The 57,671-nt window shown below is 68.8% G+C and carries 42 protein-coding genes and 1 tRNA gene (2 of these 43 cut by a window edge); 14 read left to right on the forward strand and 29 right to left on the reverse strand.

The window, feature by feature from the left end:
* The 4 genes from AAD027_RS16010 to AAD027_RS16025 all read left to right on the forward strand — a co-directional run.
* On the forward strand, positions 1 to 2,046 hold the 3' portion of the coding sequence (locus AAD027_RS16010; RefSeq protein WP_425605480.1) for a translocation/assembly module TamB domain-containing protein. The gene continues 1,734 nt to the left of window position 1, outside the view; 2,046 of the gene's 3,780 nt are visible here — the last part of the coding sequence; its start codon lies off the left edge, out of view; it ends in the stop codon at positions 2,044 to 2,046.
* A gap of 189 nt (positions 2,047 to 2,235) precedes the next feature.
* Positions 2,236 to 3,306 (forward strand): winged helix DNA-binding domain-containing protein, encoded by a 1,071-nt coding sequence (locus AAD027_RS16015; protein WP_341727033.1) that lies wholly within the window; start codon positions 2,236 to 2,238, stop codon positions 3,304 to 3,306.
* A 71-nt stretch (positions 3,307 to 3,377) separates the two neighbouring features.
* Positions 3,378 to 5,525 (forward strand): S46 family peptidase, encoded by a 2,148-nt coding sequence (locus AAD027_RS16020; RefSeq protein WP_341727034.1) that lies wholly within the window; start codon positions 3,378 to 3,380, stop codon positions 5,523 to 5,525.
* Between the two features lie 17 nt (positions 5,526 to 5,542).
* Positions 5,543 to 5,719, forward strand: a complete 177-nt coding sequence (locus AAD027_RS16025; RefSeq protein ID WP_341727035.1) for an oxidoreductase-like domain-containing protein — start codon at positions 5,543 to 5,545, stop codon at positions 5,717 to 5,719.
* Positions 5,720 to 6,102: 383 nt separating this feature from the next.
* Here AAD027_RS16025 and mnmG read toward each other — a convergent pair whose 3' ends face one another.
* Both mnmG and AAD027_RS16035 read right to left on the reverse strand, forming a co-directional pair.
* Positions 6,103 to 7,992, reverse strand: a complete 1,890-nt coding sequence (gene mnmG, locus AAD027_RS16030) for a tRNA uridine-5-carboxymethylaminomethyl(34) synthesis enzyme MnmG (RefSeq protein WP_341727036.1) — start codon at positions 7,990 to 7,992, stop codon at positions 6,103 to 6,105.
* Positions 7,993 to 8,464: 472 nt separating this feature from the next.
* Positions 8,465 to 9,103: a hypothetical protein gene (locus AAD027_RS16035; protein ID WP_341727037.1), complete on the reverse strand. Its 639-nt coding sequence runs from the start codon at positions 9,101 to 9,103 to the stop codon at positions 8,465 to 8,467.
* 163 nt (positions 9,104 to 9,266) lie between these two features.
* Here AAD027_RS16035 and AAD027_RS16040 point away from each other — a divergent pair, with 163 nt between their 5' ends.
* The 3 genes from AAD027_RS16040 to AAD027_RS16050 are packed head-to-tail and all read left to right on the forward strand — an operon-like array spanning position 9,267 to position 11,315.
* On the forward strand, positions 9,267 to 10,232 hold the full coding sequence (locus AAD027_RS16040; RefSeq protein WP_425605476.1) for a threonine ammonia-lyase: 966 nt from the start codon (positions 9,267 to 9,269) through the stop codon (positions 10,230 to 10,232).
* Positions 10,229 to 10,837, forward strand: a complete 609-nt coding sequence (locus AAD027_RS16045; protein ID WP_341727039.1) for a YdcF family protein — start codon at positions 10,229 to 10,231, stop codon at positions 10,835 to 10,837. Before AAD027_RS16040 ends, AAD027_RS16045 begins: the two co-directional genes overlap by 4 nt.
* A gap of 49 nt (positions 10,838 to 10,886) precedes the next feature.
* Complete coding sequence (locus AAD027_RS16050) at positions 10,887 to 11,315, forward strand: ketosteroid isomerase-related protein (protein WP_341727040.1); 429 nt, start codon at positions 10,887 to 10,889, stop codon at positions 11,313 to 11,315.
* A 269-nt stretch (positions 11,316 to 11,584) separates the two neighbouring features.
* Here the strand turns inward: AAD027_RS16050 and bioC are convergent, their stop codons facing one another.
* The 4 genes from bioC to bioB all read right to left on the reverse strand — a co-directional run bounded on the left by bioC (position 11,585) and on the right by bioB (position 16,012).
* Positions 11,585 to 12,499 (reverse strand): malonyl-ACP O-methyltransferase BioC, encoded by a 915-nt coding sequence (gene bioC / locus AAD027_RS16055; RefSeq protein WP_341727041.1) that lies wholly within the window; start codon positions 12,497 to 12,499, stop codon positions 11,585 to 11,587.
* Between the two features lie 145 nt (positions 12,500 to 12,644).
* Positions 12,645 to 13,418, reverse strand: a complete 774-nt coding sequence (gene bioH, locus AAD027_RS16060) for a pimeloyl-ACP methyl ester esterase BioH (protein WP_341727042.1) — start codon at positions 13,416 to 13,418, stop codon at positions 12,645 to 12,647.
* Between the two features lie 177 nt (positions 13,419 to 13,595).
* On the reverse strand, positions 13,596 to 14,795 hold the full coding sequence (gene bioF / locus AAD027_RS16065; RefSeq protein ID WP_341727043.1) for an 8-amino-7-oxononanoate synthase: 1,200 nt from the start codon (positions 14,793 to 14,795) through the stop codon (positions 13,596 to 13,598).
* Positions 14,796 to 14,935: 140 nt separating this feature from the next.
* Positions 14,936 to 16,012, reverse strand: a complete 1,077-nt coding sequence (bioB, locus tag AAD027_RS16070; protein ID WP_341727044.1) for a biotin synthase BioB — start codon at positions 16,010 to 16,012, stop codon at positions 14,936 to 14,938.
* 61 nt (positions 16,013 to 16,073) lie between these two features.
* Between bioB and AAD027_RS16075 the strand changes: the two genes are divergently transcribed.
* Positions 16,074 to 16,778 (forward strand): double zinc ribbon domain-containing protein, encoded by a 705-nt coding sequence (locus AAD027_RS16075; protein ID WP_341727045.1) that lies wholly within the window; start codon positions 16,074 to 16,076, stop codon positions 16,776 to 16,778.
* 460 nt (positions 16,779 to 17,238) lie between these two features.
* Positions 17,239 to 17,751, forward strand: a complete 513-nt coding sequence (locus AAD027_RS16080) for an HdeD family acid-resistance protein (RefSeq protein WP_425605477.1) — start codon at positions 17,239 to 17,241, stop codon at positions 17,749 to 17,751.
* A gap of 62 nt (positions 17,752 to 17,813) precedes the next feature.
* Here the strand turns inward: AAD027_RS16080 and ubiA are convergent, their stop codons facing one another.
* Positions 17,814 to 18,713, reverse strand: a complete 900-nt coding sequence (gene ubiA, locus AAD027_RS16085; protein WP_341727047.1) for a 4-hydroxybenzoate octaprenyltransferase — start codon at positions 18,711 to 18,713, stop codon at positions 17,814 to 17,816.
* A gap of 103 nt (positions 18,714 to 18,816) precedes the next feature.
* Here ubiA and AAD027_RS16090 point away from each other — a divergent pair, with 103 nt between their 5' ends.
* Positions 18,817 to 19,848 carry an NAD(P)-dependent alcohol dehydrogenase gene (locus tag AAD027_RS16090; RefSeq protein WP_341727048.1) on the forward strand — a complete coding sequence of 344 codons (1,032 nt, stop codon included), beginning with the start codon at positions 18,817 to 18,819 and terminating at the stop codon, positions 19,846 to 19,848.
* A 57-nt stretch (positions 19,849 to 19,905) separates the two neighbouring features.
* Positions 19,906 to 19,982: transfer RNA gene (locus AAD027_RS16095), tRNA-Arg, on the forward strand.
* 155 nt (positions 19,983 to 20,137) lie between these two features.
* Here AAD027_RS16095 and AAD027_RS16100 read toward each other — a convergent pair.
* The 7 genes from AAD027_RS16100 to AAD027_RS16130 form a co-directional block, all read right to left on the reverse strand.
* On the reverse strand, positions 20,138 to 20,767 hold the full coding sequence (locus AAD027_RS16100; protein WP_341727049.1) for a trimeric intracellular cation channel family protein: 630 nt from the start codon (positions 20,765 to 20,767) through the stop codon (positions 20,138 to 20,140).
* 119 nt (positions 20,768 to 20,886) lie between these two features.
* The gene (locus AAD027_RS16105) at positions 20,887 to 21,927 is read right to left on the reverse strand and encodes a L,D-transpeptidase (protein WP_341727050.1); all 1,041 of its coding nucleotides are present in this window, start codon (positions 21,925 to 21,927) and stop codon (positions 20,887 to 20,889) included.
* Between the two features lie 38 nt (positions 21,928 to 21,965).
* Positions 21,966 to 22,880, reverse strand: coding sequence for a glycosyltransferase (locus AAD027_RS16110; RefSeq protein WP_341727051.1), 915 nt, complete (start codon positions 22,878 to 22,880; stop codon positions 21,966 to 21,968).
* A 54-nt stretch (positions 22,881 to 22,934) separates the two neighbouring features.
* A complete protein-coding gene (locus AAD027_RS16115; protein WP_341727052.1) occupies positions 22,935 to 23,294 on the reverse strand; it encodes a hypothetical protein in 360 nt (119 codons plus the stop codon).
* Positions 23,295 to 23,455: 161 nt separating this feature from the next.
* Entirely contained in the window at positions 23,456 to 26,290 is a 2,835-nt protein-coding gene (locus AAD027_RS16120) for a serine/threonine-protein kinase (protein WP_341727053.1), read from the reverse strand.
* Between the two features lie 68 nt (positions 26,291 to 26,358).
* A complete protein-coding gene (locus tag AAD027_RS16125) occupies positions 26,359 to 26,877 on the reverse strand; it encodes a hypothetical protein (protein ID WP_341727054.1) in 519 nt (172 codons plus the stop codon).
* 44 nt (positions 26,878 to 26,921) lie between these two features.
* Positions 26,922 to 27,578: a hypothetical protein gene (locus AAD027_RS16130; RefSeq protein WP_341727055.1), complete on the reverse strand. Its 657-nt coding sequence runs from the start codon at positions 27,576 to 27,578 to the stop codon at positions 26,922 to 26,924.
* 307 nt (positions 27,579 to 27,885) lie between these two features.
* Between AAD027_RS16130 and AAD027_RS16135 the strand changes: the two genes are divergently transcribed.
* Positions 27,886 to 28,512: an ECF-type sigma factor gene (locus tag AAD027_RS16135; protein ID WP_341727056.1), complete on the forward strand. Its 627-nt coding sequence runs from the start codon at positions 27,886 to 27,888 to the stop codon at positions 28,510 to 28,512.
* A gap of 84 nt (positions 28,513 to 28,596) precedes the next feature.
* Positions 28,597 to 29,001: a hypothetical protein gene (locus AAD027_RS16140; RefSeq protein ID WP_341727057.1), complete on the forward strand. Its 405-nt coding sequence runs from the start codon at positions 28,597 to 28,599 to the stop codon at positions 28,999 to 29,001.
* A 353-nt stretch (positions 29,002 to 29,354) separates the two neighbouring features.
* On the opposite strand, the gene AAD027_RS16145 is transcribed toward AAD027_RS16140, so the two are convergent.
* From AAD027_RS16145 to AAD027_RS16185, 9 genes are all read right to left on the reverse strand, one after another.
* Complete coding sequence (locus tag AAD027_RS16145) at positions 29,355 to 30,554, reverse strand: DUF3011 domain-containing protein (protein ID WP_341727058.1); 1,200 nt, start codon at positions 30,552 to 30,554, stop codon at positions 29,355 to 29,357.
* 1 nt (position 30,555) lies between these two features.
* Positions 30,556 to 31,641 (reverse strand): transporter substrate-binding domain-containing protein, encoded by a 1,086-nt coding sequence (locus tag AAD027_RS16150; RefSeq protein WP_341727059.1) that lies wholly within the window; start codon positions 31,639 to 31,641, stop codon positions 30,556 to 30,558.
* A gap of 57 nt (positions 31,642 to 31,698) precedes the next feature.
* A complete protein-coding gene (locus AAD027_RS16155) occupies positions 31,699 to 32,313 on the reverse strand; it encodes a hypothetical protein (protein WP_341727060.1) in 615 nt (204 codons plus the stop codon).
* Between the two features lie 34 nt (positions 32,314 to 32,347).
* The gene (locus tag AAD027_RS16160) at positions 32,348 to 32,944 is read right to left on the reverse strand and encodes a DUF3011 domain-containing protein (protein WP_341727061.1); all 597 of its coding nucleotides are present in this window, start codon (positions 32,942 to 32,944) and stop codon (positions 32,348 to 32,350) included.
* A 60-nt stretch (positions 32,945 to 33,004) separates the two neighbouring features.
* Complete coding sequence (locus AAD027_RS16165; RefSeq protein WP_341727062.1) at positions 33,005 to 35,269, reverse strand: patatin-like phospholipase family protein; 2,265 nt, start codon at positions 35,267 to 35,269, stop codon at positions 33,005 to 33,007.
* Positions 35,270 to 35,273: 4 nt separating this feature from the next.
* Positions 35,274 to 36,119, reverse strand: a complete 846-nt coding sequence (locus AAD027_RS16170; RefSeq protein WP_341727063.1) for a hypothetical protein — start codon at positions 36,117 to 36,119, stop codon at positions 35,274 to 35,276.
* Positions 36,120 to 37,310: 1,191 nt separating this feature from the next.
* Positions 37,311 to 41,030 (reverse strand): TonB-dependent receptor, encoded by a 3,720-nt coding sequence (locus AAD027_RS16175; RefSeq protein WP_341727064.1) that lies wholly within the window; start codon positions 41,028 to 41,030, stop codon positions 37,311 to 37,313.
* An 11-nt stretch (positions 41,031 to 41,041) separates the two neighbouring features.
* A complete protein-coding gene (locus AAD027_RS16180) occupies positions 41,042 to 48,517 on the reverse strand; it encodes a DUF7933 domain-containing protein (RefSeq protein ID WP_341727065.1) in 7,476 nt (2,491 codons plus the stop codon).
* A 384-nt stretch (positions 48,518 to 48,901) separates the two neighbouring features.
* Entirely contained in the window at positions 48,902 to 50,071 is a 1,170-nt protein-coding gene (locus AAD027_RS16185) for a helix-turn-helix domain-containing protein (protein WP_341727066.1), read from the reverse strand.
* 473 nt (positions 50,072 to 50,544) lie between these two features.
* Between AAD027_RS16185 and AAD027_RS16190 the strand changes: the two genes are divergently transcribed.
* Positions 50,545 to 51,318 carry an SDR family oxidoreductase gene (locus tag AAD027_RS16190; RefSeq protein WP_341727067.1) on the forward strand — a complete coding sequence of 258 codons (774 nt, stop codon included), beginning with the start codon at positions 50,545 to 50,547 and terminating at the stop codon, positions 51,316 to 51,318.
* A gap of 145 nt (positions 51,319 to 51,463) precedes the next feature.
* On the opposite strand, the gene AAD027_RS16195 is transcribed toward AAD027_RS16190, so the two are convergent.
* The 6 genes from AAD027_RS16195 to AAD027_RS16220 all read right to left on the reverse strand — a co-directional run.
* Positions 51,464 to 51,754, reverse strand: coding sequence for a hypothetical protein (locus AAD027_RS16195; protein ID WP_341727068.1), 291 nt, complete (start codon positions 51,752 to 51,754; stop codon positions 51,464 to 51,466).
* A gap of 41 nt (positions 51,755 to 51,795) precedes the next feature.
* Positions 51,796 to 52,521, reverse strand: a complete 726-nt coding sequence (aqpZ, locus tag AAD027_RS16200; RefSeq protein ID WP_425605478.1) for an aquaporin Z — start codon at positions 52,519 to 52,521, stop codon at positions 51,796 to 51,798.
* A gap of 1,235 nt (positions 52,522 to 53,756) precedes the next feature.
* Complete coding sequence (locus AAD027_RS16205; RefSeq protein WP_341727069.1) at positions 53,757 to 54,230, reverse strand: DUF4019 domain-containing protein; 474 nt, start codon at positions 54,228 to 54,230, stop codon at positions 53,757 to 53,759.
* A 94-nt stretch (positions 54,231 to 54,324) separates the two neighbouring features.
* Positions 54,325 to 55,143 carry an OmpA family protein gene (locus AAD027_RS16210; RefSeq protein ID WP_341727070.1) on the reverse strand — a complete coding sequence of 273 codons (819 nt, stop codon included), beginning with the start codon at positions 55,141 to 55,143 and terminating at the stop codon, positions 54,325 to 54,327.
* Positions 55,133 to 55,396 (reverse strand): hypothetical protein, encoded by a 264-nt coding sequence (locus AAD027_RS16215; RefSeq protein ID WP_341727071.1) that lies wholly within the window; start codon positions 55,394 to 55,396, stop codon positions 55,133 to 55,135. Before AAD027_RS16215 ends, AAD027_RS16210 begins: the two co-directional genes overlap by 11 nt.
* Before the next feature lie 108 nt (positions 55,397 to 55,504).
* On the reverse strand, positions 55,505 to 57,671 hold the 3' end of the coding sequence (locus tag AAD027_RS16220) for a YadA-like family protein (RefSeq protein WP_341727072.1). The gene runs 6,059 nt beyond the window's last position; only the last 2,167 of its 8,226 coding nucleotides appear in the window; its start codon lies off the right edge, out of view; it ends in the stop codon at positions 55,505 to 55,507.

Genomic DNA, 57,671 nt, shown 5'->3' on the forward strand with positions numbered 1-57,671 from the left:
GATGCCGATCTTTCCGGCGACCACCTGCAGTGGCGGGACTGGAGCGCGGAAAGCCTCGGCCTGCGCGGCCGCCTGCCCTGGCGCAACGGCAGTGGCGAGATCGCGTTGCGCGGCACCGCCGTCAACGTGGGCATGGTGCTGGACAGCGTGCGGGTGGACGCGCGCGGCGCGGTGGAGGACCTGCGACTCGACGGCGATGCGCGCAATGCGATGGGCGCGGTGGCGCTTTCCGGCAGCGCGCAGAAGCGCGGCCCCAACTGGCAGGGCACGCTGGACGCGCTGCGCGTGGCGCCGGCGAAGGGCGAAGCATGGACGCTGCGGCAACCCGCGCGCTACGCCCAGAACGGCAACGCGTGGACACTGTCGGAAGCCTGCCTGGCCCCCGGCATCGGCGGCGAACTGTGCGCCAGCGCCGATTGGCCGCGCCAGGGCCTGAAAGTCCGCGGCGAAGCGCTGACACTGGCCCTGGTGCAGCCGTGGCTGCCGCCCAACAACGGGCGCCCGCTGGCGTTGCGCGGCGAATTCACCCTGGACGCCTCGCTGCGTCCGGCGGGCAACGCATGGCAGGGCGAAGTGCACCTGGCCTCTCTCGACGGCGGGGTGAGGATGGGCAGCGCATCGCGCGGCGAGATCATCCACTACGACAACTTCACCTTCGATGCGGATTTCACCCCGCAACGCATCCAGGCACGGCTGGGCACCGGCTTCAAGGGCGATGGCTATGTCGATGCGACCTTCAACACCGGCTGGGACGAATTCGCGCCGTTGCGCGGCGACCTGTATTTCCACAATTCGCGGCTGTTCTGGCTGGAACTGTTCTCGCCCGATCTGGTGCGCCCGCGCGGCAAGCTGGCCGGCCACATCGGCCTGGCCGGCACGCGCGGCAAGCCCTTGTTGAGCGGCGAAGCCACGCTGACCGAGTTCAGCGGCGAACTGCCCTCGCTGGGCATCGCGCTGACCGACGGCAGCGCCGACCTGGTGGCCCTGTCCGACGGCAGCGCGCGCATCGACGGTTCGATGCGCAGCACTTCCGCCACCGGCGGCAGCGAACCCGGCGGCGTGCTGCACGTCACCGGCAGCCTGGGCTGGGACAACGATGACGTGCCGCTGCAGTTCCGCGTGCGCGGCGACAACATACTGGCCTCGGACACCACCAAACTGCGCGCGGTGGTCTCGCCCGACGTACAGGTGGGTTTCGCCGACAACACCATCCAGGTGCGCGGCGCGGTCGGTATTCCCTCCGCCACCATCGACGTGGAAAGACTCAGCGATGGCGTGTCCACATCCGAGGACGTCGTGGTGCTGGACCCGGCCGATCCCGAGCGCGCGCCCAGCTCGCGCCTGGACCTGGACCTGGCGCTCAACGTGGGCGACGGCGTGAACCTCAAGGGCTACGGCCTGGAAGGCACGCTGGCCGGCACTTTGCGCGTGCGCTCGCGGCCCGGCCAGGAAATGGCCGCGACCGGCCGTCTGGACGTGGACGGCCGCTACGAAGCGTACGGACAGAAGCTGCGCATCACCCGCGGCGAACTGACCTGGAGCAACAACGCGGTGTCCGACCCGCGCATCAACATCCGCGCCGAGCGCGAGGTGGTCAGCGCCGGTGTCACCGCCGGCATCGACGTGACCGGCCGCGCCAGCCAGCCGCGCGCGCGCGTCTGGTCCAATCCGGAAACCTCCGAATCCGAAGCGCTGGCCTACCTGGTGCTGGGCCGCTCGCTCACCACCGCCAGCAGCGACGAAAGCCGGCAGATCAACGCCGCCTCGTCGGCGCTGTCGGCCGGCGCCGGCCTGCTGGCCTCGCAGCTCGGCGCGCAGCTGGGGCTGGACGACGCCGGCGTGCTGGAATCGCGCACGCTGGGCGGCTCGGTGTTCGGCGTGGGCAAGTACCTCTCGCCCAAGCTGTACGTCAGCTACGGCGTGTCGATGGTCGGTTCCGGTTCCGCGGTCACGCTGAAGTACCTGCTGCGCAAGGGCTTCGACATCGAGATCGAGTCCAGCACCATCGAAAGCCGCGGCTCGATCAACTGGCGCCGGGAGAAGTAGCGCTCGCCTGTAGGAGCGGCTTCAGCCGCGACTGTGGAGTCCGGAAATGCAGTAGACACGGATCAAGGCGAATGAACACGGATAAAGCATTACGTTCTTGATCGCTTTCATTCTCCTTGATCTGCGTCTGATGATTCTTTCAGGCTCCACGGTCGCGGCTGAAGCCGCTCCTGCAGGAGATTGTTGCCGATGGCCGCTTCGCCGCTGACGCTACACCGCCTCCACCGCCATGGCATTGTCGGGCCCGTGGCGGAAACGCCGGCCGAGGCCGTGCGCCGCATGGCTGCGGTGCAGGCGCAGGACTACCACGCCTCGCTGTGGGCGGTGGGCCTGCGCACGACAGGAGCGACGGCGAAGGATGTCGAGGAGGCCATCGCACGCGGCGAGATCGTCCGCACCTGGCCGATGCGCGGCACGCTGCACCTGCTGGCGCGCGAGGACGTGCGCTGGATGCTGGCGCTGATGGCGCCGCGGGTGCAGGCCGCGAATGCCGCGCGCATCGCCCGCGACTACGGGCTGGACGCGAAGACGCTGGCGCGTTGCCGGCGCGTGCTGGAAAGAGCGCTGGCCGACGGCAGGCCGATGGCGCGCGGCGCGTTGTACGCACGCCTCGACGAAGCCGGCATCGACAGCAGCGGCCAGCGCGGCCTGCACGTGCTCAACTGGCTGGCCCACGAAAGCCTGATCTGCCAGGGCCCGCGCGAAGGCAGGCAACCCACCTTCGTCTGGTTCGATGCCTGGGTGCCGCCCGCGCCCCCGCTGGCGCGCGACGAGGCGCTGCGACGCCTGGCGCTGCGCTACGTGCAAGGCCACGGCCCGGCGACCGCGGCCGACCTGGCCTGGTGGTCGGGCCTGACGCAGAAGGATGCGAACGCCGCGCTGGCACTGGCCTCGCCCAGGCTGGCGCAGGAAACGCGGGATGGACGGACATGGTGGTCGGCAAGCGACGCCGCGCGACCGCGCGCCTCCCGCGCCGTGCACCTGCTGCCCGCGTTCGACGAGTACGTCATCGGCTACCGGCACCGCGACGCGGTACTGGAGCCGCAACACACACGGCGCGTGATCGGCGCGAACGGATTGGTCAGCCCCACCGTGGTGATCGATGGACGCGTCGTCGCCACGTGGAAGCGCACCGCGGACACGCGCGGCGAGGCGGTCGTCGCGCCGTTGCGGGCGCTGACGGACGCCGAACGCGATGGCCTCCGCACGTCCGCCATGCGACTGGAGCGTTTCCTGGGCATGCCCGTGCGCATCGCCTGAACTGCGGCGGCGCCCGGCATTTGCCGCATCGGACGCATGCCGCTATCGTCGCCGTCCTGTTCCCACGGACCATGACGATGCGCCGCCGACTCCCGATCTCCGCCCTCGCCCTGGGCATCGCCTTCACCCTGCCCGCGCACGCCGACGAAGGCATGTGGATGCCTTCGCAACTGCCCGGCTTGGCGAAGACGCTCCGCGAGGCCGGCTTCAAGGGCGATCCGGAGTCGCTGGCCGACGTGACCCGGGCACCGCTCAGCGCGGTGGTGCGCGCGGGCGGCGGCACCGGATCGTTCGTCTCGCCCGACGGCCTGATCCTGACCAACCACCACGTCGCCTACGGCGTGATCCAGTACAACAGCAAGCCCGGGAACAACCTGATCGACCACGGTTTCATCGCCGCCGACCGCGCGGGCGAACTGCCGGCCAATCCTGATTTCCGCGTACTGGTGACGGTGGGCTACGACAAGGTCACCGAGGCGGTGCTGGAGGAGGCCGCCGGCAAGACCGGGCGCGACTACTTCGACGCGGTGGACCGCGCCAGCAAGGCCATCGTGGCCGAATGCGAACAGGAGGCCGGCATGCGCTGCAGCGTGGCCAACACGCACTACGGCACCGACTTCTACCGCATCAAGCAGCTGGAACTGCGCGACATCCGGCTGGTGTACGCGCCGCCGCGGGCGATCGGCAACTACGGCGACGAGATCGACAACTTCATGTGGCCGCGCCACACCGGCGATTTCACCCTGCTGCGCGCCTACGTGGGCCAGGACGGCAAGCCGGCGGCCTACGATCCGGACAACGTGCCCTACCGCGCACCGGCGCACCTCACGCTGGCGAAGGACGGCCCGAAGGCCGGCGACTACGCGATGCTGGCCGGCTATCCCGGCATCACCTACCGCCACCGCACCGCCGCCGAATTCGACGAGCAGGTGAACTGGACCCTGCCGGCGCGCGTGGACGTGTTCGACGAACTGATCGGCGTGGTCGAAGCCGCCGGCGCGCGCGACGCCGACGCGAAGACGCACTATGCCGCGCAGTTGCAATCGCTGAAGAACAACCGCAAGCGCGCCGCGGGCGAGCTGGAAGGGCTGCGCCGCAGCGACGCCGCGCGGGTGCGCGCCGAGGACGAGCGCGACATGCTGGCCACCGCCGCGGCCGAAAAGGAACGCACGGACATCGCCGCGCTGGCCGCGTCGCTGGCGGAAGCCTCGGCCGTGCGCGAGCGCGAACTGCTGCTGGGCCTGTTCGGATCGCAGACGCAGCTGATGCGCGCCGCGATCATGCTGGAACGGCTGCGGGTGGAATCGGCCAAGCCCGATGCCGAGCGCGAAAGCGGCTACCAGGTTCGCGATCACGCCTTGATCGAAGGTTTTCTCAAGCAAGTGCAGCGCCGCTACTCGCCCGGAGTGGAAAAGGCCCTGCTGACTGCGCTGCTGGCGCGTTACCAGCAATTGCCCGACGCGCAGCGCCTGCCCGTGTTCGATGCCGCGTTCGGCCGCACGCCCGCCGAGCTGGAGAAGTCGCTGGACACGCTGTACGCCGGCACCACGCTGGGCGACGAAGCCGCGCGGCTTTCGCGCTTTGCCGCCGCGCGCGAAGGCCGGCCGCTGGCCGCCGATCCGCTGGGCGACCTTGCGTCGAAGCTGGTGCCCGCGCAACTCGCGCTGGAGCAGCAGCGCAAGACCCGCGAAGGCGAGCAGCTGCGCCTGCGCCCGGCCTACATGCGCGCGCTGTTCGCCTGGCGCCAGCAGCAGGGCCGCGCGCTGTATCCGGACGCCAACGGCACGCTGCGCGTCAGCTTCGGCAAGGTGGATGGCTTCTCGCCGCGCGACGGCGTGCGCTACACGCCCGTCACCACGGTGGCCGGCATCGTCGAGAAGAACACCGGCGAAGCGCCGTTCGACGCGCCCAAGCCGCTATTGGACGGCATCGCCGCAGGCGACTTCGCCGGCACCGAGGACGCGGCGCTGGAGACGCAGACGGTCAATTTCCTGACCAACCTGGATACCACCGGCGGCAACTCCGGCTCGCCCGTGCTCAACGCGCGCGGCGAATTGATCGGCCTGAACTTCGACAGCAACTGGGAATCGGTCAGCGCCAGCTGGATGTTCGACCCGCGCTACAAGCGCGCCGTGCACGTCGACATGCGCTACATGCGCTGGCTGATGGACAAGGTGTACCCGGCGCCGCACCTGCTGAAGGAAATGCGGGCCGACTGACCGGAAGACCGGACCGCATGGCGAGCGACCTGCCCGACGACGATCCGCGCCCGGTGGAACCCGAAGCGCCGCTGCCCAGCGACTGCTGCAACAGCGGCTGCCCGATCTGCGTGTACGACCTGTATGCCGAGCAGATGCAGCACTACCGCGAGCAGCTGGCGAAATGGAAGCAACGGCATCCGGAGGCGTCATGAGCACGCGGCACCGGCATGGCCCGGTACCTGCACTGCGACGTAAGTCGCGACCGAAAACCAAGGGTGATTCTTCACAACGGATGTGCCGCGTGGGTATGGCGCCGAACCGAATTGTGCAGGCACGCTTGGATCCGCGGTCGCGACTCACGTCGCTCCTACAGTGAGAAGCAGGCCAATCGCGCGACCCATGCAAGGCGAAGGCTCGGCCTGTGGGAGCGACGTGAGTCGCGACAGAAAACCCAGAGTCTTCAGCCACGGATCAACAGGGAAAGGTGGATCGAAGCAAAAGCGCTTCATCCTTATTTATTCGTGTCGATTGATGTCTTTCGTTTTTGAGGTCCTCCTGTCGCGACTCACGTCGCTCCCACAGGATGCAGACGGCGTCACGCCACCCGGCTGCGCCGCGCGCGCTCCAGGTGCACCAGCAGCAGCGAGATGGCGGCGGGGGTCATGCCGGGGATGCGCTGGGCCTGGCCGATGGTTTCCGGCTGCACGCGCTCCAGCTTCTGCTGCACCTCGGCGGACAGGCCGCGCACACTGGCGAAGTCGAAGCCGGCCGGGATCGGCGTCGATTCGTTGCGCTGCTGGCGTTCGATCTCGTCGCGCTGGCGGCCCAGGTAGCCGGCGTACTTCACCCCGATTTCCACCTGCTCGGCCACCTGCACGTCGTCCACCGCGGGACCCAGCGAGGGCACCGTCATCAGCTGGGCGTAGCCCAGTTCGGGGCGCTTGATCAGGTCCAGCGCATTGGTCTCGCGGCTCACCGCCACGCCCAGCGTTTCCTGCACGTCACGGCCCAGCGCGTTGGCAGGCGTCGCCCACAGCGCGCGCAGGCGGTCGGTCTCGCGCGCGATGGCTTCGCGCTTGGCCTCGAAGCGCCGCCAGCGCGTGTTGTCCACCAGGCCCAGCGTGCGGCCGGCTTCGGTCAGGCGCAGGTCGGCGTTGTCCTCGCGCAGTTGCAGGCGGTATTCCGCGCGGCTGGTGAACATGCGGTACGGCTCCTTGGTGCCGTGGGTGATCAGGTCGTCGATCAGCACGCCGATGTAGGCTTCGTCGCGGCGCGGCGACCAGGCGTCCTTCTGCTGCACGAAGCGCGCGGCGTTGAGGCCGGCGACGAGTCCCTGCGCGGCGGCCTCCTCGTAGCCGGTGGTGCCGTTGATCTGGCCGGCGAAGAACAGGCCCGCCACCGCCTTGGTTTCCAGCGAAGCCTTCAACCCGCGCGGGTCGAAGAAGTCGTACTCGATGGCGTAGCCGGGACGCGTGATGTGCGCGTTCTCCATGCCGCGGATGCTGCGCACCAGCGCCAGCTGCACGTCGAACGGCAGCGAGGTGGAGATGCCGTTGGGATAGATCTCCGCCACGTCCAGGCCTTCCGGCTCGACGAAGATCTGGTGGCTGGCCTTCTCGGCGAAGCGCACCACCTTGTCCTCGATGGACGGGCAGTAGCGCGGGCCGATGCCTTCGATCTGGCCGGTGTACAACGGCGAACGATCCAGCGCATTGCGGATGATCTCGTGGGTCCGCTCGCTGGTGTGGGTGATCCAGCACGAGACCTGGCGCGGATGGTCGGCCGCATCGCCCATGAACGACATCACCGGCAACGGATCGTCGCCAGGCTGCTCTTCCATCACGCCGTAGTCCAGCGAACGGCCGTCGATGCGCGGCGGCGTGCCGGTCTTCAGGCGATCGACGACGAACAGGCCCTCGCGCAGCCTGTGCGCCAGCGCGGTGGCGGGCGGATCGCCGGCACGGCCGCCGGCGTACTGGGTTTCGCCGACGTGGATCTTGCCGGCCAGGAAGGTGCCGGCGGTCAGCACCACCGCCGGCGCATGGAAATGCAGGCCGGTCTGGGTGATGGCGCCGCGCACGGTGCCGTTCTCGATGACCAGGTCGTCGACGGCGGCCTGGAACAGGGTCAGGTTGGGTTGCGCCTCCACCGCCCGGCGGATCGCGCCGCGGTACAGCGCGCGGTCGGCCTGGCAACGGGTGGCGCGCACGGCAGGCCCCTTCGACGCGTTGAGCGTGCGCCACTGGATGCCGGCACGGTCGGCGGCCCACGCCATCACGCCGCCGAGGGCGTCGATCTCCTTGACCAGATGGCCCTTGCCGATGCCGCCGATGGCCGGGTTGCAGCTCATCGCGCCCACGGTTTCCACGTTGTGCGTCAGCAGCAGCGTGCGCGCCCCGGCGCGCGCGGACGCCAGCGCGGCCTCGGTGCCGGCATGGCCGCCGCCGATGATGATGACGTCGTAGTGGTGGAAGCGGTCGTTCATGCGCTGCGGACGTGGAATCGTGATTGTGGAGGTGTGGGCGGTGGGCGGCGCCTGGACCGGCCTTGGAAGGGACGGATGAGCCGGCCGGGCAAACCGGGGCGGCAAAGTTGGCACGCTTCCTGCTGCATCCCCTTGCACCCGCCGTGGCAAGCGACCAGGGGCGCCAGGCTGGAATTGGAACAGGGGCCAGCCATGCGCACGTCGGGGATGCCGGGGGCCGGTAGTCGGGGGACTGCCGGCCCCTTTTTTATTGCGCGCAGGATACCAGAGACAAGAAAAAGCCCGGCATTGCCGGGCTTTTTGCATAGGCGCCGACGCCCGGCGGGGCCGGAACAGGGGGGATCCAGATTTCCCCGCCGAACGTCGACATTGAACCTTATATTGCCGATCACGTCAGAAAGCGACGCAACCGGTCAACTCGCGGTCCAAGCCTGCGACGATGGGGGACGGAACGCAATAGTCCACCCCGGGATCAGGGCTCCTGCTGACGGACGGAACGGCTGCTTTCGCGGGGGGCGCTCGGACGGGGCGTGGCCCGTTCCACGCGCGGCGCGGACCTTTCGACCCGCGGCGTGGCGGGGCGTTCCATCGTCCGCGGCCGTTCCGCCGTGCGCGGCATCGACGGCGACGGCGTCACCCTTGGCTGCTGGTAGCCCCCGCCGACGCGCGGCTGGCTGGGGGCCGGCGACACCTGGTTGGGGCGACTGGGAACCAACGGCTGCGAACCGCCCTCGCGCCAGCGGCCGGTCGGGTCGCGCCACGGCGGCGGGCGGTTGCCGCCCCCGGACGACGGCGGCGGCTTGTTGCCGGTGTCGCCGGGACGGGGCGGACGCGGGTAGTAGTGCGGCCGGTAATACGGGTAATACGACCCGTAATAGCCGTAGTACGGGTAGCCATAGGAGCCGCGATAGCGGGACGAACCGCCATACGTGCCGTACACGCCCAGGCCGCCGTAGTAATAACCGTCGTATCCGTACGGGCTGTAGTACTCCGTCGAAGGCCTGCCATGGTAGTAGCCGCCCGGGGCGGTATTGCCCACGTAGTCATAGGTCGCGCAGCCACCCAGCAGGGTGCTGGCGAACACGACGGCCAATAGAGATGTGCGCTTCATGGCGGAACCCCCGTTACAGTGCCATCGCAGCATCGGCCCCGGGCTTTGAATCCGTGCTTAACCCTGCCGGCCGGTACCGTCGCCGCTCAGCTGGGCGAAGGCTTTCCGGCCCGCCCGGCAGGCAATCCGGCCGGGGCGGACGATCGGGGCGATGCGTTAACCTTTGTCCATGCCGATCCCCCTGCCCACGTTCGACGACGTCCTGGCCGCCGCCGCACGCATCGCCCCGCATGCCCATGTCACCCCGGTCCTGCGTTCACACGCGCTGGACGATCTGGCCGGCTGTCGGCTCCATTTCAAGGCCGAACCCCTGCAACGGGCCGGCGCCTTCAAGTTCCGCGGCGCCTGCAACGCGGTCTGGGCGCTGGAAGAAGCCGACGCCGCCCGCGGCGTGGCGACCCATTCCTCCGGCAACCACGGCGCCGCGCTGGCGCTGGCGGCCAGGACCCGGGGGATTCCCTGCCACGTGGTGGTGCCCGAAGGCGCCAACGCCGCCAAGCTGGCCAGCATCGAACGCTACGGCGCCACCGTGCACCCCTGCCCGCCCACCATCGCCGCCCGCGAGGACACGGCCGAGCAGGTGCGGCAGCGGACCGGCGCCACCCTGGTCCATCCCTATGCCGACCGCCAGGTGATCGCCGGCCAGGGCACGGCGGCATTGGAACTGTTCAACGCCAACGGCCCGCTGGACGCCGTGTTCGCCCCGGTCGGCGGCGGCGGACTGATTTCCGGCACCGCGATCGCCGCCGCGGCCATCGCACCCGCTTGCCGCGTCTACGGCGCGGAACCGGAAGGCGCGGCGGACACGGCCCGTTCCCTGGCCGCGGGCGAGCGGCAGGTCGATTTCGTACCCGACACCCTCTGCGACGGTCTGCGCGGCGCGCTGGGCGAACCCAACTTCGAACTGCTGCGCCAACACCGGGTGGACGTCTTCACCGTCGCCGACGCCGACACCGTGGCGGCGATGCGGTTGCTGTGGCAGTGCCTGAAGCTGCTGGTCGAACCCTCGTCGGCCATCGCGCTGGCCGCGCTGCTGCAACAGCGGTCGCGGTTCGTGGGGCTGTCGGTCGGCATCGTGCTGTCCGGCGGCAACGTGGACGTGGATGCGCTGCCGTGGGGGCGGGCATGAACGCGCGGCGCGGCAGGAACCGGCGCAGCCCGGCCCGCTGGCTCTGGCGCCTGCTGCTGCTGGTGCTGGCATGGCTGGTCGGGGTGGCCGCCTACATCGCATGGATCGGGCAGCGCGACGACGCGGCGGCCTCCGACGCCATCATCGTGCTGGGCGCCGCCGCTTACGACGCCAAGCCTTCGCCGGTGTTCGAGGAGCGCATCCGCCACGGCATCGACCTGTACAAGCGCGGGCTGGCGCCGAAGATCATCTTCACCGGCGGTTACGGCGGCCTGGGCGCGCGCTTCTCCGAATCGCAGGTGGCACGCCGCTATGCGCTGCGCAACGGCGTGCCGGACAAGGCGATCCTGATCGAATCGGTCTCGCGCAACACGCACGACAACCTGCGCCAGGCCTCGGCGCTGATGCAGCAGCACGACCTGCACCGCGTCATCATCGTCAGCGATCCGCTGCACATGGCGCGCGCGTTGCGGATCAGCCGCGAGCTGGGCATCCAGGCGGTGGGATCGCCCACCCCGACCAGCCGCTTCCGCAGCTTCGCCACGCGCTGCCGCTTCCTGCTGCAGGAAGTGTATTTCTTCCATCGCGACCGCCTGCCGCGCTGAGCGCGTGGCGTATGATCGGCGCGACGGCCATTCCCGGGGGGATTCCCGCATGAAGATCGACGGCACGCGCAGACAGGACCGCGCCACCGAACTGGTCCTGACCTACTACACGGCGTTCAACCGCGGCGACTGGGACGGCATGCTGGCGCTGCTGGCCGACGACGTGGCGCACGACCTCAACCAGGGCGCGCGCGAGACCGGCCGCGAGGCGTTCGCCGCCTTCCTGTCGCGCATGAACGCCCGCTACCGCGAACAGCTGCGCGACATCGTGGTGCTGGCCTCGCCCGACGGCGCGCGCGCGGCGGCGGAATACGTGGTGCACGGCGAATACCACGCCACCGACGAAGGCCTGCCGCCGGCGAACGGACAGAAATACGTGCTGCCCGGCGGCGCATTCTTCGACATCCGCGACGACAGGATCGTGCGCGTGACCAACTACTACAACCTGCAGGACTGGATCCGCCAGGTCGGCGGCTGACGAATCCTGTATGTAGGAGCGGGCCATGCCCGCGATGCTCTTCGCGACGTGCCGGGAAAAGCATCGCGCCCATCGGCGCTCCTGCGACCCGCAGGACTGGAACCGCCAGGGCGACGGGCCCGCCACGCGTAGGGTGCGCCCCGGCGCACCACGTCCCGATGCCCGTTCCGTGGTCAGGATGATGACGGGCGCACCGCAGCACGCCGGGTGACGGACGGGCAAGAAGCGACGGCAGGTATACGCATCACGGCGGTGCGCCGGGGCGCACCCTACGTTTCCCTGCGGCGGATCGGAATGGCCGACACCGGCACGGCGGCGATGTCCTCGCCCTGCCCGCGGATCGGCGCGCCCGGCGGTGGCGCCCAGGCGTGGGCGTAGATCACTTCCCAGGTGCTGGGCAACTTGCCGTCGGCGCTACGCAACGGTTCGTACGCGGCGGCGGCGGCGGCGAAGCGCGCACGCCCGGTCAATGTATGGCGGCGCTGTTGCAGCGCATTGGTGGCGCCCATCGCGCGCAGTTCGCGCATCAGGGCGGACAGGTCATCGTAGGTCAGGGTGAAGCGGTCGCGGTCCAGCACCGGATCGCGGAAGCCCGCCATCATCAACGCATCGCCGAACTGCGCGATGGGCGGGAACGGGCTGACGTGCGGCACGGCATCGGCCTGGGCGAAGGCATCGCGCAGTTCCTGCAGGGTTTCCGGGCCGAAGGTGGAACACAGCAGCAGGCCGCCCGGTTTCAGCACGCGGCGGAAGCCGGCGAATGCGGCCGGCAGGTCGTCCACCCATTGCAGGCTCAGGTTGCAGAACAGCACGTCGGCGCTGGCTTCGGCCAGCGGCAACGCGCGCAGGTCGGCGCAGACACGCGCGAACGGCTTCCACCAGCCGGCCTGCTTCTTGGCCTCGCGCAGCATCGGCAATGCCAGATCCAGCGCCACCACCTGCGCCCTGGGCCAGCGCTTGCGCATCGCCGCCGCCGCGTGCGCCGGGCCGCAGCCCACGTCCAGCACGACCCGGGGATCGCGACGCTCGCTTTCGCCCTGGCGCAGCGCCAGATAGTCCAGCGATTCCATCAGCCGCTTCTCGACCTCGTGCTGCAACGCCGCCGCCGCGTCGTAGCCGGCGGCGGAGCGCGAGAAGGCGCGGCGGATGTGGCGATGGTCGAAGGTGGTCATGAGTTCGTGCATTGTAGGAGCGACGTCGGTCTCGACCGCGTGGATTCAGCGCCCTGGGCGCGCCGGCACGGGGACGATCGAACAGCAACCGCCCGTGCGTTCGGCTTGGAGATGGAATGGTGGTGCGTCGGCATGGCGGTCGCGACTCACGTCGCTCCTACAACGAGGCGACGGGCAACGACTGCATGAACCGGTCCACTTCCGCCGCGACCGCATCGGCATGGCCCAGGAACGGCGCATGGCCGCCCCCGGCGATCTCGATGAACGTGCTGTCGGGAGCGAGCGCCGCCGCTTCGCGCATGCCGGCGGACGGCACCAGCCGGTCGCGTCGCCCCGCCAGCCACAGGCTGGGGACGGACAGCGCCGGCAAGGCGGCGCGCAGGTCGGATTCCTCCAGCAGGCGCAGGCCGTCCTGCAGCGCGCGCGGCGCCGGTTCGCCGCGCGCGTACAGCGCGTCCTTCAGCGTGCGCAGTTCGCTGCGGGCGTGTTCCGAGCCGATGGTGTCCAGCGCCAGGAAGCGCTCCAGCGTGCCGGCGTAGTCGCTGCGCAATTCGTCGCCGAATTGCAGGAACACCGCAGGGTCCACCGCATGCGCCCAGCCGTCGCCGCGCACGAAGCGCGGCGTGGCCGCCACCATCGCCAGGCCACGCACGCGCGGCGAAAGCGAGGCGGCCTTCAACGCGAACAGGCCGCCCAGCGACCATGCCAGCCATGGTGCCGGCGGCGTGCGCGACAGGATTTCACGCGCGGTGTCGGCCAGCGTCAGCGGCGTCGATGCGTCGCGGCTGTGGCCATGGCCGGGCAGGTCCACGAGGTGCAGGGTGTAACGGTCGGCCAGCCGTTGCGCCAGCGGCGCGAACACGCCGCCATGCAGGGCCCAGCCATGCAGCAGCACCAACGGCGGGCCACTGCCCGTGGATTCGATATGCATGCGCGTATTGTCGCCGATTCCACCCGGCCGCCGCGCGCATCCGTGCGTAGGAGCGCCCCATGGGCGCGATGCTTTTTTCGCAGCCCACCAGGGATCGACGGGATTCGCCGGGAATTCCGCGAAAAAGCATCGCGCCCATGGGGCGCTCCTACAGGTCGGGCGGTGGTCAGGGGGAGGTCACGCCACCGCGCCGTGCACCCGCTGCACCGCATCCCACGAACGCGCCAGCGCGGTGACCAGCGCATCCACGTCCTGCGGCGAATGCAGCGCGGACAGGGTGACGCGCAGGCGCGCCTTGCCGTCGGGCACGGTCGGCGGCCGGATCGCCGGCACCAGGTAGCCGGCGCTGTCCAGCGCGGCCGACAGGGCCAGTGCGTTGGCGTCGCTGCCGCACAGCACCGGCTGGATCGGCGACTCGGAGGCCATCAATTCCAGACCGGCGCGCTGCGCGCCGTTGCGGAAACGGTCCACCAGCGCCTGCAGCTTCTCGCGCCGCCAGTGGTCGCGGCGCGCGTGCTTGACCGCCGTGCGCGTGGCCGCGGCCAGCGCGGGCGGCAGTGCCGTGGTGTAGATGTAGGGCCGCGCGGTTTCGGCCAGGTGCTGGATCAGCGTGTCCTCGCCGACGACCACCGCGCCGTAGCCGCCCAGCGCCTTGCCCAGCGTGACCAGCTGCAACGGCACGTCGGCCACGCCCATGCGCGCCTCGGCCACGCTGCCGCGCCCTTCCGGCCCGCGCACGCCGACGCCGTGCGCGTCGTCCACGTAGAACAGCGCCTGCTGCATGCGGGCGACCAGGCTCAGCGCGCGCAGCGGCGCGGTGTCGCCGTCCATGCTGAAGACGCCGTCGGTGGCCAGCATGGCCGCGCCCTCGGGCGATTGCTTGAGCTGGCGCAGCGCGCCTTCCGGGTCCAGGTGCGGATAGCGGCGCAGCCTGGCGCCGGCCAGCCGGGTGGCGTCCAGCAGGCTGGCATGGTTCAGACGATCCTGCACGCAGACATCGCCGTCCTCCAGCAACGCCTGCTGCACGGCCAGGTTGGCCAGGAAGCCGCTGCCGAACAGCAGCCCGCGCGGATAGCCCAACCACTCTGCGATATCGCGCTCCAGCGCCTCGTGCACGGCGTGGTGGCCGGTGATCAGGTGCGAGGCGCCCGCGCCGGCGCCTTCGCGCGCGGCGGCGTCCTGCAACGCGCTGACCACTTCGAACTGCTGCGCCAGGCCCAGGTAGTCGTTGCTGCTGAACTCGGTCAGCCAGCGCCCGTTGACCTCCACCTTGACGCCATCGCGGCGGGCGACGGTGCGGCGCGCACGCTGGCGACCCAGCGCGATGCGCTGCTGGCGCTGGGCGAGGATGCGGTCGTGCAGGTCGGGGCGGGTCATGTCGGCGGGGCCTGGTGGAAAGAAGGCGACGGCGCGGCGCGGATGCGAAGACCGGCGCACACGGCGACGACAAGACGCCGGCCCGCGTCGTCCGCGCCAGCGTCACATCCTTCCGTACTGCCCCCTGTCCACTATCCCGACTACGCCGCCCGGCCGCGGAGCGGCGCGGAAGCAGTGATGTCGGCATGCACCGTACCGCTGCCGGGGGCATCGGTTCTGTGATGGTCGTGGCTGTTTTCGACCTGTACGGCCATCGGCCGCAGGCCCAGGCGGGCGAACAGCGCCTGGTCGCGCCCGGTATCGGGGTTGCCGGTGGTCAGCAGCTTCTCGCCGTAGAAGATCGAGTTGGCGCCGGCCAGGAAGCACAGTGCCTGCAACTCGTCGCTCATGCCCTCGCGGCCGGCCGACAGCCGCACCATCGACTTCGGCATGGCGATGCGGGCCACCGCGATGGTGCGGACGAACTCGAACGGGTCCAGCTCGGCAGTGCCGTGCAGCGGCGTGCCCGCCACCTGCACCAGCCGGTTGATCGGCACCGAGTCCGGGTGCGCCGGCAGGTTGGCCAGCGCCTGCAGCAGGCCGGCGCGCTGCTCGCGCGACTCGCCCATGCCGACGATGCCGCCGCAGCAGGTCTTCATGCCGGCGTCGCGGACGTGGCCCAGCGTGTCCAGGCGGTCCTGGTACTCGCGGGTGTGGATGATGTCGCCGTAGAACTCCGGCGCCGTGTCCAGGTTGTGGTTGTAGTAGTCCAGGCCGGCGTCCTTCAGCGCGTGCGCGTGTTCGGACGACAGCATCCCCAGCGTGGCGCAGGTCTCCAGGCCCAGCGCCTTCACTTCGCGGATCATCTCGGCGACCTTGGGGATGTCGCGGTCCTTCGGCGAGCGCCAGGCGGCGCCCATGCAGAAGCGCGACGCGCCGGCGGCCTTGGCCTGTTGCGCCTTGGCCAGCACCTGCTCGGTGCTCATCAACTTCTGCGCATTCACCCCGGTGTCGTAGCGCTGCGCCTGCGGACAGTAGGCGCAGTCCTCCGGGCAGCCGCCGGTCTTCACCGACAGCAGCGTGGACACCTGCACCTCGGCCGGGTCGAAATGCCGGCGATGGACGCTGGCGGCACGGTGCAGCAGTTCGGGGAGCGGCAGGTCGAACAGGGCCAGCAGTTCTTCGCGCCGCCAGTCGTGGCGCAGGGCCGGGGTGTCGTTGGAAATGTGAGCGGACATCGCGGCCTCGCGGGGATACAGTCGGGGAAGTCTGGAAACCACGGACGGGGCTGTCAACCATATGGATATCCTGCAAGTTGACAGGTGGTGGCGCCGGCTGGGCCGTGGCCTGCTGGTGCCGCGCTGCCTGTTGTGTAGCGAACGCGGCATCAACGGCTGCGATCTGTGCGCGAAATGCCGCGATTGCCTGCCATGGAATCGTTCCGCCTGCCCTCGCTGCGGCCTGCCCTTGCCCCTGCCGGACGAGTGCGGCGAATGCCTGGTCCGTCCCCCGCCCGTCGCCCATACGGTGGCCGCGTTCGTCTACGGCTTCCCGCTCGACCGGCTGGTGCCGCGCTTCAAGTTCCACCACGACCTGGCCGCGGGACGGTTGATGGCCCAGCTGATGGCCGGCCCGCTGGCGGCCGCGCCCCGCCCGGAGGCGCTGGTCCCGGTGCCGCTGCATGCCGGCCGCCTGCGCCAGCGCGGCTACGACCAGGCGTTGGAACTGGCCAAACCGCTGGCCCGCTCGCTCGGCCTGCCCCTGCGCGCCGGGCTGCTGCGGCGCGTTCGCGCCACCGCGCCGCAATCGGAGCTGGATGCCACCGCCCGCCAGCGCAACATGGCGCGCGCCTTCGCCGTGGAGATGGAATATCCGCTTCCCGTGCATGTCGCCCTGGTCGACGACGTGATGACCACCGGAGCCACTTTGCACGCGGCGGCGAAGGCCTTGAAGAAAGCCGGCGTGGCGCGCGTGGATGCCTGGGTCTGCGCGCGGGTGCCGTAAGGCGTTTCTGGATAGGCTCCTGTGGGGGCGACGTAAGTCGCGACGGGTCTATCGGTAAAGCCTCATCGCGACTTGCGTCGCTCCCACAAGTCGCCTCCACAAGGATGGCAGGCTTCTGGCGCCTGCGTAGTATGGCAGCGACCTGTAAGCCCCAAATCCCGTCATTCCGGCGCAAGCCGGAACCCAGTGCCTACCTCTTGCTGCACAGGAAACAACCCGCACGTCCTGTGCAAAGAAGCGAAGGCACTGGGTTCCGGCTTGCGCCGGAATGACGGTAGATGGATCCCGGAGGTGGATCCCGGAACGACGACGGATGGGTCCAAACCCCTCCGCGCCGCGATCCGGACACCCTTGCTTGCTTGACCCGCTCCCACCGCAGGCGTATTCGTACGCCGCGTTCCCAACCCTGGAGGCGGCGATGAACAATGGCCCGTTGGCGAGCATGTCGCGCAGTTGATGGGTGTTCCTGTTGTATGGACTGGTAGCGCTGGTCTTCGGCGCAGCGTCGTTGCTGTGGCCCGGCCGTACCATGCTGGCGTTGGTGCTGACCTTCGGCATGTTGTCGCTGGCCGACGGCGTGGTCAGCCTGTTGAGCGTGTTCCGCAAGGACATCGCGCTGCCGAACTGGTTGCTGCTGCTGTACGCAGCGGCGTCGCTGGGGTTCGGGTTCCTGGCGGTCACGCAACCGGTCGCGATGGCCGAGGCGTTGCTGTGGTTGCTGGCGCTGTGGCTGATCATCGCCGGCTTCGCGCGCATCGTTTTCGCCATCCAGGTGCGCAAGCTGGTGCGGGGCGAATGGCTGCTGGCGCTCAGCGGGCTATTGGCCATCGCGCTGGGCGTACTGTTCTTCGCGCGTCCCGGCATCGGCCTGGTCACCGTGGCCGTGTGGATCGCCATCGGCGCCTTGCTCTACGGCGTGCTGCAGATCGCGGTGGCATTGCGGCTGCGGCGCCTGCAGAAGCCGCTGGCGTAGAGCGTCCGGATCGGAGCGCCGCGCCAAGGCGCACCCTGCCCCGGCGGCACCGGAGGATGGCCTCAGCGCTTCAGCGCAAGATCCAGTGCGATCGCCGCGAACACCGCCGCCCCCACCCAGTTGTTGTGCAGGAAAGCCCTGAAGCAGGCATCGCGCCCGCGATGGCGGGCGATGACGAATTCGTACGCCACCAGCAATGCCGCCACGCCCAGCCCGGCCCAGTAGTAGGCACCCAGCCCGGCCTGCCGGCCCACCAGGTACAGGGCCAGCAACACGAGTGCGTACAGCACGCCCTGGATCGCCAGGTCCAGGTCGCCGAACAGGATGGCGGTGGATTTTGAACCAGCGCGGATGTCGTCCTCGCGGTCGACCATCGCGTACCAGGTGTCGTAGGCCGTGGCCCACAGGATGTTGGCGGCGTACAGCACCCACGCCAGCGGCGGCACCTCGCCCTGCACCGCCGCGAACGCCATCGGGATGCCCCAGCCGAACGCCAGCCCCAGGTACACCTGCGGCAGGTAGGTGTAGCGCTTGAGATACGGATAGCTGGCGGCCAGGAACAGGCCGGCGAAACTCAGGTACACCGTCAAACGGTTCAGCGTCAGCACCAGCGCGAAGGCCACGATCATCAGCGCCGCGAACACCAGCAGCGCCTCGCGCCCGCTCACCGCGCCGGTCGCCAGCGGGCGGCCCCTGGTGCGCTCCACCAGCGGGTCCAGCCAGCGGTCGGCGTAATCGTTGATCACGCAGCCGGCCGAACGCGTCAGCCAGACGCCGGCGGTGAACACGAACAGCGTCCACCACGGCGGCACGCCATCGGCGGCCAGCCATAGCGCCCACCACGTCGGCCACAGCAGCAGCAGCACGCCGATCGGCCGGTCGCCGCGCACCAGTTTCCAGTACTGACCCAACCGCTCCCGCCAGCGCGGGACGGCAGGTGTCTCGAAGCGTTCGTAAGCCATCGCGGAACATTCATCCAACGGGACGCGCATGCCGGCTTGACGGACCGCTAACCGGCATCGGCGCAGGCTGGGATTCTAACGCCGCGCAGGAAACGAACCCGCGATGAAAGCCGTCCGCTTCGTCGAAACCGGCCGACTGGCCGAAGTGATCGACCTGCCCACGCCCCGGCCCGGTCCGGGACAGGTGCTCCTCAAGATCGCGGGGGCCGGCGTCTGCCATTCCGACCTGCACATCATGGACGAGGACCTCGGCCTGAAGGGGCCGTTCACCCTGGGCCACGAAAACGCCGGCTGGATCGCCGGCCTCGGCGTCGGCGTGGAAGGCTGGAAGGAGGGCGACGCCGTGGCCGTCTACGGCCCCTGGGGCTGCGGGCGCTGCCACGCCTGCCAGACTTCGATGGAGAACTACTGCGAGAACCATGCCGCCCTGGGCACGATGGGCGGCGGCCTGGGCTCGGACGGCGGCATGGCCGAATACATGCTGATCCCTTCACCCCGCCTGCTGGTCCCGCTGCAGGGACTGGACCCGATCGCCGCCGCGCCGCTGTCCGATGCCGCGCTGACGCCCTATCACGCGATCAAGCAGGCCCTGCCACTGCTGACGCCCGATGCCACCGCGCTGGTGGTGGGCGTCGGCGGCCTGGGCCACATGGCCGTGCAGATCCTGCGCGCGCTGACGCCGGCGCGCCTGATCGCCGGCGACATCGACGACGCCAAGCTCGCGCATGCGCGCGAACTGGGCGTGGAACACGCCCTGAACACCCGCGATGGCGAGGCCGCCGCCCAGGCGATCACCGACCTGGCCGGTCCGCGCGGCGTGGCCGTGGCGCTCGACTTCGTCGGCGCGCAGCCCACCATCGACCTGTGCGCACGCGTGGTCGGCCGCAACAGCCGCCTGAGCGTGGTCGGCCTGGGCGGGGGCGTCGTGCATTACGCCGCCAACCGCCCCCCTTACGGCTGCCAGGTCACCGTGCCGTACTGGGGCTCGCGCACGGAACTGATGGAAGTGATCTCCCTGGCCGCCGACGGCCGCATCCGCGCCGACGTGGAAACCTTCCCGCTGGAACAGGCGGTGGAGGTCTACCAGCGTCTGCGCGAAGGCCGGATCCACGGCCGCGCGGTGCTGCTGCCCTGAACGGATGCCGCGGCCATTGGGTCGCTCGCGCGCTTCGGGTAAGCTATGCCGCTCTGCGCGCCCGTAGCTCAGCCGGATAGAGTAGTGGCTTCCGAAGCCATTGGTCGGGGGTTCGAATCCCTCCGGGCGCGCCATTCCCCTGCTTGGGCAACCCGGGCCTGGACCCGCGACAACCCGTTGGCGAGCGTGTTCTCGCCTATTCGCGGTTATCCGGGACCGGATTTCTCGCCAGCTCCCCCGTTTTTCTGGCGAGGCTTGAGAAAAGCCTCTCGATTGCCAAACCGCCCGCTCAGTCCCATTTCCCACGATAGGCGAATCCCGGCATGTCCCAGCCATGGCGGATCGCGAGCAGCCTCAGGATCAGTCCCAGGCCCATCGCCGACAGCATGGCGACGCCGTGGTGCACGCCGAGCTGGCTCCCGCCCATGTACACCAGGCCGGTGATGAGGGAGACCGTGGCGTAAAGCTCCTTCTGGAACAGCAGCGGCGTCTGCCCGCACAGGAGGTCCCTGAGCACGCCGCCACAGGTGCCGGTGATCATGCCGCTTGCGATGACGATGGCCAGCGGCAGCGACAGCGCATGCGCGACGTTGCATCCGATCACCGTGAACACCACCAGTCCCAGCGCGTCGAGGAACAGGAACAGTCTCCTCAGCCGCACGATCAAGGGCGCCAGGACGCCTACCGAGAGCGCCGCGACCAGCACATAGCCCAGGTACTCCGGATGCCGCACCCAGCCCAGGGGATAGTGGGACAGCAGCACGTCGCGCACCGTGCCCCCGCCAAGTGCCGTGACGCTCGCGATCACGCAGACTCCGAACCAGTCCATGCCGCGCCGCCCGGCGACCAGCGCCGCCGTCATCGCTTCGGCCACGATCGCCACCAGGTACGCCACGTGCATCGCACTCTCTTCCGACATCGGATTCCTCCTTTCATGCGGGGACGCGATCACGGGCACTGTACGCCGGTCGCTGCGCGCCAAAGCCCGGCGCCCGCGAGATGGCCGCCGCGCCAGCAACGGCCGTAGCGAGTATCGGATCACGGCCCGCCTGGAGGCTCCGCGTCCACCACACGCACTTTCTGTCCGCCCGTCGTGGCCGGCAGGATCGGGGCGTCGGTCGCCACCAGGATCGTGCCGGGCCGCAGCAGCGGGTAGACATGGTCCACGAACGCGGGAGGCAGGCTCACGCTGTCGATCGTGGCGGCATCCAGGACTTCGCCGCCTTCGCTTTCGTGGCCGGGAACGGGATAGGCATGCCACTGGGGCGCTTTCCCGCCCGGAAACCGGGGGAATGTCCCGTCCATGTAGGCCGGGGACATCACGTATACGTGCGTGCCGCTGCTGCGCGGCGGTCCGCCCAGGGCCAATCGCGAACGCCCGATCTCGACACCGCCGCGCAGCACGACGAGCTGCCTGTCGCTGCGGCTCAGTACGAGCGAGATGGGGCCCTCCTCCGCCAGTTCCGGCGTCCAGCGGTACTCACGGCCATCCGCCAGCGACGGCATGTCCGGATGCTTGCCGGAACGTGGATCCACCGGGGAAACCACGCCCGGATGCACCAGGGCCATCGGCACCGCGCCCTGCCGCGCGATCACCACGGTCATTCCCATGTCGGTCGATTCGAACAGCAGGCGCGCGAACTCCGTCGGCAGATGGAGGCATCCATGGGATTCGGGATAACCGGGCAATCCGCCCGCGTGGATGGCGATGCCGTCCCAGGTCAGGCGCTCCTCGTACGGCATGGGGGCGTTGTTGTACTTCCTGGAATGATGGTCCTTGTCCTTTTCCAGGATGGTGAACACACCGGTAGGCGTCTCGTGGCCGGGCTTTCCCGTGCTGATCGTGGAGACGGCCACCAGCACCCCGTTGCGGTACACGTACAGGCGCTGCTCGTCGATGCTGGCCACGGCGACCATGGGCCCCATCGCCTTGTCGTCGCCTCCCCAGATCCAGTCCCCGGGCCCGAGTTCGCCGAGGGGCGTGTCGACGCTCCTCGACTGCTTCGCTCCCCAGAAAGGGGCCGTGGCGGATGCCGACGCGATGGAGCACAAGAGCAGCAGGCCGGCGACCGCCACCATCCGGCATGTCTTCGTGCGCCATCGTGTCCTCCACCGGATCATCCCGACCTCCCATGTTCTTCCCGCGATGGCAACGCCGCATGCCAGCCATGCCTGTCTCCGGTGCCGTCCGGCGACGCATGGGGCAAACCCCTGTCGATCCCGAAGGGCGTCCTGACCCGCCGCAGCCTGCGGGTTTCGCGCCTGATCTCGCGGCTGTCGCGCAGGGATTCGGCCGTCCGGTACGGGCGGTCGTGGTCCAGGTGGACGCATACCGCGCGGTGCCTGATCTGCAGGCCGGTGATGCCGGCGTTGGCCAGCCTCTCGCCCAGTTCCCTGTCGGCTCCCCCGTACTTCATCCGCTCGTCGTATCCGTTGACCGCCAGGATGTCGCGCTTCCACGCCGATGAGTTGCAATTGTTGAACGTCGCCCGGGCGGTGGTCGTCGCATCGAGGAACCTGGCCGCGGCCGGGCCGGATCCCAGTTTCAGCCGGTTCGACATGCCGAGTCGCTGCCGCGCCCGCAGCCACGCAGGCTCGAAGCAGGTCCCGTCGATGATGTCGTCCGCGCCGATCTTCATGCTGGTGGACATGTCCAGCTTGCAGTAGCCCCCCGACAGGAAGCGGCCGGGCTGGGCCAGGCACGCATGGACCTTCAGGAAATCACGCCTCGGGATGCAGTCCCCGTCGGTGAAAACCAGATAGTCGTACCGGGCATGCAGGATCGCATTGTTCAGGATCTCCTGCCGGCGGTAGCCGCGGTCCTCGTGCCACACGTGCGTGACGGGGACGGAACCGAGATCGGCGAACGTGGCGACCAGCCTTGCCGTCTCCGGTCCCGAGCCGTCGTCGGCGACGACGATCTCGAAACGTTTGTGCGACTGGACGAAGTAGCCCAGCAGAACCTTCTCCAGCCACCGCTCGGCGTTGTACGTGCTGACGATGACCGTGATGGGCAGTGAAAGCTCTTCCATCCGCCTCCTTCCACGCGCCTGTCCCGACGCGAACGACCGGGTGATCTCGCCGCCTCAGCGGCCAAGGGACCGCTTGTGCTCGTGCAGGGCCTTGAGAATGGTGAATTGCTCGTAGCGGTGCCCCGGGTAGCGGGCATCCACCCATTCCATGAATTCCGGGTCGCCGATCTCGCCACGGTACAGCCGGTACAGCACCACCGAGAACTCCTCGGCCCGGGCATCGGTATCCAACGGAAGCCGCGCGTAGTTCCGGTCGTGGCGGACCGTCTCGAGCAGTTCCGACAGCCACGCCTGGAAGGCCTGGTCGCGCGACGCTTCGACTTCCACGTCCGCCTGGCGTTCCGGCGCCGCCATGGCGCAGTCGCCCGCTCCCATGGCCATTCCCATGACCAGCATCGCCGCCCACGTCCGCATCGTCACTTCTCCCCGAAACCCGCAGTTTTGCCCCGTTCCATGGGTAGCTTCGCGAAATGTCGCCGCAAGGGGACATGGAAAACGCATCCGCCGGATGACGCGGACGCGCAGCAAGACCCGTCGCATCGTCTGGAAACGGGCAGCCCGCCCTGAAGCGGCCGCTACCGGGCTTCGGGAGCGTCCTCCTCCAGTTCGCGCATGCGGAGGTCGGCGACCGCCACCCACGCCGGCTGGCCGGCCTTGACCGCTTCGTCCCGCGCGTTGAGCAACGCCTGCCGCACGTCCTCTTTCCCGCTGGCGCCTTGCTGCCGCAGCCAGCGCGCCCGCTCCAGCCATACCGTGTGGGCTATCGCGCGCGCATAGAGCGTATCGACCTTGCCGAGATCGGCGACGATCGCGTTGAAGGCCGGCTCCATCCATGCGGCGTCGGCATCGTTGTCGATCGCCATGGACAGCTCCGTCGCGCGGATGTGCAGGGACTCCTGGCTCCCCTCTCCGTACTGGTCGACGGCATCCGCGCGCGCGGTCCGCAGCTGTTCCGCCGCCTGCGCCGTCTCTCCCGTGTTCGCCAACAACGTCGCATAGGCGAGGCGATGGATGGCCGGCACTCCTCCATGCGCCGCCACGCTGTCGCCGATGGCCTTCCCGATCAGGTCCAGCGCCTGGCTGCGTTTCTCCACGTCCCCGGTCCGCGAGAATTCCGCCCAGTACCGATTGGCCAGGAGGAACCTCGCCTCCAGCGTGAATTCGTGCGTCTCGCCGTAGCGGGCCCTGTAGATGGAGATTCCCTTCTCCACCCCGGCGATGCTGCTCTGGTGCCGCCCTTCCAGCGCGTCGAGGTGGGCCCTGGCGATGCAGGTGCGGGCATACGCCGGATGCGTTTCGCCGAGGGACTCCCGCAGGATGCTCTCGGCGTGGCGGATGGCCTCTTCCGCGCCGGGGTTGTCGGCGTTGAGCAGCCGCACGAACGCCAGTTCCGACCATGCGATTCCCGTCTGCGGGTGCCGATACCCCAGTGTGCGCTGCCGGCTGGCGAGCAGCGCGGTGGCCAGCGACAACGATCGCTTCTCGCGTCCGCTCTGGCGCGAGGCGCGCACTGTCCTGACCAGCGATTCGCGGGCATCGTCGGCGATGACGACGTCCTCCTTGCCGGCCAGGTCGATCGCGCGCAGCAGGTCCGCTTCGGACTCCTTCATCCGCAGGCGCCACCGGTACCACGTGCCGCGCTGGACCAGCAGTTGCGCCACCACCGCGTCGCTGGACAGCGACGGCAGCTGCCGCGCTTCGGCGACGGCCTGCGACAAGGTCTGGAACGCGGCCCCGGAATCGCCCAGGCCCGATTGCGCGATGGCCACCTGGTTGAGCAATCTGGCGTAGGCGAGCCGGTGCTGGTCCGACAGCCTCACCTTCAGCAGCGCAGTTCCCTTGCGAGCCGTCTGCCGGGCTTCCGCATGCCTGGCCTGCTGGTTCTGCACCTGCGCCAGCGTGGAGAGGTTGAAGGCCGTCTGCAGGGTATCCGCGCCGCCCAGGGCGATCGCCTCGCTCACCAGTTCCTCGGCCCGCCGGTATTCTCCGACCGCCGCCCAGTTGCGGGCGATGACGGACAATCCGCGCGACCGCACTTCCGGGTGCCCGTCCAGCGATTCGCCGCGCAGATAGGCTTCGCTCTTTTCGAGCATGGCGGCGGAACTCAGGGGCGCATCGCCAAGACCGGACAGGGTCGCCATGCCCAGGCTGGATTCCAGCAGCCTGTCCGCGTAGCTGGAAGCGACCCGCTCGCGTTCGGCGTGCATGTGCTGCCACGCGTAGAGCGCGGCGAACATCCCCAGGCACCCCAGCACGGCCGAGACCACGATCGAGGCGGCGGCATGGCACCGGGCGAAGCACTTGAACCGGTACCAGCGCCCGCCTCCGTACGCGGAAACGGGGGCGCCCGAAAGCCAGTTCTTCAAGTCGCGCTGCAGGTCGGCCACGCTCTCGTAGCGTTCGCCCGGCATCGTCTCGACGCAGTGGAGCGCGATGCTGTCCAGTTCCCCCCGGACCTTGCGCGACAGCGCCTCCACGTCCTTCTCGCCGCGCCTGGCCAGCATTTGCGGCGTCATGCCGGGGACCAGCGCGCTTACCGGCCGGGGCTGGTGCCGGACCGCGTTCAGTGGAACCGGCCACTGGCCGCACGCGAGCTGGTACAGCAGCACGCCGAGCGCGTAGACATCCACGCCGAAACCCAGCGAGCCGCCCGCCATCACTTCCGGCGCGCAATAGCCCGAGGTCACCGCCAGCCGCCTGTCCGCCCGTCCTTCGGCCGGCATGGACAATCCGAAGTCCAGCAACTGCACCTTTCCGTCGGCGGTGATCAGGATATTGGAGGGTTTGATGTCCTGGTGGATGATCCCCCGCGAATGCGCGTAGCACACCGCGTCGCATATCGTGGCGAGCAGTTCGATGCGCTGCCTGAGGGTCAGGGATTGCCTGTCGCACCAGGCATCGATGGGTTCGCCGTCCACCCGGCGCATGACGAACCACGGGTGCCCCGCCTCGTCCAGCCCCCCGTCCAGCAACGGGACGATGTCGGGATGGCGGAGACTGGCCAGGATGTTCCTTTCCTCGATGAAGGCGCTTTCCGTCTGGGCGGAGGACACTTCGGCCTTCACGTACTTGAGCGCGGCACGCTGGCTGAAATGGCCGTCGGCCCGCTCCACCTCATAGACCGTGCCCATGCCCCCGTGCCCGATGATGCCGACGATGCGCCACGCGCCCACCTGCCGGCCGATGCTGTCGTCTTCCTGCGCTTCCATCGATTGCATGCGCGCGGCGACGGCCGCGATCGGCGCGCGCTCGATCCTGGAGCAATCGTCCGCGTCCAGGAGCCGCTTGAGGGCCGCGTGGAGATCGGGATCCTCGCGCCGAAGGGAGGCCAGCTCCCGTTCCCGCTCCTCGCGCGGCATTTCGACGAAACGGTCGAACAGCCGCAGCGCACGCGCTTCGATCGAACTCATTGCGGAGTCCTGCGGCGCTGGAAGAACGGTGCCGTCGTCATGGCATGCCCGGCCCGTAGGGGGATTCCCTATTCTCGCTCCGACAGCAGGCGGCAGGACAAGTGCAGGGTCCGCCCGGACGCGAGGCGCATTTCGTCCTGGTAGGTGTCGCAGTCGAGGATGTTGTCCGGCGACGACCGGCGCGCGGAGTAGACGCTCACCAGCACGTCGGATTCGCCCTGCGTCATCCCGAGCCTGTCGCGATGGGCCGCGCGCCCGTCGAAGGCAACGACCCCTTCCCCATCGAGGGTCCCTTCGTCCCGCCCGATGTCGACCAGGCCGACATCGTTGACGACGCCCGGCGGAACGTCCGGCGCGGGGCCGCCGGAGTACGCCACCGACACGACGATGCGCTCTCCGTCGGCGCTCAGTTTCCGCCTGGCGGCTTCCGACAGCGACACCGCGACCTTGAAGGCGAACCCGCCGGGCCAGGCATCGGCGGCCGGGGCGGCTCCCTCCGCGGAAGAAGGCGGGCTGTCGCCTCCACCGCACCCCGACAGGGCGGCGACCAGGACGGCGAAGGACCATCGCGGAATTCTGTTGCCCATATCCCCTCCCCGAAGCGCCAGGCGCGAACGGACCGGCGTTCCGGTCACCGGATGCGCTTGGCCGGCCAGTCCAACAGCTTGCAATGCAGGACGACGGGAGCGGCGATGGCCACCTTCAGATCGTCGTCGAACGAATCGCAATCGAGGATGTTGTCTTCGAACACGCGCCTTGCGGAAGCGATGTTCACGTTGACCCGCGGCTCTCCCCGCACGTACCTGAGCCTGTCCACCTTCAGCGCGCGCCCGTCGATCATCACTTCCGACTTGCCGGTGATGTCTTCCTCGGCCTGCCCCAGGTCGATTTGTCCCAGTTCGTCCACGAAGGCCTCTCCTGTCCCCGGCGCCGGGTCTCCGGCGTAGCTGAAGAAGGCCACGGCGCCCTCCTTCGACGATTCCAGTTTCTCCGCGGCTTCCTTCGACAGCGAGATTCGCAGTTCGAATGCATGGGACGCGGGACCGGCATCGCCCTCCTCCGTCCCGGGAACGGCGTCGTCGCTATCGGTCGGCGCGGGCTGCGCGGCACCGGACCGCACCGATTCCGATTGCGGCGCCGTGGGTTGTGCAGGTGCCGCCTGCACCGGCTCCGTCTTGCTGCACGCCATGAGCGCCAATGCCATCAGTCCGCCGCACAGCCAGGCCATCGCGTCGATGCGCCATCGGCGTTCCTCCCTGTCTACTGCCGCACCGCTCTTGTCGATCATCACCGCAGTACCCTCCCGCCGGATATACCGACTCGCCATGGAGCCGCGATCCGGCCCATTTCCATTCCTGGACCGGATGAATATGTGGCCTGTATCTCTTTCATTATGCGTTGGACAGCACGTTTTCCAGAACACGGCTGTTTTCAGCGTACTCCAGCCAGGACCGGACAGCAGGCAAAAAGCCGCACGTTGCCTGCAAACGCCAAGCCCGGGAGTAAATAAGGTCTGGACTTGCAAATACGTTACTCGGCTAAACTGGCGATGCTTCTGCAATATGCATCGCGAGTTGTGCGCCAGACAGGACATAATGAGCACCACCGATCGCTTCGATGACGCAGAACCTCCGGAAGCCGCCTCCACCGGCGATACGCTCGCATCGGTAACCCGCCTGCTGGTGGACGTGGAGGAGGGGAACGACGAAGCCTGGAACCAGATCTACAACCTGGTCTATCACGACCTGCATCGGATCGCGCGGTCGCTGGTACGGCAGCATGTGCAGCCCGGAATCTCCCCTACTTCGCTGGTCAGCGAGACGTGGCTCCGGCTCGCGCGGTCGCAGTTCTCGGCCCGGTGCCGTTCGCACCTCACCTCGCTGATCGCACGCGCCATGCGGTTCGTGCTGCTGGACGAAGCCCGGCGCACGTTGACGACCAAGCGGGGCAACAACCCTTTCACCGAGTCGCTGTCGGAAACCCACGAACTGGCCGTGGATTCGCAACTCGAGCAGCTCCTGGAGATCAACGAAGCGCTGGAAAGGCTGGTGCGCGTCGACAGCCGTCTGGCGCGGGTCGTGGAGCTGCGGTATTTCGGCGGGCTGGAGGAAGAGGAGATCGGAGAAATCCTCGGCATCACGGTGCGCACCGTGCGCCGCGACTGGCGCAAGGCGCGCGCTTTCCTGCAGAGCCAGCTGGACAACCACCCTACGCACTCCTGAGTGCGCCGCACCGGCTCCCGCCCGGCGAACGGCGGCAAGCCGGCCGGGAATGTCCTGTGCCTGCGAGATTTCCCGAAGCAGTACATGTCACCCACAACTGCCAGGGGCATGACCATGTACGCCAAGAAGACACTGTTCGCCGCTACCGCTGTGTGCCTGCTCGGTGCCTGCGCGCCGAAGCCCGAGAACGTCAAGCCGGGTTACGCTCCCCAGGCGGTCTACGACAGCCTCAGTTGCCAGCAGATCGCGAGCGAAGCCATCAACGTCTCCAACAAGGCCCACGACAAGGCGGGCATCGAGCGCCGGCACCGCCACCAGGACGAGGCCATCGTCGCCACCGGCCTCATCGTCTTCTGGCCGGCACTGTTCTTCACGCACGGCCACAGCACGCAGTCCGCCTCGGATCTCGCCCAGTTGAAGGGCGAAATGGAAGCCCTGGAAGCCGCTTCCGCCAGGAAGGGGTGCGGCATCAAGTTCGATCGCGTCTGATCGTTGGCCGGGCCTTCCGTTCCACGGAAGGCCCTTCTCCACCAGTGCATCGCCTCCGGCGCGTGCGTGCTCTCGCTGGCCGCCACGATCCTCCGGGAAAGGTTCCATTGCCGCCCGTCCGCTGCGCAATGCCTCCACATTTCTCGCATCCGCTTCCATGAAGGCACCACACCACGGGATGCGGGACGCGCACCCTGTTTGCCTGCGTGCGGACGTTCGTCGGGATGATCGCGGGCCTCGGTGTCTCGCGCATCCGCCTGGCGACTTCGACTGCATCGATTCGATGGAACGTCCGAAACAGCAGCGGGCATGCGGGATCCATGGCGCGGGTGGGCGCATGGACAGCCGGCGCCTCAGGCGCCTGTCTTCCCGTCCCGCTTCCGGTTGGAAAAGCGCGCGACGCACTGCCCGCTCACCCAGATGCCCTGCGCCGCGACGTAACCCCAGGTCCGCCCCTCGACGCATTTGGTCCTGGAGAATTCATGCGCGAGATGCGGCGTTCCCCGGTGCGGCGGCCACGCGCACCAGTTCCTCTCCGTCCCGTCCTCGTGGCTGGCGCACCACGCATTGTGTTCCGGCGCCGCTCCGGCCTCGACGCCGAACCTGGCGCGACAGCCCTTGTCCACCCACACGCTGGCCGGCAGGTAGCCGAACGTCCGGCCGTACTCGCAGGGCACTTCCGATATTTGCTGCACGAGCACGGGCCGCGCCTTGCGCGAAGTCCAATGGCATTCCTTGCGATGGCCATCGTCGCTGGCACAGGTGATGCTGTAGCTGGTCGGTGCCACCGGGCGGTCGATCGGTCGCGCAGCGCCGCTGACGCGGATGAAGTCGGCGCTGCACCCCGCGCTCACCCAGACCAGGCCCGGCCGTTGTCCCCAGTTGACGCCTTCGACACACTCGACCAGGGACGTATGCCGCGCCAACGCCACCGGATCCTGGAATCCCGTGCGGCATTCGTGCAGTCCATCGCGGCTGACGCACGGAAGCAGCGCCGTGCCGGCCTGGCTGTCGGAGAACCTTGCCTTGCATCCCTCCGACACCCAGACACCGTTCCTGCCCGCCCCCCATGTCCGCCCCTCCGTGCACGCCCCTTTGGAAAGGCGCTCGACCAGGACGGGTTTGCCGGCGAACGTGGCCGGACACTCCTGGCGGCGGTGGCGGACGCTTTCGCAGACCACGGTCCTCAACGGGAATGCCAGCGCGCGCTGGCCGGCCTGTTGCCGGACGATGTCGCGCTCCACGTCCGCCAATGTCCAGCCGGCCTCGTCCATGCGCGACAGGTAGAACGCCAACTGCGCCTGCGACGGCCGCCCGCCTTCCACCTGCTTCGCGTAGGCCTGCTCGATCGCGAGGCGCCGCTCGTGCCCGGCATCCGCCGAAGCCGCACTCGCGCACCATGCCATCGGCACAGCGGCGAGGACGACGGCCAGCAACGCGAACGCCAGGCGCCGCTGCGCCGGCCGGTTCCGCTTCCGGTTTCCCTGCATGGCTCCCGCTTCTGTCCCGTCCGCGCGCTGCGCGCGACGGCACGACCCGGCCATCGCGGACATGTCAGCCACCTGTCCTGTCGAAGTACCGGGAACGCAATGCTTCCAACTGCCCACCCTCCCGCAGTCTCAGCAGCCGGATCGCCAACGGCTTCTGCAGCGCGCTCCCGTGGCGCATCACGAAGCCGTACTTGTCCGGGTTGAACAGGCGCCCCACCACCTCCAGGCCCGCTTCCGGATAGGCGTGCGCGTAGTATTCGAGCAGCGGCGCATCGCCCACGATCGCCGCGACATCGCCTCGCGCGAGCAACCGTGCCGCTTCCTCCATTCCCCTGTACCGCACCGGGGTCAGGCCCGTGTCGATGGCGAACCGCTCCGCGGCGCTCCCCGCGGCGACGCCCACCGGCCTGCCCTCGAGGTCCCGCACATCGTTGATCTGCCGGCTCAACACATCGACGCTCATGACACTGAACGTGGAAGAGGCGATGTAGGCGACGAGCGCGACACCGCAGACGACGCGATAGAAATTCTCCGCCAGCCCTTCGCCCCAGTGGCGCGTGAACTTCCTGTCGTTCTTCCTGTCCGCCAGCGTAAGCAGCAGGGTGGCCACCAGCATCGCGAACCCCAGCACCGCATAGACCCGCAGATGCCCGCCTTCCCGCATGCCACCCAGCAGGCCGCTGCCCTTGCCGGCCTTCGGCGCCATCACGCGCATGCCCGCGTCGTACCACGGATGGGTGAAGTCCATGCGCCCGGCGCGCTCCCGCGTGATCGCGATGTTGGCGACTCCGACGTCCAGACTGCCGCTTTCCAGGCCATCGACCAGCTCTTCGTAGCTCCCGACCTCCTCGTACCGGTATCGCCACTGCAGATCGCGGGCGGCGATCTCCCATAGCTCGATCGCCATGCCGGCATAGCCTTCCCCGCCTGTCCTCGCCACGAACGGCGGATCGACATAGACGCCTACCCGCAATTCCCCGCCGCGCTTGCCGGCGTCCTGCCCCTGCGCGGAATCTTCCGCACTTCCGGCGCGAACCGGCAGCGCCGCCGATCCCGACGCAAGCGCCAGGCACGCCAGGACCGCGGCCCGCTTCACGAAGGCCGCCGCCGCACGCCACCGGCGGGAGGCACGCGGCGAAGGCGCGGCCACTCCCCTTCGATGCGTCGGCGGCGAAGCATGTCGGTCGCGTGCCACGGCGGGGGACCGCTACGGCGCATCCGGATTGATGCCGGCGATGCGGACCGTACTCTCGGCGCAGGCATCGTCCTGGCATATCGCGTTCATCCACACCTGGCCCGAGCCCACCATCACGCCACGCCAATTGACGAACAGTTCGGCGTACTTCTGCTCCAGCACCGCCTTCCTGACCTCTTCGGTCATGATCGTGTCCCAGTGGGCGACGAACGCCTCCTGGTCGTGTATCGCCCTGGCCGGCCCGCCCTTCGGCCTGACCGTCAGGGGATAGTCGACAAGAGCGGCCACCGCCTTCCGGTCGTCCGCTTTCACCGCCTGCTGCAGCCGGTCGAACACGTCCCTGAAAGGTCCGGGATCGCCCAGCAGGTCCTGGATCTGCTTGTCGACATCGGCATCCGGAGACGCGGCGCCTTCGGTATCGGCGGCAGGCGCCGCAGGAGCATCCGCCGTCGTGCCCGGTGCTTCGGGCGCCACCGCCGCCGACAGCGCGGTGTCGGCGGCGGTGCCCGCGAGGACCTCTCCCCGATGGCTGGCGAACGGGTCCTGCTGGGCTTTCGATTCGCCGCTCGGCGCGACACACGCGGAGACGACGGCCGCCGCGGCCAGCAATGCGAAGCCGCGGCTCACTTGTCCGATCCTTTCCATGCGCGTCCCGTCCCGCTCAGTTGTTGTCCGAGAATTCGCCCTGGCCGGGCTCCGGCACATCGGACCGCTGGCTGCGGAACTCGGTCTGTCCCGGCTCCGGCACGTCGTACGACGCCGGAGCGTCCGGGTTGTCCACCAGGCAGCCGACGCCATGGCAACCGGTGTAGCCCGAACCCGTCTTGCCCGTGTGGTAATAGCTGTTCGTGGTGGTGTGCTTCTTCTTGTCGCCGTCGAGCGCGCCTTCGATCACCGCGCCCAGCAGCGCCCCCGCCACCACGGCGCCGGTGTCGTGGCCCCGATGGTCGTACTGGCGCGCGCCCGCATCGAACGTGCCGCTCTGGCCGTGGTGATAACCGTCGGCGTCGGCGAAAACGCCCGAGCAGCCTTCGCTCACCCACAGCCGCCTCGTTTTCGCGTTGAAGCCCCAGGTCCGGTTGATGATGCAGGCGCTGTGCGAGCTCTGGTACACCAGCGTCGGCGCATCCAGCGGCGCGTAGCATTCGTTGTATTGGTAGTCGTGCGAGATGCATTCCACCGTCTCCTGCGCCGATGCGGCGCCGGGAAGCCAGACGGCCCCCAGCAGGACGGAAAGCGTTGCGATATGCCTGTACATCGTTCGTCTCCCTAGCTGTGCGTGGATGAAGGACCAACCGAACTCCCGTCTCCGACGGGCTCACGGCTCCCGTTGCTCGCGCAACAGCGAACCGACGAGCAGATAGAACGAATCGACGCCGCGCTCAGCCCGGCCGTAACCGACCAGCACCGGGCCCAGCCCCGTTCCCATTCCGAGAAAAACGCTTCCTGCGCCGATGACGCCGTCCCTGCCGACATCCTCCCTCCGGCGCCAGAAGCCACCGGCTTCCAGGCTCGCCCCGGCGTACAGGGGCAGGCTCATCAGGTGGTCGGCATGTCCCAGGCGCCGGTAGTAGATGGCCCTGGCCAAGCCCGTCTGCGGCGCGAAGATGGCGTCGTCCTGGTATCCGGACAGGTATCCGAGCCCTCCCAGGAACCGGTGGGTGACGAGGACGGATGCGCCCTCGTCCGAGGCACTGGAAAGCGAAACCCCCGCCAGCAGGTGGTGGCCGTTCCGGCTGACCACGCCGTCCCACGCCAGCTGCGCGACCGACGCGCTCACGTCCGAGCCCATGCCCGGGAGGTAGCGCTGGTATGCGATGTCCAGCCGGGAGCCGCGCTGCGGAAAGGACGAACTGTCGAGCGTGTCGTAGCCGATGCCGACGCCCACGCCGGCGGTCCGCGCGCGCGAGCCCCGCCAGGCGTCGCCGTCGCCCACCAGCAGCCGCGTCCTCTCCCTGCCCCAGACCGCATCCGCGCGCAGTTCCCACCGGGCGGTCGGCGCGTATCTCCAGCCCGCGCCGGCACTCCACCGGCCGTAGCGGAACTGCGCCTGTTCCGTTCCCGACACCAGGGTCAGCGGAAGATCGAACGCCTCGTGGCCGGCGTGGGCCACCCAGGCATGTTCCACCCGCTTCCCCAGTGGCTGGTACCACTCCCCACGCAGCCGGTCCCTCCGGCCCAGGCCCAGTTGCAGGCGCGCCTCGCCGCCGGTCGGATTGAGCCCCGCCAGCGTCAGTTCGCCGCCGAGCTGGTACTCGCTGGCGCCATCCAGATCGCTGGACAGCCTGAGCGAGGCATGCAGCAGTGCCGGCCCCCAGCGCTTGTCCAGCGGTTCGATCTGCAGGCCGGTGGCGCCGCCTTCGTCCTTGAAGCGCCACTGCAATTGCTCGTAGCGGTTCTCGCCATAGACGTGCGCCAGCCCGTCCTCCAGCGCGCCCAGGTCCAACCGGTTCCCCTCCATCCCGTGCAGGCGCCTCTTCACGAAATCGCCCGTGCGGGTGCCTTCCTCGAGGATCTCGACGAAGGCGACCAGGGGAGGATCCGGCCGCGGCAGCACGTGGCCGGCCTGGAAATCGGCGTATTCGGCCTCGCCGACGCTGAAGCGCCTGATCGCGGCCACATGCGCTTCCGCTTCGGCCTGGCCGATCGCGGCCGCCTCCAGCGCGCGGTTGAATTCCTGCGCGCCCAGGCTGCCCAGCGGCGGCTGGAGGAGCAGGTCGTCGCTGCCGAGGCTGGCGACCTGCTCCTCCACGATCCGCTTCATCAACACGCGCGAGGTCTGCTCGTTGATGGCCAGCGGGGAATCCAGATGCGCCTCGTCGAACAGCGGCGATCCCACGCGGGAGACGATCAGTCGTTCCGCCCCCAGCTTCCTGGCCTCGTCGATCGGCACGTTGTCGACGACCCCGCCATCGACCAGCAACCGCCCATCCACGCGGATGGGCGCGAACGCAGCGGGCACCGACATGCTGGCACGGATGGCCATCGCCAGCTCGCCGCGGTCGAACACGACCTTCTCGCCGGTCACGATGTCGGCGGCGACGGCGCGGAAGGGAATCGGCAGGTCGTCGAAACTGCGCACCTCCCACGTCGGCAGCAGCAGCCTCCTCAGCAGCAGTTCCAGCCGCTGTCCCTGGATGACGCCGCGCGGGAAGGCGATCCTGCCGTCCTTGATGCCAAGCTCGATCCCGCCCAGCCGGCGCAGATCGTCCGCCTTGCGGCGCATCGAACGATCCTGCCGCGGCGTCCTGTCGTGCAGGACCTCGCCCCAGTCCACGTGCGCCAGGATCGACTCGATCTGTTCCGCGCTGTAGCCGGAGGCGTACATGCCGCCGACGATCGCGCCCATCGACGTCCCGACGATGCAGTCCACGGGGACGCGCTCCCGCTCCAGCACCTTGAGCAGGCCGACATGGGCGGCGCCGCGGGCTCCGCCACCGCCCAGCACCAGGCAGGTGCGGGGCCTGGCCGTTTCCCGCGGCGCTCCCGCCGGACCGTCGGCGGCATGCGATGACGCCGTGCCGACCGACAGGGCCACGGCGGCCAGGGCCGTCAACGCCCGTCGGGGGATGCGCCCGGACATGGACTCAGAATCGGTAGGTCGCGATCAACTGCGGGCCGCGGCTCTTCACGTCGATGTCGCCCGTGAAGCGGCTCTTCTTGAAGTCCAGCTCGACGTCGTTGTAGTTGTAGCGCAACGAGAAGCCGAAGTGCTGCCAGGGCAGGTAGTCCACCTTGGCCCCGATGTCCACGGCATCGCCTTCGACGCTGCCGCCGGACTTCTTGACGTAGGAAGCATCCAGCCCGATACGCCAGTGCCTTGAAAGCGACCTGGCGTACTCGACGTGGATCTGCGGCACCCATGCGGCCTCGGAAACGCTGCCGTAGACGGCTTCGATCTCCTCGTCCGCCCGCGCCGCCGCTGCGAAGCTCGCGGTGATGTCGTAGCGGATCGCGCCCACGCCGACGCCGAACGCGTGGCCATCGCGGTTGTGGAAGAACCAGGTGTACGACAGGCCGGTCATCTCCACGTCGAGATCGCCTTCGAAGTCCGCGCCATCGACGTAGGTGCCGTCGCCGATGACGTAGTCGCCATCGAGCGTGAGCGAGGAGCCGCCGTCGTAGCTGTAGCGGAACGCTTCGAACTTGTGCCGATGGCCGTTCCTGCCGTGCCCGAAGGAGCCGCCGATCTCGAAGAACGGATCCGTGCCGTCCGTGTCGATGCCGAGATCGCGCTTGAGATCGACGCGCGAGCCCGCGCCGGCGCCCGAGGACGGATGCCAGCGCAGCTTCACGTCGTTGCTGGACCGGTACACGCCGGCGCTGACGAAGAAGCTGTCCACGGGCGAGAGGTCCTCGGCGGCCGCCGGCGACGGCGCCATGGCGAATGCGGCGAATGCCGACACGGACAGCAGTGCGGGCCTGTTCTTCATGCTTTCCTCCTGGACGATGCGTTGCGGATCCTCGTGGCAGGCATGCGGACGCAATGGCCTGTGCGTTTCCCCCCGTCGATGGCATGGGTTGCGCGCGCATGGCGTGCCCCTGCACCCATGGCGCCGATCCGGACCGCGCCGGAAGTCTCGGACCACGCGCATCCCTCATTCCCTGTATTCGGGAATTCCCTGGGTCGGAGGACATGGAGGCGCGGCGATGCCGTCCCGGCGCGTCGCTGTTCGTAATCGCCGTGGCTTCGCCAAGCCCGGGTTTCCGCGGGCTCAACGAAGCCCAGGCCGACGAGATCGTCCGGCCGGACGCGGTGCATGTCGGGAGGGCGCGGCTCATCGCTTCACGAAGAAGCACGCCGGGGACCTCATGGGTCCGGCCGTGTCGGACGTGATCGAGCGGATCCGGCGCGGTTTCCGGGTTCTGCCACACCGCGGTGACGAACCCGCCGGCGGCGCGGCGATGCGGAGAATCCCGCTGTTTCCCGGGGCGGGTCGTCAGAGCCTGTTCACGATCCCGAGCGGCGCGGCCGGCTCGAGCAGCGCGGCCGGTATTCGAGAAAAAAGACCCGTCATTCCGGCGGCTTTCAGCAGCCGAATGGCTGGTCAAGCCGGAACCCAGTGTCTTTAGCTCTTCGGAATGCTCGCGTCGACTCGATGAAAGTCGCTGGGTTCCGGCGTGCGCCGGAATGACGAACTCACTTTTTCGAGATCGTGAACAGGTTCCAGGAGCCACCCGGCGCAACGCATTTATCGTGGGCGGACAGGAGAAGCGGGGGCCGCGCCACCCGTTTTGTAGGAGCGCCCCATGGGCGCGATGCGGTTGCCGTGGGTGGACGGGAGAGGCAGGAGCATCGCGCCCATGGGGCGCTCCTACGGGTTTCCTTGGTTTTCGGGAGGGCCCGTCATTCCGGCGCAAGCCGGAACCCAGTGTCTTTAAGCTCTTCGGAATGCTCGCGTCGACTCGATGAAAGTCGCTGGGTTCCGGCGTGCGCCGGGATGACGGACTCACTTTTTCGAGATCGTGAACAGGTTCTCAGGTCGGCGGAGTGGCTTCCGGATCGCCAGGATCCTGCAACGCCTTTTCGATCGCAGACACCGGGCCGACAGCGACACGGCGCCTTGCGGCGCCGTGTCGTGTTGCTTCCCTGCGATTTTCCCGCTTGGCTTCCCTTCGCCGGCTCAGTAGCTGCCGACGAAGTTGAGGAACCAGCCGCGATGGTCGTAATCGTGGTCGGTCAGGTCGCTGGAGAAGTCGGTGAAGTTGTAACCCACGCCGACGCGGAAGTTGGGACCGATGGCCCGATCCACGCCCAGCAGCCAGCCGGTGCGGGTGCCGTCGTCGACATCGGTGTTCAACCAGCGGTACTCGGCCAGCGCATCCCATTTGAAGGGCAGGTGGTAGCGGGCCTGCAGGGCGGCGAACGTCGCCGCGCTGTCGTACCAGGGGCCGGTGCCGCGATCGACCCGCGCTTCGCCTTCCCGGCGCGCCAGCTTTCCGACGAATTCCCAGTGCTGGTCGGGCTGATAGGCGCCTTCCAGGGAAAACACCTGCGAACGCTGATCGGTGCCCGAATTGTCCTGGCCCAGGCTGCGCAGGTCGTACAGGTAGGTGTACTTGCCCAGCAGCGCCCAACGGGTGCTGTCGTGCGGACGCCAGGCGAAGCCCAGGTTGGCCTCGGTGAAGCGGGCGCTGGCCAACGGGTTGTACTCGTCGTCCGTATCGGCGTAGTTGATGCGCGCGGCGATGCGCCAGTCCTGGTTGATGCGGTACATCAGGCGGTTGACGCTGGCCCAGGTCTCGCGGCGTTCGGCGCCGGTGTCCTTCCGGTATTCCAGCCGGCTGGACCAGTCCACGTCGGCCGACCGGAAGCTGCCGCTGATGCTGGCGGCGTTGCGCTTGACCTCGCCCGCCGCGGCATCCAGTTCGCCGTTCTGCAGGGTGAAGCCGGTGCTCCAGCCGCGGCCCAGGGCGAAATCCATGCCGTAGGTGTGCGCGATGCCGGTTTCGCTGCCTTCCTTGAGCTGCTGGCTTTCGCTGTACAGGCTGACCTGGTTGCTGACACGCCAGCGCTGGCCGACGGTAAGGCCGGCCGGATCGTTGCCGCGGTTGTCGAACAGGCGCTCGCTGGTATCGGTGGACCAGGTATAGCGGCCATAGACGCTGTAGTCGTTGCTGACCTGGTAGTTCAGATCGACGCTGGTGCCGTCGCCGCGGTCGCCCCAGGTGTGTTCGGCGGCCAGCGTGGAACGGTCGCCGAACAGGTAGCGCGCGCCCAGCGTGTAGGCGTCGTTGTCGGCGTAGCGGCCATCGTCATCGTCCAGGGTGTGCTGGACGATGCCATAGAGCTCCAGCGACTCGGCGACGCGCCGAGTGTACTGCAGCGCCGCCAGCAGGCCGTCGGCGTCGCTGCCGACCACGCTTTCGCGCACGCGGCGGATCTCGCCGGTCAGGTTGTCGCGTTCGGTGATGTCCCAGTCGCCCAGGACCTGCAACTGCTCCAGCGCGGCGTTGCCCAGTTCGGCCTTGCTGGCGCGGCCCGCCAGGCGGAAGGTGTCGGTGATCTGACCGCTGAATTCCACGCCTTGCTCGGTCAAATCCTGGCCCGGGTCGCGTTGCACGCTGGAATAGCCATGGCCCAGCTCGCGCCACCAGCCGCCCACGGTCCAGTCGCGCGAGGTCCAGCCCAGTTCGCGGAAGTTGGCGCGCGCCTCGACGCTGAAGGCATCGCCTTCGCGTTGGGCGTCCAGTGCCGGATTGATCTGGGTGAAGCTGAGGCCGCCGTTGTCCGAATAGAACACCGAGGACTGCGTGGATTCGGTCTGCGCGTACTCCAGCTTCAGGTAGGTGCCGCGGCCGGCCTGCAGGGTGACGTCGCCACCGGCCAGGGTGTAGTCGTCGCCGCTGCGGCGTTCGTCCACGTAGGTCAGGCCCACGCCGAGGTGATCGCCGAACCACTGCTTGCCGCGTACGCCGGCGGTGACCTGGTCGGCCTCGAAACCGCTCGGGATGTATTCGTAGTCGGCCACCAGGCGCTGCTCGTAACCGGCCAGCGGACGGTCGCGGATGATCGAGACCTGGTTGATCTGGCTGAGCTGCGACAACGGTCGCGACAGGATGATGCGGCCCTGCAGCGCGTCGATCTCGTAGTCCACGCCGCTGACCAGCTGGATGCGGCTTTCGGCGCGGCCGGTGGTGCGGTCGCGCACCTCCAGCACGATCTTGTCCGAACCCGGCAGCAGGTCGGTGTGCTTGAGGTAGTACACGCTGCCGCCGGTGCCCAGCAGTTCGGTATGGCCCAATGCGGTCTGCGTCTCCGAGCCGAACACGCGCCACAGGCTCTTCGGATCGCCCCAGGCGTTGGCGCCTTCGCTGCGCCAGGCCAATGCGGCGCCGTACAGGCTGCGCGCGTACTGCGACAGCTCGGTGCCGGTCAGGCCGGTGTCGTAGTTGCCCCACAGCGCCTGGTTCCAGCCCCAGTCCATGCGCAGGTACAGCCGGCCCATGGTGTCGACGTCGCGGTAGGTGGTGGAGTCGTCGCCGTAGACCGGGTAGTACATGTCCGGGTCCAGGCGACGGAAGACGTCCTGCGGATCCTTGTCCAGGAAGCCGGTGAACAGGTCGCCGATCTCCTTCTCGCCGGTATCCGCCTGCGCGGTGAACAGGTACTTGTTGCGCGCCTTGGCCTTCAGGTAGAAAGCCAGGCGGCCATCGACCAGGAAGTCGTCGTAGCTGTCGTCGCCCAGTTCCAGCGCGGTACGGTTGCCGCCGCCCACCTTGCTGTCAGAGGCGGTCACGTCGGCCAGGCCCACGGCAAAGAAGTACTTGCCGGTGACGTCGATGGTCAGCGGATGGCGCACGGCCGGTTCGCCGGTGCCGTTGCCCAGCGCCAGCTCCAGCGTGTGCTGGCCCACCGGCAGCAGGAATTCGGCGACGAACTTGCGGTCCAGGTCCACCGGGTACGCCTGGCCATTGATCTCCAGCAACTGGTCGGCCGGGATGTCCTGGCCGAGCACGCGCACGCGCGAGCCCTGCAACGGGATGTTCTGCAGCCGCAGCTGGCTGTCGCCGAAGATGGTTTCCTCCACCCGCTTGGCCTGCGCCTGCTGGCCGGTCAGCAACGCGTCGGCGGTGCCGGCCAGGCCGCTGCTCAGCTGGGTCAGGTTGCGCGCGTGGTCGGCCGGCCGCATCAGCGCCAGCGTGCGCGGCTGGGTCTCGTCGAAGTGGCCCTGGGCATCGTAGGCGCGCAGCACGTACAGCAGTTCGTCGCCGACGCGCAGCGGGCGGCCGTCGGTGGTTGTGCCGTCCCAGGTGGCCTGGATGACGTTGCCGACCTGCGGCGCCAGCGTGGCCAGCGGCGATACCAGGTCGGTATCGGTGGCGCGATAGATCGACAGCTCCAGCCGATCGATGAACTTGGCGTAGTTGCTGTAGACGCTGAACTGCACCGGTTCGGACAGCTTGCCGTCCTGCACGGGAGCGCTGCTGCCGGCGCCGGCGTTGAGCACAGGCGTTACCAGGGCCGGATCCTCGATCGCCCAGATCATGCCGCCGTTGGGCAGGGTGTAGGCGAAGCGGCCCACCGCCTGCGCCACTTTCCTGCCGGCATCGCCGGCCTGCGGCGGCAGCGCCACGTCGACGCGGCGGTTGTCCTGCAGCGCGGCCGCCGAATCGCCGGCCGCGCGCGGCTGCCGCTTGCCCTCGGTGCGGATGCGCACGAGCGTCTGCGCGTCGCTGCAGCCGTCCTGGTCGCAGCTCACTTCGTCCTGCGCGGGCGCCTGCGCCCATGCGGCGGGAACGGTGGCCAGCAGGCCGCCGGTCAGCGCCATGCGCAGTGCGCGCGACAGCACGGTGGTCCGGGAAGCGCGCCCGGCGGCGCGCGGGGTGGTGTGGATGTTCATTGCGTGTTCCTTCACTGGCCGCGCCCCGATTCGTAGGGCGCTTCCGCGCTGGAGGGAGGCAGGTGCTGGACCCGTATCCGGTCCCGCTGCTCCGGCGTGAGATACGCGCGGATCGCGGCCAGTACGGCGTCGGCACGGCGTTGGCCCAGGGCCAGGTTGTAGGCGTCGGAGGCGCGCTTGTCGGTATGGCCGGTGATCACGAGTTCGCCGACCTTGCCCGTGTTCACCTCGGCGGCGATCTTGCGGATCACCGCGTCGTAGGCCGGCTTGACCGTGCTCTTGTCGGTGTCGAAGAACACCTCGCCGATGCCGATGCGCTGGCCGTAGGTCAATACCTCCGGACCATCGGTTTCGCCGCGGACGCTGACGTCCACCTTGCCGGCGAGATCGGACGGCAACTGCGCGAGCAGCGCTTCGTGCACGGCCTTGGCGCGGGCCAGCGCCAGTTCGGGGTCGCCGCCGAAGCCGGTGATGTCCACCGCGCCGCCGCCGTGCGTGCGCACCTGCGCGGCCATGTGCTCGATCACCTTGGCGTACTGCGGGCGGACCACGGCGCTGTTGGCCTCGAAGACCACCTCGCCCAGATCCATCCGCAGGTCGCGGGTGCCGCCTTCGATGACGTCCTCCGGCACCTTCACGCCGAAGTCGAAGCGCGCCATCACGCCCGGGGTCACGCGCTTCACGCGCGGGTTCTCGGTGGTGAACGTGCTGCCCCTCGGCAGGGTGGCGGTATCCACCTTCATGATGAAGTTGGAGCCGCGCGCGTAGTGGCTGGGGGTGACGCCTTCCAGGTGGAAGCGACCGTAGCCGTCGGTCTCGACCAGCAGGCCCTCGACCGTGCCGATGCGCACGCCCGGGATGCCGCGTTCGTCGATGCCGGCGTTGCTGACGATGTAGTCCACGCGGACTTCGCCGCCGTCGAGCGGAGTGACCTCGCGGCGCACGCGGATGTCCTGCGCGGTCAGGCCCCTGGCGGCGTCGCCGCTGCGTTCGATGCCGACGTTGCCGGCCGCATCCATGCGCAGCGTGGTGCCCTCGCCCGTGACCAGGGTGAAGCCATCGGCGAAGCGGGCTTCGCGCAGGCGCTGCGAGATGACGATGCGATGCGCGTCCTCGGCCTCGGCCACGCTGTTGCGGCCCGCCAGGGTGCCCAGTTTCAGGCCATGGTTGAGCGGCGCGCTGGCATCGGCCTGCGGCTGCGGACCCTGGCCTGCATCGACCGTGGTCGAACCGGCGACGTAAACCGATTCGTCGATGCCGCCCTTGGCCACGATGTCCGTCGCCTTGGCGCTGTCCTGCCAACCGTCGCCGTCGCGGTCGTTGAACACCGTGCCGATGATCAGCGACTGTTCCAGCAGCGGGTCGGCGGTGCTGACCACCGTGGCGCTGGCCTCGTTGCTGATCGGCACTTCGTTGGACAGCACCACCGCGGTGTTGGTGTGCGTGCCCGGCAGCGTACCGGCGCCCACCGCCATCAGATAGGTGATGGTGGCCGTCTGGCCGCTCGCCACATCGATCCCGTCGATGCGCATCGGATAGGTGGAGACGAGCGTGCCGCTGTGGTCGCCGTCGTTCACCCGCAGCGAACCGGGCACCAGGGTGAAGCCGTTCGGCGGCACGTCCTGCACGGTGGCGTCGACCACGTCGATCCCGCCGATGTTTTCCAGGGTCAGCGTGTACTGCACCAGGTCGCCCACCACCACGGTACGCACCGAAGCCTTCTTGCTCAGGCGCAGCAGGAAGTCCTGGGTGTATTCCAGGCTTTCCACGGCCTCGTTGGAACGCAGGCCCAGCGTGTCGGCGATGGTGTAGCGGATCGGCGTGGGGTTGTTGCCGAAGCCGGGCTCCGGAGTGAAGGTGATTTCGCCCGTGGCCGGGTTCACCGACCACGTGCCTTCGCCCGGCACGGCCAGCGGCTGGTTGGGGCCGGCGGTGCCGACGATCCACACGCTGGTCAGGTCCAGCGGCGCGGTGGCCGGCTGGTCGTTGCCGGGCGTGGCCAGGGTGACGGCCAGGCCGACCTGGTTGACGCCGCCGTCGTCGTCCACCGCCACCGGCGGACGCGCGACCGGCGTCTCCACGCAGGGCTGGGTGGCGCAGGCTTCGCCGTCCACGGTGGCGTTGTTGACGATACGGGTGAGGCCGGCCGGGAACGTCGCCGGCGCTTGCACCGTGACCGTCAGCGTCACGCTCTGGTCGGGTTCGATGCGCTCCACCGTCCAGTTGACCAGTCCGTTGGCGTGCGTGCCGCCGTTGTCGGCGCTCACGAAAGCGACATTGGGGTCCAGCGTATCCACCACCGGTACCTGCGTCGCCGCGGCGGTGCCGCTGTTGGTCACGGTGATGGCGTAGGTCAGCTGCTCGCCCGGCTCGACGATGCCGGCGTAGCCGCCGCCTTCGGCCGAGAGCACCTTGTCGAATTCCAGCACCGGACGGCCGACCGGCGTCTCCACGCACGGGGTTGCGGCACAGCCCTCGCCATTGACGGTGGCGTTGTTGGCGATGGTGGTCACGTCGTCCGGCAGCGGATCGTCCACCTGGAACACCACCGACAGCGTCACGCTGCTGTGGGCGGCGATGTCCAGCGTCCACTGCACCTGGTCGCCATTGAGCGTGCCGCCGTTGTCGGCGCTCACGAAGCTGGTGTTGGCCGGCACGACGTCCACCACCACCACGTTCGTGGCGTTGGCGCCGGACGTGTTGGCCACGGTGAGGGTATAGGTGAGCTGCTCGCCCGCTTCGGCCATGCCGGCGGTGGCGCCGCCGCTTTCGCCGGTCAGCGCCTTCTCGAGGGTGAACTCCGGCGTGGCCGCCGGCGTCTCCACGCAGGGCGTGGTGGCGCAGCCTTCGCCGTTGGCGGTGGCGCTGTTGGCGATCGCGGTGACGCCGGCCGGGATGGGATCGGCCACGCGGAACACCACGGTGCGCGTGATCGCGCCATTGGCCGGCACGTCGGCGGTCCATTCCACCTGGTTGCCGTTGAGCACGCCGCCGTCGCTGGCGCTGACGAAGCTGGTGTTCGCCGGTACGACGTCGACGATGGCGACGTCCGCCGCATCGATGCCCGCCGTGTTGGCGACCGTGATGGTGTAAGTGATCTCCTCGCCCGGTTCGGCGACGCCCGGGGTCGCGCCGCTCTCGGCCGTGACCGCCTTGGTCACGGTGAAGGCCGGTTCCACCGTCGGCGTTTCCACGCAGGGCGTGGTGGCGCAGCCCTCACCGTTGGCGGTGGCGCTGTTGGCGATCGCGGTGACACCGGCCGGGATCGGGTCGGCCACGCGGAACACCACGGTGCGCGTGATCGCGCCATTGGCCGGCACGTCGGCGGTCCATTCCACCTGGCTGCCGTTGAGCACGCCGCCGTCGCTGGCGCTGACGAAGCTGGTGTTCGCCGGCACGACGTCGACGATGGCGACGTCCGCCGCATCGATGCCCGCCGTGTTGGCGACGGTGATCGTGTAGGTGATCTCCTCGCCGGCTTCGGCGATGCCGTCAACCGCACCGCTCTCCGCCGTGACCGCCTTGGTCACGGTGAAGGCCGGCTCCACGGTCGGCGTTTCCACGCACGGATCCGTCGCACAGCCTTCGCCGTCCACCGTGGCGTTGTTGGCGATCGCGGCGACGCCGGCCGGGATCGGATCGGCCACGCGGAACACCACGGTCAGCACGACCTGGCTCTCGCCGGGCACGTCCACGCTCCACTCCACCTGGCCGCCGTTGAGCGCGCCGCCGTTGTCGGCGCTGACGAAGGTGGTGTGCTCGGGCACGATGTCGATCACCGGCACCGCGGTGGCGTCGGTGGTGCTGTCGTTGGTGATGGTGATGGTGTAGGTCAGCTCTTCGCCGGCCTGGGCGACGTTGTCGGCGGCGATGCTTTCGTTGGCCAGCGCCTTCACGAAGCTCAGCTCGGCCGGAACGATCACTTCCACCGTGTCTTCCGCGCCGAGGGTGTTGCAGGTGACGTTGCCGCCGTCGTTGCCGGTGGCGGCGGCGCTGCTGCCGGCCACCGGGGGATTGGCGGCCAGGTCGCAGGCCGGCAGGACGTTCGTGTAGGTGCCAACGGTGGTGGCGGTGACGTCCACGGTGATGTCGCAGGACGCGTTGCCGGCCAGGGTGCCGCCGCTCCAGGTCACCGAGGTGGCGCCGGCCGTGGCCGTCACCGTGCCGGTGCCGCAGGCGCCGGCCGTGACCAGGTTGACCGGATCGGCCAGGGTCATGCCCGCCGGCAGGTTGTCCACGAACACCACGTTGGTCAGCGGCGTGCCGCCGGTGGCCGGGTTGCGCACGCTCATGGTCAGCTGGGTGGTCCCGCCCGAGACGAAGCTGTCGTCGGCGAACGACTTGTCCACCTCCGGACCGTTGACCACGGTCAGGTCGTCGGTGGCGTCCACGGTGCGGATGCCGCCCTGGTCGCTGCTGACCTGGCCCGAAAGGATGGTGTTGGTCCAGGTGCCCGGCGTCAGCGAGGTGACCTGCACGCGGAAGCGGCAGCGCTCGTTGGCGCCCAGATTCAGGCCGGTGGCCTGGATGGTGTTGCTGCCCGGCGCGGCACTGACATTCAGGCCGGGGCAGGCATCCACCGGCGTGACCACCAGCGGGTCGGCCACCGTCACCTGGGTAGGCATGATGTCCTGGATGCTGATGCCGGTGGCCACGTCCGTGTTGGCGTTCAGCACTTCGAATTCCAGCTCGGACAGGCCGCCCACCGGGATGGTGTCGGGGACGAAGCGCTTGGTCACCCGCGTGTTGGGCAGCACCACCAGGGTGGCGCTGAACGCATTGGTGTTGACCGCGCCACCGGCGGACGTGACGTCGCCCACGGCGATGGTGTTGACCAGGTTGTCGCTGATCAGCGCGCGGACCGTGACCGTCACCGTGCACGCACTGATGGCGCCCGCGGGCGCGCCCGCGCCGGCAGAGCCGTAAAGCGCGCCGTTGCCCAGGCTGAAGCTGCCCGCGCCTGGCGTGGCCGTCACCGTGGCCGGCGCGCCGCCGGCGATGCCGTCCACCGTGCAGGTGGTGGTGGCATTGGCGGGGTCGGCCACCACCATGCCGGCCGGCATGGTGTCGGTCATGCCGATGCCGTTGATCAGCCAGGTGGCGGTGTTGGGATTGCTGATGGTGACGGTGAGCTGGGTGGTGTCGCCGCCATCGATGGTGGCCGGCGAGAACGTCTTGCTGACCGCCATGCCCACCGCGCGCACGTGGATGTTCGCGTCGGCATTGGCATTGTTGCTGACCGCGGCGCCGCCGATGATGCCGGTGACGGTGCCGGCGCCGATGCGGTTGAGGAAGCTGTGGTCGCCGTCCACCGTGTCGGTGGCCACCACGTCCACCGCGATTTCGCACAGGCCGGGCACGCCGCCCTCGGAGCCCGGCAGTACCGCGCCGCCGGCCAGCGTCACCGTGCTGCTGCCCGGCACGGCGGTGACCGTGCCGCCGCAGGTGTTGCCGATATTGGGCACGGGCGCCACGGTCACTTCGACCGAGCCGGCGGCGGCGACGGGCAGGTTGTCGGTCAACGACAGGTTGGTGATCGGATTGGCGTTGTTGCGGTTGCTCAGGCTGATGACCAGCCGCGACAGGCCGCCCGAGCTCACCACGCCGGGGGTGAACGCCTTGGTGACCGACAGCGGGCTGAGATAGGTGAAGTTGGTGGTGACGTGCCGGTTCAGGATGCCGCGGACGACGCCCGGCGCATCGGTGGCGCGGCGGGCGGCGCCCTGGTCGATGGGAATGGTGTTGACGTGGGTGCCGGGCACGTTGCCCAGCACGTCGAACTCCACCACGCAGGCCGGGTTGGGCCAGCCGGTGGTGGCGCCGTAGTAGCCGCCGCTCTGCGCCTGGATGGCGATGTTGCTCAGGGTGAAGCCGTTGCCGCCGCCCAGCGGCGTGGCCATGGGCGACGCGCCGCAATTCTGGAAGGTGAAGTTGCCCGCGACCGGCGCCATTACCACGTCGCTGGCATTGCCCTGCGTGGTATTGGGCTGGAAGGTGTCGGTGATCGTGTAGGCCACGATGTCCACGTTTTCCGGCGTCATCAGCTGCAATCGCCCGCGTACCACGGTGCCGGTGTCGACGTTGGTGGACAGGTAGCTCTTGGCCAGGCCGACGATGATCGCCTCGCCATTGCTGCGCAGGACCACGCCGGCGGTGCCTGGCGGGAAGGTGAAGTCGCCGCCGCCCACCAGGGTGCCGGTGCCCGGCTCGGTGATGTTCTCGGACCTGAAGTCGGGCGTCACGCTTTCGCTGGCACGCACGCGGATGCGCACCACGCAGCTTGCGTTGGGCGCGATGGTGCCGCCGCCCAGGCTGACGCTGGTGGCCAGCGCCGGCGCGGTGACGGTCCCGCCGCAGGTGTTCTCGGTGACCTGCGGTGCGAGTTCGGACACCACCAGGTCGATCACGCCGTTGGCGTTGGTGTCGGGGAAATGATCCGTGAGCGCCAGGTTCTCCACCACCGAACTGGTGTTGTTGGTGAAGCGCAGGGTCATGATGAACGGGTCGGGATAGAAGGCTTCCTCGACGCTGAAGCTCTTGACCAGCGTGACCGCGTTCTCCTGCACCGCGAGGTTGGCGGAAATCGCAGCGACATTGCTCAGGGCCGGATCGGAACCGGCGGTGATGGCGCCGGCGGGCAGGCGGTTGGTGTAGGTGCCCGCCGCAGTGGCGGTGAAGGTGACCGTGACGGTGCAGAACGCCTCGCCGGGAATGCTGCCGCCGCTCAGGCTGACCGTGCTGCCGCTGATGCCGGCGGTGCCGCCGCAGGTGTTGCTGGTGATGCCGGTGGGCACCAGGCTGCCGCCCGCCGGAGTCGAGGTGATGTTGCCGCCGCCCGCGGCCAGGTCGTCGGAAAACGCCACCCCGCTGATGTCGAAGACGTTGGCGTTGTTGATGCGGATGGTGAAGCTGCCGGTTTCGCCCAGCGCCATGGTGGTGGGCGCGAATGCCTTGGTACCGGTGAGCGGCACGACGCTGCTGCTCACCACGGTCAGGGTGCTGACGGCCGGATTCTCGTTGGCCGTGGGGTTGCCGTTGACCACGCCGGTGGCGCCGCCGCTGGGGATGGTGTTGTCGTAGCTGCCCACGGCCGGCGCGGTGATGTTGACCACCAGGGTGCAGGTGCTGGGACCGCTGCCCGTCGCCACCGGCACGGTGCCGCCGGTGAGCGTCAGCGATGCGCCCGGCGCGCTCAGCGTGCCGCCGCAACTGTTGCTGGCCACGCTGGTCCAGGTCACGCCCGCGGGGAAGTCGTCGGTGACGCCGACGCCGGTCTGCGGGCCGCTGGTGTCGGTGTTGTACAGGGTGATGATCATCTGCCCCGTGCCACCGGCCTCGATGACGGCAGGGTCGAATGCCTTGCTCACGCGCAGGGTGTTGCTTTGCGCCAGGGCCGGCGACACGCCAAGACCCAGCAAACCGATCCATAACAGACCGCACGAGGTGAGGAACAGCCGCTTGGCGCGGTCTCTGGCAAGGGATATCACAAAGGCACTTCCTGACTTGATGCTCGAGATACGGACGAGCTGGCAGGGCGCCATGGGACATTTGTCACAATCCATCTTGATCCAGCTCACACTCAGCCGGCCATGCGCGTCGTGCCGGTCCTCCTGCGAACGGCGTTCCGCGGAGTCCTCGCCGGCAGGCGCATTGCGCGCTCCGGACCAAGGCCTGTTGATGCTATCGGGACGGCCCTGGAACGTTTTTCGTATCGATGTCTACCCGCAATCGATGGTCCACCGTCGTCCCGGCGCAGGCCGGGACCCCGTGCCTTGGACCCGGACGACGGAAAGTCGCTAGGTCCCGGCCTGCGCCGGGACGACGGGGGCTGTCATGGCCCGGCACAGGCAATGCCCCGGGCAACAGCCTCACTACTTCGCGGCGCCCGGCCGGTCCGCGCGCGACTTTCCCCTGAACGCGATGGGACTCTCGCCCACCCTGAGCGAGAACTGGTCGCTCAGGTGGCTGTGGCTGGAGAAGCCGGTGTCTGCCGCGATGTCGGCGACGCTCATCTTCGTTTCCGACAACAACCGCTTGGCTTCCTCGATCCTCCGGTGGATCACGTACTGGGCCGGCGTCGTCCCGAAGGTGGCGCGGAATCGCGAGAGGAAGTGCGGCTGGCCAAGACCGGCCACGCGCGCCAGATCCGCGACCCTGATCCGGTCCGCGATGTTGCGCCGGATGTAGTCGTCGACGGCGAGCGCCTGCGTGGGGCCCAGCCCGCCATGGCCATGCCCGCCGCCCGGGCCGCCCCGCCTCCAGGTCGAGCGCAGCAGCGTCTCCAGCGGCGTGTCCGGGGCGTGCTCCCTGAAGCCCATGGCAAGCTCGATCACCGAGCATCCCATGCGCGAGGCCAGCATGCTTTCGGTGAGCGGCTCGCGCGCATGTTCGATCAGCCACCGGGCTTCCCTGACACGCCGCTTGTCCAGCCGCGATCGCCGATGCAGGTAGGCGCTGTAGTCGTGGGGATGCATCGTGACCAGGAGCGAAAGCGCGTGCTCCGTGAGGGACTGCATGGCGGATTCCGGGCACCACTGCATCCGGTACAGGCACTGCAGCCCGAAGGCCGCCTGTCTCCAGTGATGCAGCAGTTCCGCGGACATCGGCACCTGTTCGAAGACGGGGGGCGCCTCCAGCTCGGCGCCCAGCCATCGGCCGCAGTGCTCGGTCAATCGGTCCGCGTCGATATGGACCGACAGGTGGCCCAGGCGCTGGCCGCCCGTCACCCGGGATTCGCCCGTCACCGAGACGACTCCCCCGCTGCCGGGGCCGCAATGGAAGGCGTGGTCTCCTCTCCGGAACACGCCTTCCCCCTGGGTTCCCAGGACGACCAGATAGGCGCTGCGGGCGCCTTCGGAAACGAACTCGAACGGCGCGGTATGGAGGACGTCATAGACTCCGACCGCGCCGCGCTGGCTGCCGACGATGCTGGAGGATGCCTGGCGATCGGCCTCATGGAACCGGAACCGGTTGCCGGCATAGATGCGTTCCAGGCATCGCTGCACTTCGAGCGGATCGCTGCTGTGGAAATCCACGTTCATGCCGCCTTCCTCCCGACCTTGCCCGGCGGAGCCGCGTTTCCGGCCGCTCCGCCCGGACCGGCAAGCCCGCGCGTGATTTCCACGGGTGTCCGGGTTTCATTGCCGGGCTTCCTCCCGCACGCGGGCAAGGAGAAGCGACCCACCGCATGCCCACACCATATGCCGGATGCTTTTTTTCTTGAAGTCACATTAGTGATCCAGAAGCTTGCTCCCCGGTGCCCGGGTAGCCTCTCCGTCTCTCCGTGCCCTGTGCATCAGCAAGCGCGGAATGCCGTACGATTCAAGGACCGTCCGGACCGACCTTCCGACAGGTGCGATCCGCACGCTACACACCTCTCTTCCATAGCGGGTGCGCCGCGCGGTGATCCGCGATTGTCCAGGAAATCCGGATATTCCATCCCGTTTCCGCGGACTCGCTGGCCCGGGAAAGCCCCCCTGGATTTCGACTTCCCACAACGCTGGAGGATTCTTCAATGACCGACCATTCCATCAAGGGCAAGACGGTGCTGATCGCCGGCGGCGCCAAGAACCTGGGCGGCCTGCTGGCCACCGACCTGGCCCGGCACGGCGCCAAGGCCGTCGCCGTCCACTACAACAGCGCCTCCAGCAAGGCCGATGCCGACAAGACCGTCGCCGCCATCGAAGCGGCGGGCGCCAAGGCCGTCGCCCTGCAGGGCGACCTGACCACCGCCGCCGCGGTGGAAAAACTCTTCGCCGACACCATCGCCGCCGTGGGCCGCCCCGACATCGCCATCAACACCGTAGGCAAGGTACTGAAGAAGCCGATCGCGGAGATCAGCGAAGCCGAGTACGACGAGATGACCGCCGTCAACAGCAAGACCGCTTTCTTCTTCCTCAAGGAAGCCGGCAAGCAGCTCAACGACAACGGCAAGGTCTGCACCATCGTGACCTCGCTGCTGGGCGCGTTCACGCCGTTCTATTCGTCGTACGCGGGCACCAAGGCGCCGGTGGAGCATTTCACCCGCGCGGCCGCCAAGGAGTTCGGCGCGCGCGGCATCTCGGTCACGGCGGTGGGCCCGGGCCCGATGGACACGCCGTTCTTCTATCCGGCCGAAGGCGCCGACGCGGTGGCCTACCACAAGACCGCCGCCGCGCTGTCGCCGTTCAGCCCAACCGGCCTGACCCACATCGAGGACGTGGTGCCGTTCATCCGCCACCTGGTCAGCGACGGCTGGTGGGTCACCGGCCAGACCATCCTGATCAACGGCGGCTACACCACCAAGTAAGCCGGCGCCGCCGGTGCCCGGCAGGCACCGGCGGTTCCTTCCGGCCAGTTCCTGCGATGGGCCGCGGGAATGAATTTTCCGCACGGGCCGTGTACCGGACGCGGGACGGCGCGGACCACGCTCGCGCGAACGATGGCGCACGCCCTCAGGGTGTCCCCAGGAAGCGCAGATCCAGCGCGTGATTGAAGCGAACCCCGTCGCCGGCCTGCTCTTCCAGCCGGCGGATGTGGCATCGCAACCGTTCGATGGCCTGCTGCTCGTCCGGCGCATCCGCCAGTCCGGCGAGCCGGTCGATACCAACGGGTTGGGCCGGGTCGCGCGCCTGCGACAGCAACCGCCGCAGGCCGACCTTGCCGCCACGCGCCAGCTCGATGGCGCCCGACGGCAGCGTTGCCGCGATCCCGAGCGCACCGTCGCGCCAGCAGTAGATGAGCATGTCCCTTCCTCTCCGGACCGCTGTCGGGATCCGTTCGCGCGTCACCAGCCGCGCGATCGATCCTTCCCCAGAACGCTGTAGACGATCCCGCCGGCGGCGCCGCCCAACAGCGGCGCCAGCCAGAACAGCCACAGCTGGTGCAGGGCGGTGTAGTGGGCGAAGAGCGCAACGCCGGTCGACCTGGCGGGGTTGACGGACGTGTTGGTGACGGGGATGCCGACCAGGTGGATCAGCGTCAATGCCAGGCCGATGGCGATCGGGGCGAACCCCGCCGGGGCGCGCCTGTCGGTGACCCCCATGATCACGATGACGAAGAACGCCGTCAGCACCATTTCCACCAGGAACGCCGTCTCCAGCGAATACCCGCCCGGCGACATGACGCCGTAGCCATTGCTGGCCAGCGCGCCGGCGGCGAAGGGATCGATGGTGAAGTACGGCGCGCCGCTGGCGATCACCGTCAGCAGGTAACCCGCGCAGGTCGCGCCCGCCACCTGGACCAGCATGTAAGGCAGCACCAGGCGTCCGGGAAACCTTCCGCCCACCCACAGGCCCACGCTGACCGCCGGGTTGAAATGCGCGCCCGACAGGTGCCCGAACGCATAGGCGCCGGTCAGCACGGCGAGCCCGAACGCCAGCGACACGCCCAGCAAACCGATCCCGAGCGGGTTGCCGTCGCCACCGAATTGCGCCGCGAGTATGGCGCTCCCGCATCCGCACAACACCAGCCAGAACGTGCCGAGGAACTCGGCGAACAACTTATCCATCATGACAATCGACCTTCGACCTTTTCCAATTCAGGGGATGACCCGGGAAACGCCGGCCAACGATCCTTCCGGCGTGTGCCGGAAGCGTTCCGGCAGGATTTTTTTGGGTGTTCGGATTTCCGTGTGGCATCTTCCGGGGTTGCATCCCTCTTCCCGCTTGCGTGGAGAAGGGCTTTTCGATACTGAAATCCGAACACCTGTTTTTTTCGGGCATGAGGAATTCCGCGTGGAATCTTCCGGAGTTGCACCCCTCTCCCCGCATGCGGGAGAGGGTGCCCTCGCGTAAGCGGGGGCGGGTGAGGGGCACGCCGGAGCCGGGCGGATGTGGTGCCTGCCGTGTATCGAGTGCGGCACGACAGGTTTTCTTGCCGCACTCGATACGCTTGCCGCAACATCGGCCTTGCCGGCTCCGTCACCCCTCATCCGCCCTCCGGGCACCTTCTCCCCGCCTGCGGGGAGAAGGGCGCTTCCATACTGAAATCCGAACACCTGTTTTTTTTCGGGCATGAGGAATTCCGCGTGGGATGCCTTTCTTCATCATTTTTTCGGGTATTCGGATTTCCGCGTGGCATCTTCCGGAGTTGCACCCCTCTCCCCGCAGGCGGGGAGAGGGTGCCCTCGCGAGAGCGGGGGCGGGTGAGGGGCACGCCGGAGCCGGGCGGATGTGGCGCTTGCCGTGTTTCGAGTGCGGCACGACAGGTTTTCTTGCCGCACTCGATACGCTTGCCGCAACATCGGCCTTGCCGGCTCCGTCACCCCTCATCCGCCCTCCGGGCACCCCGTATCGAGTACGGGGCAGGCTCTTCTCCCCGCCTGCGGGGAGAAGGGCTCTTCGCCGGAACCCGGATACGTTTTTCTCGATACGTTTTTCTCGATTCGACTCCCGGCAAACGCATCGTGCCCAAGGGCGCTCCTGCAAAAGCGGGGGGCGCCTCCCGGTGGCGCTTCCGTCGCCAGGGGTCGCCCCTCCCGCCTCGTCATCTGCGACAGCCGCTCCTTCCTGTAGGAGCGCCCTCGGGCGCGATGCTCTTCTCACCGCCCTCGCGAAAAGCATCGCGGGCATGGCCCGCTCCTACAAACAAACCACCGATGCCTTGGACGCTCCCGCAAACAAAACATCGATCTCCTGTAGGAGCGCCCCATGGGCGCGATGCTCCTGCCTCTTCCATCCACCTGCGGCAAACGCATCGCGCCCATGGGGCGCTCCCACAAAAAGCGGGCCTCGCCTAGCCGACCCTTTACTCCATCACGTAGCCGCTGAAACGCATCACGCCGTCCTCGTCCACGCGGAACGTCACCAGTTCCCGCAGCAGCTTGTTGCCTGCCACCTGCGCGGCGAGTTCCACGCTGACGTAGTTGCCCGCGGGAACCTGGTCGGTGCCGGCCAGTTGTTGACGGCGCACCGCCGTCCAGCCGCGTCCCGCCACGGCGCCCTGCGCCTTGCGCATCTTCGTGATGCCCTCCACGAAGGGCTGCCGCTGCGTCGCGCGCTTGGTCACGGAGGAGGCGCCGTCCCACAGCTCGCCGACATGCCCGGCGTCGATCATTCCCGCGACCTGCAACGCGCCGTTGAGCGCGGCATTGGGATCGACGCCGGCCGTGCGCGGTGCGGCCGCGCCCGGCTGGGCCGCGGGGCCGGCTTGCTGTTGTTGTGCCGCGGCAGGCGCGGCAAGCCACAGGGCGACGATCGCCAGGATCAGGATGCGTTTCATGTGTTTCCCCGTTGATGATGAAATTCGTGAAGCCTTCCGTGCCGTCCCTGGACGCGCACGGAGGGTCGATGGATGCCGATGACCGGCAGCGCCGTTACTCGATGCCCGAAGCGATGATTTCCACGCGGCGGTTGGGCTGCAGGCAGGCCACGAGCGCTCCGTGGGACAGGCCGCCGTCGCACTGCTTCACCGGCTGCGACTCGCCGGCGCCGATCGCCGTCACCGCACTGGCGGGCACGCCGCCGCCGATCAGGAGCTGCCTGATCGTCAACGCACGCTGCTGCGACAGGCCCTGGTTGTAGACCTCCGAGCCCAGCAGGTCGGTGTGGCCGATCACCTGCACCGTCGTGGCCTTGGCCTCCTTCAGCTTGGCGGCGATCTCCGCCACCTGCTCGCGTCCGCCCGGCAGGATGTCGGCCGGCGCGTGGCGATCGAAGGCGAACAGCGCGTCGCCGGACAGCTCGAAGCGCAGTTCCTGCGGTTTCGCTGCCACCGCCACGGTGTCCTTGTCGAGCAGGTCGGCGCACGAGGCCGGCGCCCAATGGAAGCTCTGCCCGCGATACTCCGCGTCGAAGATCACCTTGTACTGGCAGGTGAGGATGCCGTTGCCGGGCATGCGGAAGTGGAACAGGTAGTCCCATTCGCGCACGCCGTAGTAGCCCTCGCGGAAATGCGGGCGGCCCAGCAGTTCGTACAGCTGGTCCTTGGTGATGCCCGCGCCCACGGTGCGCAGGCTGTCCACGTTGGGGAAGGTGCCTTCCTTCAGCACGATCCTGTCCGTCGACGGAAAGATCACTTCGCCCGCCTTGCCTTGCGGCGAGATGTCGCGGCTGACGTGGCGCGTGCAACCGGCGGCCAGCGCCAGCACGCACGCGATGACGGGAAGCAGGGTGTATCGGTGGTCAATGCTCATTGGTATTCCCCTTGAAGATGTGTTCCGTGTCCCAGGCGACCGGCGGCCCGGCCGCCGATGCGGGGCGCGCCCCCAGGCCGCCCTCCTCGATGGCGTACTGCACGGCGTGGCGCGCGGCGTGGTAGCTGACATCCAGCAGTGCGACGGCCAGCCGTGGATCGGTGTCGCGTACCTGCAGTTCGATCTCGATGCGCGGGTCCACCGCCGTGGAGACGCGGAACAGGGCGGTCAGGCACGTGCTCATCCAGGACATGGCCTCGGCGATGCGATCGGTCGGCGGACTGCGTGGGCAGGCGCGGCGTGGCGTCGTTCCGTCGCCACCACACCGCCGCATGTCCCGCCATGACGATGCCGCCAGGCGTTACCACTGGATGCCGGCGCCGACCGTGAAGCCCCAGTCGCGCGTCGTGTTGCCGGTGGCTTGCGCCTTGTAGACCCAGCGTCCGTTCTCGGTGATGCCGGACAGGCCGAACGCCATGCCGTACTCGCCCTGGTAGCCGCCGAAGGCCACCGACAGCATGCTCTTGCCCGGCAGGTAGGCCTGCGGCAGGCCGGCCATCGCCATCGCCGAGGCGGTGCCGCCGCGATAGCCGCGCTCCAGGCCCCACATGTCGCCTTCGATCTGGGTCAGGCGGTTGTCGGTGTAGGCGTTGGCCTGGTTGATGGCGTAGTCCACGCCGGCGTTGAGCTGGTTGACGTTGACCGCGTCGGTGCCGGCGATGCCCGGCGCCACGCCGGTGATCGTGCGGCCGCCGACGTTGACTTCGCCGGTGGAGCTGCTCGACCCCACGTAGGCGGCGTTGTAGTCGGTCCGCGCGCCCACCGTGGTCTTGGAGCCCTGGCCCAGCGCCACGCTGTTGTCGTGGCTGGCCACCGCGCCCTGGCCCAGCGCGGTGCTGTTGTTGCCGCTGGCCACCGACTGGTTGCCCACCGCCGTGCTGTTGTCGCCCGACGCCACCGCGCCGTTGCCGCCGGCCGCCGCGTTGGCGCCGGTCGGCGCCGGCGGCGTGTAGTCCTCGCCCTGGGTGATCTGGAACGGGCCGCTGCCGCCGTTCTCCAGCTGGGTCACGCGGTTGTCGAACTGGTTGACGGTGGTGGTCAGGTTGGCCACGTCGCCTTCCACCGTGGTCACGCGGTTGTCCAGGTTGGTGATGTCGCCCTGGATGTCCACGATGTCGCCCTGGATATCGGTGATGTCGCCACGGATGTCGATGATGTCGCCTTCGATGGTGGTGACGCGGTTGTCGAGGTTGGTGATGGCGGTGTTTACCGCGCCGATCTGCGTGTCGGTGTAGTTGTTGGCCTCGGTGATGGCGTGGTTGACGCCGCCCTGCAGCTGGCTGACGTTGACGGCATCGGTATCGGCCGAGCCGGCGGCCACGCCGGTGATCTGGCGGCCGCCGATGTTCATCTCGCCGGTGGAACTGCTGGTGCCCACGTAGGCGCCCTGGTAGCTGGCCTGAGCGCCCACCGTGGTGGCCGAACCGGCGCCCAGGGCGATGCTGTTCTCGTGGTTGGCTACCGCGCCGGCGCCGATGGCCAGGCTGTTGAGCGACAGTGCCTGCGCGCCGGAACCCAGCGCCAGGCTGCCGTCGCCGGACGCCGTGGCGCCCAGGCCCAGGGCCACCGCCTCGTCGCCTTCGGCTTCGGCGTCCTTGCCGGCGGCGATGGCGTCGGCGCCGGTGGCGCCGTCGTTGTCGTAGTTGCCGCCGCCGTTGCTGTTGACGCTGTAGTAGTGCGTGGCGTTGGCGTCGATCTCTTCGCCGATGGTGGTTTGCAGGGCGCGCAACTGGCTGACGTTGACCGCGTCGGTGTCTTCGGCGCCCGCCGCGACGTTGGTGATGCGGCGTTCGCTGCCGGCCGAACCCACCGATACCTCGCCCACCGGGACAAGGCCGGCCACCGCATAGGTGGCGCCCACCGGAACATAGGCCGCGCTGCCCAGCGTGCTGCCGTCGGCGATGCTGCCGGCACCCAGCGCCACGCTGCCGGCGTGGCTGGACTGCGCGCCGTTGCCGATGGCAGCGGCATTGTCGGCAGTGGCCTGGGCCTGCGTGCCAATGGCCACCGTGTCCGAGGCTGTGATGAAGCGGCCGGCCAGATAGCCCATGGCAACGTTGCGGTCGCCGGTCACGGACTGCCCGGACTGGGTGCCGGCCGCCGTGTTGTTGTTGCCGGTGAAGTTGGTGCCCGCGTAGTAGCCGATGGCCGTGTTCTGGTTGCCCACCGCCTGCTGCGTGGCGCTGCTGCCCTGGCCGGCGCCCGTGCCGAAGCCCGAGTTGTTGTTGCCGATGGTGTCGCGGTGCGCATCCTCGCCCACGCCGGTGTTGTGCTCGCCGCTGGCGCGCACGCCGGCCTGCTGACCGATGAAGACGCTGTCGTTGACGGACGATTCCCTGCCGGCCTGGAAGCCGATGAACACGTTTTCGCCGCCGTCGGCGTGCGCGGGGCCGCCGGGCGAGGTGGACAGATACCCCGCCTGGTAGCCGATGGACACCGAGTCCCTGTACGCCAGGCTGTTGTTGCCG

The organism is Pseudoxanthomonas putridarboris, assembly GCF_038321125.1.
In the GTDB taxonomy this organism is placed as follows: domain Bacteria; phylum Pseudomonadota; class Gammaproteobacteria; order Xanthomonadales; family Xanthomonadaceae; genus Pseudoxanthomonas_A; species Pseudoxanthomonas_A putridarboris.

Coding starts and splice junctions, on each gene's coding strand:
- AAD027_RS16025 (WP_341727035.1), top strand. CDS start 5,543: ATGGCGAGCGACCTGCCCGACGACGATCCGCGCCCGGTGGAACCCGAA.
- AAD027_RS16190 (WP_341727067.1), top strand. CDS start 50,545: ATGACCGACCATTCCATCAAGGGCAAGACGGTGCTGATCGCCGGCGGC.
- AAD027_RS16140 (WP_341727057.1), top strand. CDS start 28,597: ATGTCACCCACAACTGCCAGGGGCATGACCATGTACGCCAAGAAGACA.
- AAD027_RS16165 (WP_341727062.1), bottom strand. CDS start 35,269: ATGTCCGGGCGCATCCCCCGACGGGCGTTGACGGCCCTGGCCGCCGTG.
- AAD027_RS16115 (WP_341727052.1), bottom strand. CDS start 23,294: ATGCGGACGTGGGCGGCGATGCTGGTCATGGGAATGGCCATGGGAGCG.
- AAD027_RS16120 (WP_341727053.1), bottom strand. CDS start 26,290: ATGAGTTCGATCGAAGCGCGTGCGCTGCGGCTGTTCGACCGTTTCGTC.
- AAD027_RS16015 (WP_341727033.1), top strand. CDS start 2,236: ATGGCCGCTTCGCCGCTGACGCTACACCGCCTCCACCGCCATGGCATT.
- AAD027_RS16035 (WP_341727037.1), bottom strand. CDS start 9,103: ATGAAGCGCACATCTCTATTGGCCGTCGTGTTCGCCAGCACCCTGCTG.
- ubiA (WP_341727047.1), bottom strand. CDS start 18,713: ATGGCTTACGAACGCTTCGAGACACCTGCCGTCCCGCGCTGGCGGGAG.
- aqpZ (WP_425605478.1), bottom strand. CDS start 52,521: ATGATGGATAAGTTGTTCGCCGAGTTCCTCGGCACGTTCTGGCTGGTG.
- AAD027_RS16175 (WP_341727064.1), bottom strand. CDS start 41,030: ATGAACATCCACACCACCCCGCGCGCCGCCGGGCGCGCTTCCCGGACC.
- bioH (WP_341727042.1), bottom strand. CDS start 13,418: ATGCATATCGAATCCACGGGCAGTGGCCCGCCGTTGGTGCTGCTGCAT.
- AAD027_RS16110 (WP_341727051.1), bottom strand. CDS start 22,880: ATGGAAGAGCTTTCACTGCCCATCACGGTCATCGTCAGCACGTACAAC.
- AAD027_RS16195 (WP_341727068.1), bottom strand. CDS start 51,754: ATGCTCATCTACTGCTGGCGCGACGGTGCGCTCGGGATCGCGGCAACG.
- AAD027_RS16075 (WP_341727045.1), top strand. CDS start 16,074: ATGGATATCCTGCAAGTTGACAGGTGGTGGCGCCGGCTGGGCCGTGGC.
- AAD027_RS16160 (WP_341727061.1), bottom strand. CDS start 32,944: ATGTACAGGCATATCGCAACGCTTTCCGTCCTGCTGGGGGCCGTCTGG.
- AAD027_RS16135 (WP_341727056.1), top strand. CDS start 27,886: ATGAGCACCACCGATCGCTTCGATGACGCAGAACCTCCGGAAGCCGCC.
- AAD027_RS16045 (WP_341727039.1), top strand. CDS start 10,229: ATGAACGCGCGGCGCGGCAGGAACCGGCGCAGCCCGGCCCGCTGGCTC.
- bioF (WP_341727043.1), bottom strand. CDS start 14,795: ATGACCCGCCCCGACCTGCACGACCGCATCCTCGCCCAGCGCCAGCAG.
- AAD027_RS16050 (WP_341727040.1), top strand. CDS start 10,887: ATGAAGATCGACGGCACGCGCAGACAGGACCGCGCCACCGAACTGGTC.
- AAD027_RS16210 (WP_341727070.1), bottom strand. CDS start 55,143: ATGAGCATTGACCACCGATACACCCTGCTTCCCGTCATCGCGTGCGTG.
- AAD027_RS16215 (WP_341727071.1), bottom strand. CDS start 55,396: ATGTCCTGGATGAGCACGTGCCTGACCGCCCTGTTCCGCGTCTCCACG.
- AAD027_RS16125 (WP_341727054.1), bottom strand. CDS start 26,877: ATGGGCAACAGAATTCCGCGATGGTCCTTCGCCGTCCTGGTCGCCGCC.
- bioB (WP_341727044.1), bottom strand. CDS start 16,012: ATGTCCGCTCACATTTCCAACGACACCCCGGCCCTGCGCCACGACTGG.
- AAD027_RS16185 (WP_341727066.1), bottom strand. CDS start 50,071: ATGAACGTGGATTTCCACAGCAGCGATCCGCTCGAAGTGCAGCGATGC.
- AAD027_RS16100 (WP_341727049.1), bottom strand. CDS start 20,767: ATGTCGGAAGAGAGTGCGATGCACGTGGCGTACCTGGTGGCGATCGTG.
- AAD027_RS16105 (WP_341727050.1), bottom strand. CDS start 21,927: ATGGTGGCGGTCGCCGGCCTGCTGCTCTTGTGCTCCATCGCGTCGGCA.
- mnmG (WP_341727036.1), bottom strand. CDS start 7,992: ATGAACGACCGCTTCCACCACTACGACGTCATCATCATCGGCGGCGGC.
- AAD027_RS16090 (WP_341727048.1), top strand. CDS start 18,817: ATGAAAGCCGTCCGCTTCGTCGAAACCGGCCGACTGGCCGAAGTGATC.
- AAD027_RS16145 (WP_341727058.1), bottom strand. CDS start 30,554: ATGTCCGCGATGGCCGGGTCGTGCCGTCGCGCGCAGCGCGCGGACGGG.
- AAD027_RS16130 (WP_341727055.1), bottom strand. CDS start 27,578: ATGATCGACAAGAGCGGTGCGGCAGTAGACAGGGAGGAACGCCGATGG.
- AAD027_RS16205 (WP_341727069.1), bottom strand. CDS start 54,230: ATGAAACGCATCCTGATCCTGGCGATCGTCGCCCTGTGGCTTGCCGCG.
- bioC (WP_341727041.1), bottom strand. CDS start 12,499: ATGCACGAACTCATGACCACCTTCGACCATCGCCACATCCGCCGCGCC.
- AAD027_RS16170 (WP_341727063.1), bottom strand. CDS start 36,119: ATGAAGAACAGGCCCGCACTGCTGTCCGTGTCGGCATTCGCCGCATTC.
- AAD027_RS16020 (WP_341727034.1), top strand. CDS start 3,378: ATGACGATGCGCCGCCGACTCCCGATCTCCGCCCTCGCCCTGGGCATC.